General features: G+C 40.3%; 40 protein-coding genes and 1 pseudogene. 12 read left to right on the top strand and 29 right to left on the bottom strand.

From position 1 onward, the window contains the following. Positions 1–559: 559 nt before the first annotated feature. Complete coding sequence (locus FDK13_RS03815) at positions 560–3,289, bottom strand: alpha-L-rhamnosidase (RefSeq protein ID WP_137338635.1); 2,730 nt, start codon at positions 3,287–3,289, stop codon at positions 560–562. Between the two features lie 223 nt (positions 3,290–3,512). Here FDK13_RS03815 and FDK13_RS03810 point away from each other — a divergent pair, with 223 nt between their 5' ends. Further along, a complete protein-coding gene (locus tag FDK13_RS03810; RefSeq protein ID WP_137338634.1) occupies positions 3,513–5,225 on the top strand; it encodes a GMC oxidoreductase in 1,713 nt (570 codons plus the stop codon). 107 nt (positions 5,226–5,332) lie between these two features. Here FDK13_RS03810 and FDK13_RS03805 read toward each other — a convergent pair whose 3' ends face one another. From FDK13_RS03805 to FDK13_RS03780, 6 genes are all read right to left on the bottom strand, one after another. Further along, positions 5,333–6,313 carry a potassium channel family protein gene (locus FDK13_RS03805; protein ID WP_137338633.1) on the bottom strand — a complete coding sequence of 327 codons (981 nt, stop codon included), beginning with the start codon at positions 6,311–6,313 and terminating at the stop codon, positions 5,333–5,335. A gap of 166 nt (positions 6,314–6,479) precedes the next feature. Further along, positions 6,480–7,526 carry a T9SS type A sorting domain-containing protein gene (locus FDK13_RS03800; protein ID WP_137338632.1) on the bottom strand — a complete coding sequence of 349 codons (1,047 nt, stop codon included), beginning with the start codon at positions 7,524–7,526 and terminating at the stop codon, positions 6,480–6,482. Positions 7,527–8,316: 790 nt separating this feature from the next. Beyond that, positions 8,317–8,892 (bottom strand): hypothetical protein, encoded by a 576-nt coding sequence (locus tag FDK13_RS03795; RefSeq protein ID WP_137338631.1) that lies wholly within the window; start codon positions 8,890–8,892, stop codon positions 8,317–8,319. Between the two features lie 145 nt (positions 8,893–9,037). Next, positions 9,038–9,532, bottom strand: coding sequence for a GNAT family N-acetyltransferase (locus FDK13_RS03790; protein WP_137338630.1), 495 nt, complete (start codon positions 9,530–9,532; stop codon positions 9,038–9,040). A 202-nt stretch (positions 9,533–9,734) separates the two neighbouring features. Next, positions 9,735–12,212: a hypothetical protein gene (locus FDK13_RS03785; RefSeq protein ID WP_137338629.1), complete on the bottom strand. Its 2,478-nt coding sequence runs from the start codon at positions 12,210–12,212 to the stop codon at positions 9,735–9,737. 110 nt (positions 12,213–12,322) lie between these two features. After that, positions 12,323–13,318: a GlxA family transcriptional regulator gene (locus tag FDK13_RS03780; protein WP_137338628.1), complete on the bottom strand. Its 996-nt coding sequence runs from the start codon at positions 13,316–13,318 to the stop codon at positions 12,323–12,325. Positions 13,319–13,449: 131 nt separating this feature from the next. On the opposite strand from FDK13_RS03780, the gene FDK13_RS03775 reads away from it, so the two are divergent. The 3 genes from FDK13_RS03775 to FDK13_RS03765 all read left to right on the top strand — a co-directional run bounded on the left by FDK13_RS03775 (position 13,450) and on the right by FDK13_RS03765 (position 14,935). Further along, a complete protein-coding gene (locus FDK13_RS03775) occupies positions 13,450–13,857 on the top strand; it encodes a VOC family protein (RefSeq protein WP_137338627.1) in 408 nt (135 codons plus the stop codon). Positions 13,858–13,955: 98 nt separating this feature from the next. Continuing rightward, on the top strand, positions 13,956–14,435 hold the full coding sequence (locus tag FDK13_RS03770; protein WP_137338626.1) for a hypothetical protein: 480 nt from the start codon (positions 13,956–13,958) through the stop codon (positions 14,433–14,435). Positions 14,436–14,437: 2 nt separating this feature from the next. Beyond that, the gene (locus FDK13_RS03765) at positions 14,438–14,935 is read left to right on the top strand and encodes a DUF1579 domain-containing protein (protein WP_137338625.1); all 498 of its coding nucleotides are present in this window, start codon (positions 14,438–14,440) and stop codon (positions 14,933–14,935) included. A gap of 2 nt (positions 14,936–14,937) precedes the next feature. Here the strand turns inward: FDK13_RS03765 and FDK13_RS03760 are convergent, their stop codons facing one another. From FDK13_RS03760 to FDK13_RS03725, 9 genes and pseudogenes are all read right to left on the bottom strand, one after another. Then, positions 14,938–16,041, bottom strand: a complete 1,104-nt coding sequence (locus FDK13_RS03760) for a PDDEXK nuclease domain-containing protein (protein WP_137338624.1) — start codon at positions 16,039–16,041, stop codon at positions 14,938–14,940. A gap of 251 nt (positions 16,042–16,292) precedes the next feature. Then, positions 16,293–17,357: an aminotransferase-like domain-containing protein gene (locus tag FDK13_RS03755; RefSeq protein WP_137338623.1), complete on the bottom strand. Its 1,065-nt coding sequence runs from the start codon at positions 17,355–17,357 to the stop codon at positions 16,293–16,295. Between the two features lie 113 nt (positions 17,358–17,470). Then, entirely contained in the window at positions 17,471–18,988 is a 1,518-nt protein-coding gene (locus FDK13_RS03750) for a sulfatase (RefSeq protein WP_137338670.1), read from the bottom strand. Positions 18,989–19,087: 99 nt separating this feature from the next. Then, the gene (locus FDK13_RS03745) at positions 19,088–20,530 is read right to left on the bottom strand and encodes an arylsulfatase (protein WP_137338622.1); all 1,443 of its coding nucleotides are present in this window, start codon (positions 20,528–20,530) and stop codon (positions 19,088–19,090) included. Between the two features lie 466 nt (positions 20,531–20,996). Then, the gene (locus FDK13_RS03740) at positions 20,997–22,484 is read right to left on the bottom strand and encodes an arylsulfatase (protein WP_137338621.1); all 1,488 of its coding nucleotides are present in this window, start codon (positions 22,482–22,484) and stop codon (positions 20,997–20,999) included. A 128-nt stretch (positions 22,485–22,612) separates the two neighbouring features. Further along, positions 22,613–23,998: a sulfatase family protein gene (locus FDK13_RS03735; RefSeq protein WP_229215891.1), complete on the bottom strand. Its 1,386-nt coding sequence runs from the start codon at positions 23,996–23,998 to the stop codon at positions 22,613–22,615. Between the two features lie 67 nt (positions 23,999–24,065). Continuing rightward, a pseudogene (locus FDK13_RS03730) lies at positions 24,066–24,797 on the bottom strand (RagB/SusD family nutrient uptake outer membrane protein); the annotation flags it as partial. Positions 24,798–24,812: 15 nt separating this feature from the next. Continuing rightward, positions 24,813–25,082, bottom strand: coding sequence for a hypothetical protein (locus FDK13_RS36000; protein ID WP_229215885.1), 270 nt, complete (start codon positions 25,080–25,082; stop codon positions 24,813–24,815). Positions 25,083–25,151: 69 nt separating this feature from the next. After that, the gene (locus FDK13_RS03725) at positions 25,152–25,868 is read right to left on the bottom strand and encodes a TonB-dependent receptor plug domain-containing protein (protein ID WP_229215884.1); all 717 of its coding nucleotides are present in this window, start codon (positions 25,866–25,868) and stop codon (positions 25,152–25,154) included. A 676-nt stretch (positions 25,869–26,544) separates the two neighbouring features. Between FDK13_RS03725 and FDK13_RS03720 the strand changes: the two genes are divergently transcribed. The 8 genes from FDK13_RS03720 (at position 26,545) to FDK13_RS03685 (ending at position 36,275) form a co-directional block, all read left to right on the top strand. Continuing rightward, positions 26,545–27,612 carry a LacI family DNA-binding transcriptional regulator gene (locus FDK13_RS03720; RefSeq protein ID WP_137338619.1) on the top strand — a complete coding sequence of 356 codons (1,068 nt, stop codon included), beginning with the start codon at positions 26,545–26,547 and terminating at the stop codon, positions 27,610–27,612. A 176-nt stretch (positions 27,613–27,788) separates the two neighbouring features. After that, the gene (locus FDK13_RS03715) at positions 27,789–28,790 is read left to right on the top strand and encodes a Gfo/Idh/MocA family protein (protein ID WP_374756085.1); all 1,002 of its coding nucleotides are present in this window, start codon (positions 27,789–27,791) and stop codon (positions 28,788–28,790) included. 50 nt (positions 28,791–28,840) lie between these two features. Continuing rightward, positions 28,841–30,238 (top strand): Gfo/Idh/MocA family protein, encoded by a 1,398-nt coding sequence (locus FDK13_RS03710; RefSeq protein ID WP_137338618.1) that lies wholly within the window; start codon positions 28,841–28,843, stop codon positions 30,236–30,238. A gap of 155 nt (positions 30,239–30,393) precedes the next feature. Further along, positions 30,394–31,716, top strand: coding sequence for a sugar MFS transporter (locus tag FDK13_RS03705; protein ID WP_137338617.1), 1,323 nt, complete (start codon positions 30,394–30,396; stop codon positions 31,714–31,716). A gap of 295 nt (positions 31,717–32,011) precedes the next feature. After that, the gene (gene nagA / locus FDK13_RS03700) at positions 32,012–33,193 is read left to right on the top strand and encodes an N-acetylglucosamine-6-phosphate deacetylase (protein WP_137338616.1); all 1,182 of its coding nucleotides are present in this window, start codon (positions 32,012–32,014) and stop codon (positions 33,191–33,193) included. Positions 33,194–33,312: 119 nt separating this feature from the next. Next, on the top strand, positions 33,313–34,083 hold the full coding sequence (locus tag FDK13_RS03695) for a glucosamine-6-phosphate deaminase (protein ID WP_137338615.1): 771 nt from the start codon (positions 33,313–33,315) through the stop codon (positions 34,081–34,083). A 73-nt stretch (positions 34,084–34,156) separates the two neighbouring features. Continuing rightward, complete coding sequence (locus tag FDK13_RS03690; RefSeq protein WP_137338614.1) at positions 34,157–35,545, top strand: putative oxidoreductase C-terminal domain-containing protein; 1,389 nt, start codon at positions 34,157–34,159, stop codon at positions 35,543–35,545. A 136-nt stretch (positions 35,546–35,681) separates the two neighbouring features. Further along, positions 35,682–36,275: a Uma2 family endonuclease gene (locus FDK13_RS03685; RefSeq protein ID WP_137338613.1), complete on the top strand. Its 594-nt coding sequence runs from the start codon at positions 35,682–35,684 to the stop codon at positions 36,273–36,275. Positions 36,276–36,372: 97 nt separating this feature from the next. Here FDK13_RS03685 and FDK13_RS03680 read toward each other — a convergent pair whose 3' ends face one another. From FDK13_RS03680 to FDK13_RS36545, 13 genes are all read right to left on the bottom strand, one after another. After that, complete coding sequence (locus tag FDK13_RS03680) at positions 36,373–37,296, bottom strand: anti-sigma factor (RefSeq protein ID WP_137338612.1); 924 nt, start codon at positions 37,294–37,296, stop codon at positions 36,373–36,375. Beyond that, positions 37,293–37,838 (bottom strand): RNA polymerase sigma factor, encoded by a 546-nt coding sequence (locus FDK13_RS03675; protein WP_229215883.1) that lies wholly within the window; start codon positions 37,836–37,838, stop codon positions 37,293–37,295. Before FDK13_RS03675 ends, FDK13_RS03680 begins: the two co-directional genes overlap by 4 nt. 386 nt (positions 37,839–38,224) lie before the next feature. Beyond that, on the bottom strand, positions 38,225–38,953 hold the full coding sequence (gene gldF, locus FDK13_RS03670; protein ID WP_137338611.1) for a gliding motility-associated ABC transporter permease subunit GldF: 729 nt from the start codon (positions 38,951–38,953) through the stop codon (positions 38,225–38,227). A gap of 125 nt (positions 38,954–39,078) precedes the next feature. Beyond that, on the bottom strand, positions 39,079–39,594 hold the full coding sequence (locus FDK13_RS03665; RefSeq protein ID WP_137338610.1) for a DUF4199 domain-containing protein: 516 nt from the start codon (positions 39,592–39,594) through the stop codon (positions 39,079–39,081). Positions 39,595–39,643: 49 nt separating this feature from the next. Beyond that, the gene (locus FDK13_RS03660; protein WP_137338609.1) at positions 39,644–40,204 is read right to left on the bottom strand and encodes a DUF4199 domain-containing protein; all 561 of its coding nucleotides are present in this window, start codon (positions 40,202–40,204) and stop codon (positions 39,644–39,646) included. A 72-nt stretch (positions 40,205–40,276) separates the two neighbouring features. Beyond that, positions 40,277–41,560, bottom strand: coding sequence for a dihydroorotase (locus tag FDK13_RS03655; RefSeq protein WP_137338608.1), 1,284 nt, complete (start codon positions 41,558–41,560; stop codon positions 40,277–40,279). Positions 41,561–41,696: 136 nt separating this feature from the next. Further along, a complete protein-coding gene (gene gcvH / locus FDK13_RS03650; protein ID WP_137338607.1) occupies positions 41,697–42,077 on the bottom strand; it encodes a glycine cleavage system protein GcvH in 381 nt (126 codons plus the stop codon). Positions 42,078–42,154: 77 nt separating this feature from the next. Next, a complete protein-coding gene (gene sov, locus FDK13_RS03645) occupies positions 42,155–49,321 on the bottom strand; it encodes a T9SS outer membrane translocon Sov/SprA (protein ID WP_137338606.1) in 7,167 nt (2,388 codons plus the stop codon). 111 nt (positions 49,322–49,432) lie between these two features. Then, on the bottom strand, positions 49,433–50,023 hold the full coding sequence (gene ruvA / locus FDK13_RS03640; RefSeq protein ID WP_137338605.1) for a Holliday junction branch migration protein RuvA: 591 nt from the start codon (positions 50,021–50,023) through the stop codon (positions 49,433–49,435). 31 nt (positions 50,024–50,054) lie between these two features. Continuing rightward, positions 50,055–51,920, bottom strand: coding sequence for a LysM peptidoglycan-binding domain-containing protein (locus FDK13_RS03635; RefSeq protein ID WP_137338604.1), 1,866 nt, complete (start codon positions 51,918–51,920; stop codon positions 50,055–50,057). Positions 51,921–52,169: 249 nt separating this feature from the next. Continuing rightward, positions 52,170–53,615, bottom strand: a complete 1,446-nt coding sequence (gatA, locus tag FDK13_RS03630) for an Asp-tRNA(Asn)/Glu-tRNA(Gln) amidotransferase subunit GatA (RefSeq protein ID WP_137338603.1) — start codon at positions 53,613–53,615, stop codon at positions 52,170–52,172. A gap of 92 nt (positions 53,616–53,707) precedes the next feature. Continuing rightward, positions 53,708–53,917, bottom strand: a complete 210-nt coding sequence (locus FDK13_RS03625; protein WP_137338602.1) for a Sec-independent protein translocase subunit TatA/TatB — start codon at positions 53,915–53,917, stop codon at positions 53,708–53,710. 68 nt (positions 53,918–53,985) lie between these two features. Continuing rightward, on the bottom strand, positions 53,986–54,417 hold the full coding sequence (locus FDK13_RS36545; protein ID WP_170982700.1) for a YkvA family protein: 432 nt from the start codon (positions 54,415–54,417) through the stop codon (positions 53,986–53,988). Positions 54,418–54,498: the final 81 nt, after the last annotated feature.

Raw genomic sequence — 54,498 nt, 5'->3', positions numbered from 1 at the left:
TTTTGGGAATAGAGGGGGTTGGAAAGCAAAACAGGCACGGAATGCGTCGTAAAGCGGGCGTTGGTTCCTCATAGAGGTACCCCAAAAAGAACTTCAATAGTGGATTGGCGTCAAGAAATAACCCAAGCGGCATGAATAGGTCATTTGACCCTTCGTTTTATACCTAGATATAAGGAGAGAGAAATGTGGTGTTCCGGGTTATAGGCTCCGGGTTATTCGTGAATTTTACCCTCCGCTACTTTTAAACCTATATATAACGAAAGAGAAAGTATCGTTCAGCTCCTTTGTTCAAGGATTGTGCACAGGAGGCTCACAAGGAGCCCGGGAAATTCCAGGCGTGATTCCTTGCCAGAAACACGGAGCTCACAAGGAGCTCGATAATTCGGAATTTATTGGATTGATGATAACAGGATATGCATAGGAGCTGGCAAGTTCAGAATATTGACATGATAGGAATAAGATAACAATAGGAGTTCGAAATTTTTGAAATAAAAAGCTGGAAATGGATTGTATAATACAATTTCCATTTCCAGCTCGTCATACAATCCCCCCCTTACGATTATTCCTCTACCACAAAGTGATATTTTCCAGATCCAACCTTAACCACTTTAAATCCCTTCTCCTCTCCCTGAACTTGAATCCCATTTGCCGAAGCCAACACTGCCCCGCCTTCCGTGATTTTTTGCTGGCTTCCTTTAATAAGTATGAAGACCGTTGCAGAAGTATTAACCGGAACTTCTAAATGAAGACTGAATTTATTTCCGTCTATTTTCCAATCCGAGCCAACTTTTCCATAATAAGTCTCAATACTCCCGGAAGCCGATGTAATCCCTCCGCCAGGAATCGGTTTAATAATGATTTCCTTATAGCCTGCTCCCTCTTCCTTTGTATCAATACCCGCAATCGATCGATACATCCAATCTCCCACTGCACCGTAAGCATAATGATTGAAGGAAGTCATACTTGGATCCTGGAATGTGCTGTCTGGTTTTTGAGAATCCCAGCGCTCCCAGATTGTTGTCGCTCCCATTTTTACAGGAAATAACCAGGATGGATAGGTATCCTGCAACAACAATTTATATGCAGTTTCAATTTCTCCAAAACGAGTCAATGAACTGGTCAGAAATGGTGTTCCAAGAAAACCGGTTGTCAGGTGATAATTATAACTCTTAATATTATCTACCAATCTCTTTACAGCAGACGCTCGCAGGTTTTCCGGTAACATGTCAAATTGTAATGCAAGTACATATGCAGTTTGTGTTTCTGAAATTAATCTTCCACCCGGCGTCACATATTCCTGCTGAAAAGCTTTTCTGATTCTTTCAGCTAATGCTTCGTATTCTTTTGTCTCATCCGTTTTACCAAGAAGCCTGGCAGATTTTGTCATTAAATCCACCACATAAGCATAGAAACATTGTGTTACCAGATAGTTATCAGTAACAGCCGATTTCTGACCAATCAATCCTTTTGAATCATCAACCCGATAAGACAGCCAGTCGCCAAATTGAAAACCAGTATTCCAAAGATCATTCTTCGCTGCTTTCCTTATATAATCCAGATATGCTTTCATACTTGGATACTGTTCTTCAACAATCCGTTTATCTCCATATGCAACATACATGTTCCATGGAATGATAATCCCGGCATCCGACCAGCCAGCTGCACTTTCTGGTCGCCCGAAAAATGATCCCTTCAGAATATCAGGAATTACAAAAGGAATGGCGCCGTTTGGATACTGCTCCGCCGCTACATCTTTCAGCCATTTTGCAAAGAAATTGTTCACATTAAAGTTATAGGCAGCCGTCCTTGAAAAAACCTCTGCATCTCCTGTCCAGCCCAATCTTTCATCGCGCTGTGGACAATCCGTAGGAACATCCAGAAAATTCCCTCTTTGTCCCCATTGAATATTTTTTTGAAGTTGATTAACCAGCGCATTGGAACATTCAAACTTTCCGGTTGCCTTCATATCCGAATATAAAGTAACCGCTGTAAAATTATCGGGATTGATTGCACCCGAAATCCCTTCGACCCGCACATACCTGAATCCATGAAAAGTAAAATGAGGCTCGTATGTTTCAACTCCTCCGCCCTTCATTATATAGGTATCCTGCGCTTTTGCATTACGAAGATTATCAAAATACAGATTCCCATGTTTGTCCAGCATTTCAACATGTGACAAAACAATCTTGTTTCCAGCAATTCCGGAGACTTTCATTTGGACCCAACCTACAAGATTTTGACCAAAATCCAGTACTGTTTCACCCTTCGGCGTTGTCAGTACTTTGATCGGTTTAAATGTTTCATGTTTTGTAATCAGCTCATGGTTACTCGCAAAAAGAATATCCTTTGTAAAATCCTTCACTTCCGCTTTTGTCCATTTACTGTCGTCAAAGGAAGAAGTTGCCCAACCTTTTTGTTCTAATCTTGCATCATATACTTCTCCATCATAAATCTCAGAACTTAACATTGGGCTTGGGGAAACTTTCCAGCTATCATCAGAAATAATCGTTTCCTTACTACCATCGGTATAATTAATGTTTAATTGAAACAATAATGCAGTTTGTTTGCCGTAGGTATTTGTCTTTTTCTCCCAGCCTAATTCTCCACGAAACCATCCATTGGCCAAACTGCCACCAACCGCATTTTTTCCCGAAACTAAAAGTTGGGTAACATCATAAGTTTGATAAAGCAAACGTTTATTGTAGGCTGTCCAACCCGGCGTGAGAAAGGCGTCTCCAATCCGCTTCCCATTTATTTGCATTTCGTAAAGACCTTTTGCAGTAATAAAGGCAGTAGCTGATTTTACCTTTTTAGTTGTGGAAAACGATTTTCTGAATTGTGGTACTATTCCATAAGCCGTATCTGCTTTCAAACCGGAAGATATCCAGTTTGCTGTAATCTCAGTTTCGGGCTTAAATAAAGCTGTATGAAACATAGCTTCACCGGAAGTCGCCATTTTGCTTCCCTGATTATCCCAGACTTTTACCTGCCAGCTGTAACGCGTTGCAGATTTTAAAGCCGGGCCGGCGTAAGGAATATGGATAGAAGTCTCCGAGGATACTTTGTCCGAAGACCAAATCAGTTTACCATCCGCCCGAACAGCGATTTCATAAGCCGTTTGTTTTACATTTCTTTTTTCGGATTCTAAAACCCAGCTAAATCTTGGCTGGGTAATATCCAAACCAACCGGACTCAGTTGTCCCTCTGTTTTTAAACTCGTTACTATTAGCTGCGCGAAAGAAATAGTGCTCAGGAATAGTAACAAAATGATAAAGTATAATTTTTTCATTGGATCGTTCTTTTTTCTTTTAGAAAACATATGAATCGACAATCTACTGACAGCATGGTGCAATTAATTTGCTATATATATGTAAAGGAAATTGTGTATAACTTTATTAAAGCTCAAACACTTTTATTATTCTTAGAGTAATTCCATAATTCTCTTTCTTTTAATACAAATAACCTCAAATCACAGCGTTTCAGGTTATCATCACCCATGAACAATTCCTGAAATGTCATACCTTAATATAGATTCAATTAAAGCACGCACTTTTGATGCCATTGTGATCGGGACCGGGATAAGTGGCGGCTGGGCGGCGAAAGAACTTACCGAAAAAGGATTAAAAACGCTTGTTTTGGAACGGGGAAAGGACGTAAAACATATCGTAGATTACCCGACAACCAACATGCAGCCCTGGGAGTTTCCACATTTGGGACAACCCACTTTGGCACTTCGCGAACAAAATCCAATTGCCAGCAAGCATTATATTTTCAGGGAAGATTCTGTGCATTTTGTAATGAAAGATGCCGAGCATCCTTATATACAGGACAAGCCTTTCGACTGGATGCGTGGATATCAGGTTGGTGGCCGCTCTTTATTGTGGGCGAGACAAACCCAGCGCTGGTCTGATTTTGATTTTGACGGTCCTGCCCGAGATGGATTTGCTGTCGATTGGCCAATACGTTATGCCGATATTGCTCCCTGGTATAGCTACGTTGAAAAGTTTGCAGGCATTTCGGGAAATAAGGATGGGTTGCCTCAATTGCCCGACGGTGAATTCCTTCCTCCGCACGAACTGACCTGCGTTGAAAAACATTTCAGCGAACAAACGGCTAAAAATTATAAAAATACCCGTCCTGTTATTATTGGAAGAGCGGCTCACATCACGGATCCGCAGCCAATTCATACCGAACAAGGCCGGGCGAAATGCCAGCACCGAAATATTTGTCAGCGCGGATGTCCTTTCGGAGGATATTTTAGCAGTAATTCGTCAACCATTCCCTGGGCAGAACGCACGGGAAATATGACTTTGCAGCCATATTCTGTTGTTCATTCCATTATATATGACGAAAAGAAAAAGAAGGCAACCGGTGTTCGTGTAGTGGATACCAATACAAAAGAAATGACAGAGTACTATGCCAAAATTATTTTTCTGAATGCCTCAGCTATTAATTCAAATTTGATTTTACTTAACTCAGCATCAAATCGTTTTCCAAATGGTTTAGGAAATGATAGCGGTGTCTTGGGAAAATTCATTGGTTTTCATAATTATCGGGGTCGGGTCACAGCTGATTATGACGGATACCTTGATTCTACTACCGATGGAAAACGACCTAATGCAGCTTATATTCCCCGTTTCCGTAATGTAGCCAAACAGGAAACTGATTTTCTCAGGGGTTATGCCGCTTCATTTTCTTCTAATAAGATGGGAAACCCAACAGATGGAATTGGAGAATCACTGAAAGCAAATTTGCTTAAACCAGAATCTGGCGGATGGACAGCCGGTGCTCAAATGATGGGTGAAACTTTGATGAAGGAAACCAACTTTATAGCGTTAGATCAAACCCAAAAAGACAAATGGGGAATTCCAATGTTACGGATGTCTGTTGATTTTGATGATAATGATATGAAAATGGTGCAGGATTTTTATATTCAGCTCTCCGAAATGTTGGATAAAGCGGGTTTCAAAAATATAAAAACATCAGACACCAAGCGAAATCCGGGAAGTGAAAATCATGAAATGGGCGGCGCCAGAATGGGAAAAGATCCAAAAACATCCATTTTAAATAAATGGAACCAGATGCATCAATGTTCGAATGTATTTGTAACAGATGGCGCTTCCATGGTTTCAACGGCAACACAAAATCCTTCGCTGACTTATATGGCGTTAACTGCGAGAGCGGTTGACTATGCGATTGGCGAAATGAAGAAAGGGAATATTTAGGTTGGATATCTAATTTTCTAAGATGTGGTAAACAGGTTAAGCCTAATTCTTAACATAATTAGGCTTAACTCACTCAATTATGAAATGACAATTGTTATTAAATATCCTTAACCCAACAAAACAACAGCCGCTTTAATCTGCTGCCCGCTTCCCATTAATAACAAACCTTCGCCAGGCGTAGTAATGTAAGCCGGCTCGGGATTACGATGGTATTTTCCATTTATTAACTTAACCCCCAGAATTGTACAGCCCGTTTCCTGCCATAAATTAAGCTGCCCCAAATGAATAATTTTATGAATTTCAATCTCGGTAATCTGAAATTTTTCATTGTGCTGGGAGCTGATAAGAGAAATAAATTCCTGCACATCCGGAATAAGTACCAGACTTGCCATATGTGCTCCACCCAGTTTGTCGGGCATGATCACGTTACTGGCTCCCGCAATTTTCAATTTGTTGACACTCTGATCATAAGACGCCCTGCTTATGATTACAATTGATGGATTTAACTGTCTGGCTGTAAGAACAATAAATAAGTTAGCAGCATCGTCCGGTAAGGAAATAATAATTGCTTTGGCCCTTAAAATTCCAGCCTCAATTAAAACCTCGTCTCTTGTAGCATCGGCATAAATAATCACATCTCCCGGATGAGGAGCGGCGACTTTCGAAGATTCAATTACGGCAAACCGGACATCATTTTGCCTGAGAATCTCACAAGCCTGACGTCCGTTTCGCCCATAACCGCATACCACCACGTGGTTTTCCATTTTTTGCAGATAATTGTGTTGTTTATATTGCTGATATTCCCGGCTCCATTCGCCATCAGAAAGCAGCCTGGTTACAACTGTCAGATAATACGCTAACAGCCCTACGCTGCTTACAATCAGTAGAATTGTAAAAAGACGACCGCCGTCACTCAGCTTGTTCACTTCTCCATAACCAACCGTACTGATGGTGATAATGGTCATATAAAGTGCATCCAGCCAGCGGTAATCCTCAATGATTACGTATCCAAAAGTACCAACAAGCGTAAGAAAGCCCAGATAAACTAATGGACTAAAAAACTTTTTAAAAAGTAACCAACGATTCATCCATTATAGCGTTCTGACAATTTTCCTTTCCAAAGTTTTACGTAAACAGCAATTAAATATTGATCTCTAAAATCATGAAGTGCTGATTCCCGATTTGGAATTGTAAAATAACTATTCTGCTTTGATATTAAACTCTTTATGAGCAATTGGAATAAAATTATTCAGACTACCTTGCCACTACAATTTTCTGTGATGCCCAGGATCCATCTGTTTTTCCAATTTTCATAATATAAATTCCTTGTTTCAAATTTGCCACATTCACGGATGGCAACGGAATTTTACCTGAATCATAAACCGTATTTCCATAGAGATTCATAAGCCGAATATTATTAACGCTTCCCCAGTTACTCATATTAATAGTAAGTCGGTCTGCAACAGGATTTGGATATATTTCCAATCTGATATTTTCAAATTCAACATTTGTAATAGAACTGAACGCAAAAGTTTCGTCATTGTCCACCATTTTCAGACGGTAATAATTGTTTCCGTCAAACGGATCTGTGTGTGTAAAATGATAATCCAATTTACTTTTGCTTTCTTTGCCGGAAGCCAATGAGCCGATTAAACTCCAATCTTTTCCATCCAAACTGTGCTCAATATCAAACCTGTCACTGTTTACTTCAGAAGTTGTGGACCAATCCAGATTTACCCGGGTATTTTCTTTAACCGCCTTAAAAGATAACAAGGTTACAGGAAGCGGAGTGATAACCGAAACCGGGGTTGAAATAAGATCATTGCCTGGTATTAAATTGCCGGATGGTGGATAGCTCAGGTTAAAATCCGTTATAACCGTAGCGTACAAAATACTGACATCGCCTTTAACTGCCAGCAAAGGTATTCTCACGGTCCCGAAACTTCCTTTTGGGATTCCATCAGGTACAGTAAGCTTGATAATGGTTGAACCAGAAAATGTTGACATTTGGCTAATGATAGTAACGTTGAATGGAACTTTCGAAAAATCAAGCGGTCCGTTTACTTTCAAAATGTAGGGAATAGTGATAATAAAATTGGCATCATAAGGTGCCAAAGCTTTCCCGGCGGAAAAACCGCCGGAGTAATTTCCAATCACTATTTCGAGGTTTCCCGTATCATTTATCTGGAAAATTGATTGAGAAAAACTCATTCCCGAAGACCCGGGATCTGCTTGTCCATACATTGTTCCAAAAGAAAAAACACTAATAATCAGAAGTGAAAATTTTGCGATAGATTTCATAATTTAAATTTTAGAGGAGGATAAATTCGGCAAGACTGAATCGTTGATTTAATAGCAAAACACGTAGCCTAAGATGAGTCCAGGTAATTTGTCAGAAATAAGTTATCAGACTTATCCTGAATGCTTTTGTTTGAATCGGACAACACATGATTTCACTTACAACCGAAGGTCATATGCGCCACAACTATAAAATGTCTGGAAACAGTGCTCCAGGTAGTATCAATTTTTGACCGGTTTCAGATCTTCACAATTATACCAGGGACAGAAGATATCTTCTTCGATTAATTCGCAATACTAGAAATGGCATTGTCGATTGTTTTGTAACTTACTGTACACCAATTGTTTTAAATAAGGCTGCTCCCTCTGCAATTGTTCGTACTTTCCGCGATGCGAATTGGGGTAAAAGAAAATAAACTGTGTTCAGGTTTCATAACGATGAGGGATTTTAATTATATTATTTATTCATTTAAATAAATCCTAAAATCTTTAATTAAAGGCACTTACGCATAATAACTTGGATGTAATCTTACTAAAAATGACATTTTAAAACTACCAGTTTTTATTTAACGGTAAGTTCTCAGTTTTTTCAGTTCATTTTTTTGTTAAAATTGTAAATTTAATTCAATAAAATTACCCAAACTCTCACCCATATACGCACCGAAAACCCGTATCTTTAATTAAAATAAATCAAAAAAAACTATTTAAAATTACAAATAACCCGGAAGTGAAAATATTTTGACTCCAATCAAATTTATTTGAATTGGTTTGGAGTCAAATTACCTAATCCCGTTTATTCCTCTGCTTCTGAGATAGGTGCTGTTGTATGTAGAAGTTCAACATCACCTCTCAAATCCATAATAAAACTATGGATCTGGATGACATCTTTATATTTAGATCCAGAATTATCCGGCATCCCAGATTGCTTTCCGAGTAAATAATCAGTCAAAAGTTCGGTAAGTCTTTTCGCATACTTTTTGTGATGGGCAAACTCGATAGCGTAACCATGTTTATCATAATTACCAAGTTCGTCTTTCAGAAACGCTTTGTATGCACCGCAGTTTCTATGCTCCATAATGTAAATATCTTTCACATCGTGTAATTGAATTGCGAGATCAAGATGATCTGTCAGACCGGTTTTCCAGTGATGATATTTGGGATCGTTGTTCAGTTCATCCTCAGAAGTAGCGGTTTCGAAAAGTGCACCAATGGACGCTCCCGCCATAATAAACTGATCATAGCGATTTGTAAGATTGTCGTGTTCCATGAAATGAACAATATTATCCAGCAACCTCAAATCCATACAGCTGATTAACAGTACATTGTAGCGCGGCACACGATAGCCTATAGGATAATTTCTGGTGCTCATGAGTATGGAATTTGCTGATGAATAGTAGTGAAAAATTATAATTCATTTTATACCAGCAAGGTAACATCGAAATTATTTTCTGCCAAGTTTTACTTCGGAATAATACAGAGAAGTCAGATATAATCGTAACGAACAACTATTTTTCTCACTGTATTACCAAGTGATAATACACATTTTCACCCATCATTCTTGGGAAATAAACCGGCATTTCTTCACTTTTCATTTTAATAAATCCATTCTTTTCATAAAACCGATGTGCTGCTTTCAACATATCAACGGTTCCTAAATAAAGATCCGTAATCCCATTTTCTTTACAATATTCTATCAAGGTTCCAAGCAATTTCTGAGCCGTTCCATTTTCTTTACCACGAAATTCCTTTTTAACAAACATCTTTCTAATAGCTCCTGCATTATGACCTACTGCAATTAAAGCAATTGAGCCAACCAGTTCGTCTCCATTTTTTGCGCCCCAAAATCCTCCTCCGGTCTTGTGGTAATGCGTTTCAATATCTAATAAATCTGGTTGCCCTTCCAGCGTGACGGGAACATTGAATTCGATTTGCTGGATTGGCAAAATAAGATCCAAAATTTGCAGACAATGGTTATTGAAAATTGTTGTGATGGTCAAGGAATTATTCATGGTGATACATTTATGTTTTATAATATGTAGTTAACTACATTATTAACCTGAACATACTTCTTATGGTTCACAGTTTAGAATATTTATTGATTTTATGTACTTAATATCAGTCGTTTATTATAGAAATGAGGGTTTCTCATTTCTATACTGTCAACATAACAATTTAGAAAATGAGAAACCCTGACTGCAAACTTACTATGAATTACTCCTGCCCTCTGGCATTTCCCCTTTCTCTCGCCGGTTGTGCATTCTGTCTCGGTGCAGCACTCCTTTGCGGATTCGCGGTTGGTTGTTGCCTTGTCTGAGGTGCACGATTCTGATTTGGGGTCACTGTCGGCCTTGCATTCTGACCATTATTTTGATTTTGCTGAACAGGCTGACGAATCGTCTGATCTGGCCTTGTTACATTTGGCCTTGCATTCTGATTTCCACCAGTTGCTGGTCTGGTTATATCAGGACGGGCATTTTGACCATTTCCGGTATTTGGTCTTGTACGGTTTGGTACTGTATTTTGGTCAGCACCAACTGCCGGTGACGTAACATTCGGACGACCGCTTTGTCCATTTCCAATAGCCGGGCGCGTTCTGTCAGGCAACGTATTCTGATCTCTTCCTGTAGAAGGGCGCGTTACATCAGGACGAGTCGTATTTTGTCCGTTCCCGGTTGCAGGTCTGGTTCTATCAGGAAAAGTTGTCTGTCCTGAACCGGTCGAAGGCCTTCCGGTATTTGGACGGCCATTTTGATCATTACCTGTTACCGGTCTTGTCACATTTGGGCGACCGGACGAATTATTTCCATTAGAAGGCCGGCCCGTAACCGGACGTGGCGTTGGCCTGAAAACATTATCCCGGGTTGCCACAACATATTTTCTGTCGCGGTACAAATTGTTATTATTATTATTTCCATAATTCGGTCTCCCATTTCCATTGCCAGGACGGTTAATCGACATATTCGGTCTTGGACGATTTGGATAACCACCATTACCTGGCCGGTTTCCATAATATCCGCCATTCCAACCCCACGGACGGGAAGGTGGACGATAAGCAGGAGGCCCAAACCAGCCACCATAATTAGGACGGGAGCGGCCATAGTGATACCAACCCACATTAAATCCTAAACCAAAACTCATGGACCAACCGGCCCAGGGATTGTAATGCATACCAAAACCCCAGGTCACCGGACGCGGCCGGTAATATCTTCCCCGCCATGGACGATAATGCCAGCCAGTACCCCAAACAACCGTAGGGCCATAAATGTAATTTCCCATGTAACCCTGCGTATAACCAACGTATACATACTGAGGCGTTGTTTCATAAATGTATACATAACGGGCATTGTAAGCACTGCTGCTCGGTGGAATTCTGTCTACATCCGACGGACGTTCATTTGCAACCTGCCAGGGACCATAAGGATTATTACTTATAAACCATATCCCATTTTCCAACGCATAAAACTGGTTGTTTGCAGCCTGCATAACAGTAATATTAGCATTTTCCGCTACCGACAAATTTGTATTCTGAATCGGTACGAAACGAGGATCTCCATCATAATTTACTTCGACTCTGGCTGTACTCCGATCTACTTTGGCAGTTTGCGGAATTTGTGCTTCCATTACCGCGTCATCTGCTTCTTCCGTTCCGGCAACACTGGCAAGTACACCGTCCTTTTCTGAGCCTGCTGGAATGTTCGCAAAGGCGGCCGGTAAGGTATTTTGCGGAACATATTGCCAAGGACCATTCAGGGAAGTACTATTATACCATCTTCCGGCAATCAAAATGTAATTTTTCTGACTGTCAATATCTTTAAAGATTTCGTCAAGAGAATTGTTGACATACAAAAGTGTGGAGCCCTGCACTGCCTGATAAGTTGGCTTTCCTTCCGTTTGAATGATTTCAGCTGGTTCCGTTACTACAAGGATATCCGTTGGAGTGGTAAATTTATTCGTGTCCTCATTTTCAGAAGAAGCTTTTTTCTCCTCTTCTTTCATTTTAGCATCCACGGCTCTGATTCTGGACGGAATATTTTTGACATACGCCCATCCATCCTTAACCCGCGTGGAAGCATACCAGAAACTTCCGCCATACAAATAATATTTATTATCATCCGGATTTTTGACGATCAGATAAGGTGTATTGACAACCCTCGTCATTTGCAGCTCGTCATCTTTTTCTTCCATCGGTTCTCCGTCAAGTACGATGAGCGTTGTAGCTTTGTCGCGGTAAATAATCAGTGGTGCATCATTTTTCAGGTTTTCAGCGCCTTGTTCCTGATTAATAGCAGCCTGAATATTATCTCTGGAAAATTGTACCCGCAAACCAGGAAAACCCTGCTCCACCGATTTCCTGAAATTGTCAGTATCAATATTGTCATTGTCAGCAAATTTTGATTGCCGCACCGTGACATTTTTCAGGGTTGCACTATTCCCGGCAGTTAGTTGTCCCTGAATCCACATTGCACCAAAAACCGGTTCGTCACCAGATTTTTTACGAATGGAAACAGCTGCACGGGCATCCAGATTATCCCCTGAAAGTTTTTCCGGTTGAAGCTGGTAAACGGTGATTGTTCCTCCACCGGAAAGCGGAATCTCTTTGGGCCAGGTATCCTGTGCCAGAACCGTTATCCCGGCCAGACTAATCAGAAAAATAACCGTTGATATTACATTTTTTGATATGGCTAACATAGCTTGATTTTTAAGTAATTGTCGGTAAAATGACGAATGTACAATCTGAGTAACGGAACTTTGACACATTGATGTATCAATTGGTTTAAAATGGAATTAAAACAATATGCCTATTTCGCAGCAAAAGCAATTCCCTCCATCCTACCCACATTAAATTTTTCACGATAAGATTTGGGTGTCATACCTGCACTCTTTTTAAACAATTGACGAAACGCTTTCAGATCATTATAACCTGAATTCAGCATAACCTCCAACACGCTCTGATCTGTAAATTCCAGCAGTTTCTTAGCCGCTTCAATTCTGGTTTTTTGTAAATATTCTATTGGGGTAACACCTGTTGCAAGCTTGAATCGTCGTACTACGTTACGTCTGCTGGCCGGAATATCCTGAATCATTTCTTCAATGGTACTGGATTCCTGATAGGCATCTTCAATTTTCTTTTGCGCCATCGTGACCAGATTATCTCCATGATTTTGAGGGGGTTGAAAAGTCCCGAAATAAGCCTGCTGCTCACGGTCCATATCAATGGCAAATAACTTGGCAATGTGCAGCACCACTTCCCTGCCACAATATATTTTCAATAAATGGAGCATCAGATGAAAACTGCTTGTTGCCCCGCCGCTGGTATAAATCCTATCTTCATCGGTTACAATAGCATCTCCATACAAACGCACCGCTGGAAAACTGGCAGCAAAGGCTGACCTTGCGTTCACATGTGTGGTCGCACTTTTTCCATTTAGTAAACCGGTAGCGGCAAGTAAAAATGCACCAGTACAGAAGCTCGCAATTTCAGCGCCATTCTGATATTGCTGTTGCAGCCATGGAATAAACTGGATATTTTCACCAACGGCAATTTCTGTAATATCCGAAGCAAAAGCGGGAATTAATATCAAATCCTGCTTTTCCGAAGTTTCCACCGGATAAAGCTCGTAACTTCCAAAAGTCTGGCCGGTAGATTCTGGTGCAAGTGTGAATAATTTAATATCAAAAAAAGAAGATTCTCCCTGAGCCTGGTAAAATCTGTTTACCGATTCAAAAACATCCAAAATTGCCGCTACGCTTAGTAAACGGTGTCTTTTTGTAATTAAAAGCGCTAGTTGTACCATTTCCTCTTTTGTTAATATATGACTAATGTATGCATTTTTGTCCCAAATACCCCTTACAGTTGACTTTTTAAGCCTGTATTTTTCGACGGCAATATACTTAATTTTGTCCTGTACTATAATCAATAAATACCATGAAACTAATCCCGTATCTAAATTTTGAAGGTAAGTGTGAGGAAGCAATAGATTTCTATCGGTCTGTTTTTGATGGAAAAATTGCTTATAAAGATTATTATAAAAATGCTCCCATGGATGTTCCGGAAGACCATAAAGAAAAAGTTATGCACTGCCAGCTGGATTTTGGGGATAACACACTTATGGCTTGTGACGCATTTCCCGGTGTTGAAATCAAGGAAGGAAACGGTGTTGACTTATCAATAGGTTTTGATGAAGAAGTAAAAGCCGAAGAAATATTCAACAAATTAGCAGATGGCGGTAAAATCACCATGCCTTTTGAAAAACAATTCTGGGGTGCCTGGCTTGGCCAGCTCACTGACCCATTTGGTAAAAAATGGATGATCAGCACAAATATTCATGCATAGGTTTTATATTTATTGAAGTTATTGAGGAATAGGCTTATACTATTTTGCTACCTGTAAAAGTTAGCTGCTGTAAAGTCAGGATTTAAATTAATTTAAATATGGATGCTGTTTTTAAAAAGTTAAATTTAAAAAATCAAAAAACAGTCGTTGTACTGAATGCTCCGGATTCTTTCGGAGTAAATCTGAATAGCATTCGAGATGAAGCTATGGTCGTTAATACTCTTGAAGAAGCTTCTGAAATCGATTTCATCCTGATTTTTGTCACAAAACAAACTGAAATTGATAATCTGATCCCAAAAATTGCTCCGCTCCTACAAGGCGATGTGGTGATTTGGATGTGCTATCCCAAAGGAACTTCCAGAAAATATAAATGTGATTTTAACCGTGATACCGGTTGGCAGATTATGGGAAATTATGATCTGGAACCAGTAAGAATGGTAGCGATAGATGAAGACTGGAGTGCATTAAGGTTTAAAAAAGTGGATTTTATCAAAACCATGAAACGCTCTTCGCTGCATGCATTGTCAGAAAAGGGAAAATTAAAATCAGGACAGGTTAATAATTTTAACCACGAATGATCATGTCCAAAAGCAATTTTGAAATTTCTCTTGAATCCGGTGTTCACCAAACACTTCAAACGCTGATTGGCAACTGGGAAGGAATGACTAAAACCTGGTTTGAACCGAATATCCTGGCAGATGAATCTGCTATGAAGGGCACCATTCGTTCGATACTTGGCGGACGTTTTGTAATGCATGAATATAAGGGAAGTCTGAGTGGAAATCTTTTGGAAGGAATGGCTGTTTATGGTTTTGATATTCAAAATAATACTTTCCAATCGTCCTGGATAGACAGCTTTCATATGGGAACTGGCATCATGTTATCAACCGGAAATCCTGCTAAAAACGGTTTTTCTGTTTTGGGAAGTTATAGCGGCCCGGACATTCCAGAGCCCTGGGGCTGGCGAACGGTTGTTGAATTAATTGATCATGATAACCTGGTTATTACCGCATACAACATTTCACCTGAAGGGCAGGAAGATAAGGCAACGGAAACAATATATTGGCGGGTTGAATAAAATCAGAACTGTTTTAACTCATTTTTTATAAAAATTTCCAACTGTTCCTTACTCGGTAATTCAATGACATATTTGCTTACAAATAATGGAATGTCGCTATCGGCTACTGCATATTCTACCAATGCTTTGTTTTGATCCGTAACTAAAAGAATTCCAACCGGAGGATTATCTCCGGGCAACATAATTTCCTTTTTAAAATAATTGATATAAGTTTTAAGCTGACCAATATGTTCGTGTTTAACTTCATTGGTTTTTAACTCTATCAATACGTGACACTTTAATATTCTGTGATAAAAGACCAGATCAATAAAAAAATATTCATCTCCGATCGTTATTCGTTTTTGTTTTGCTTCAAAGCAAAAACCATGACCTAATTCAATCAGGAATTCTTCCAAATGGTCAACCAATGCCTGTTCCAGATCATTTTCATAAACCACTTCTTTTGCTCTCAAACCTAAAAATTCAAAGGTAAAAGGCGATTTGATAATATCTGCTACGTGAAATTGTTCTGAATTTTCCAGAACCTCCAGACTCAGCTTTTCAGAATTCAGGCTCATTCCTGATCGTTCAAAATAAAGCGTCCGGATTTGACGCTTCAATTCGCTAACGCTCCAATTACTTTTGATACATTGAACTTCATAGAAAGAGCGTTTTACCTCCTCTTTGATCGGTAATAGTAAAGTGAGATGGGAAAAGGATAGTTTGGTGATTAGCTTTTCGGGAGCAATAACAAAATCGGAATTAGTACTAATCATATTTAATTGTCGATTTGAAATATCCAGAATTTTAAAAGACATCGGCAAACCAAAATCCTGTAATTGGGCAGACACCGTCTGCCCAATTACAGGATAAGCAAAATAAAACTGACGAAACAGTTTTAGATTTCTATATGACAACGATTCCTGGTTAAGTGACAAAGCTAAATTTTGCAGTAATTTCTCTCCATACTTCGCCCTGTCTTCTCCGTTCTGCTCAAACTCAACAATGTAAAAGCCAATGAGCCAGTTACGAATAGTCAAATGTTTGTTGATTGCCTTAATAGCACTTTGCTGAAGCGTGGCGTGCGTATCCTGTATGTTATTTACAAGAACATCGAAGTTCATCATGACTATTCAAATAAGTGTGTGATAATTTGTTCACAATATAGCCTTTCATTTTCAAACAACGATTCCCTTCATGGCATGAATTTATTGCTTACCACTTTTAGTAATAAAATATAATTTATGCGACTATTATCAAAGTTTCCGGCCGACTTCTATTTCAGGTTTCAATAATTTTTGCAAACTTCTATTTCTGGCGGTTTTAATTAATGGCGGTTTCATAAACTCATCCAAAACATTTTTGGATTTCAGCCGGATTAGGCCTTATCTAAACTTTCTGCAATTATCGACAATCCTTTCGTGAGGATTTTTTCGTCTGAAACGCTTCCCAAAGCCACTCTTATTCCGTTATACATTGGATCTGCATCAACGTTGTAGCCGGAACTCGTAACCACATCAATGCCTTTCTTAGATAAATCTTCTCCAAATTCATTCACATGAACGGATCCGGGAAGTGGTATCCAAAAATGAAAACTGGTCGGCTGCGTAATTATTTTGTATCCTGCTAAAACCCTGGCAGCAACATTTTGTCTTTCCAAAGCAATTTTTTGCTTTTCTTTAATGATACGGCTGATTTCGCCGGATGTGACCCAATTGCTTATTAATCTGGTAAACAAAGTTACCGAGCCGCTGGAAGTAATTCTGACTACATTCATAACCGGACTTAGCCATTTTTCAGGAACGATGATGTAAGACGTTTTTACACCAGGCGCCAGAATTTTGGCAAAACTGTATATGAAAAATCCCCTTTCGGGAGCTAATTGCGCAAAATTTGGCAGGGTATTGGGTTCTAAAAATCCATAAGCATCATCGTCGATCAGAATTAAATCAAAGAGCTGCGCTACTTCCACGATTTCCATTCTCCGCTCCAACGGCATAATAAAACACAGCGGATTGTGAATCGTCGGCATTAAATAAACGGCTTTGATTTTTTGGCTAAGACATAGTTCTGCCATGGCTTCCGGTTTCATTCCTTTATCGTCGATCGGGCAAGGAATTAGCTTAACGTTCATGATGGCTGCCAGGCCGATAAAACCATTGTAAGTAACCGGATCAACCAGAATTGCGCCGCCGGAAAGTCCGGTTGCCAAGATAATGGCCGTCAAAGCATGATGCCCTCCGCAAGCCAAAACGACAGATTCCGGTGCCACCGGATAATCCGGTCTCGATAACCACTGCGATGCAATTTTCCTGTCTTCCGGATAACCACCCGAAATTTCCATTTTCAGATAGGCTTCGTTGGGTTCAATTGAAGTCAGTGCATTTTGAAATAATATATGTTGGGAATCCAGAACAGGATAATTGAAGCGAAAATCGATCATAATTGATGTTTTAAAATCTCAACAATATTACACAGAGTTACGCTGAGAAAAAAAGAGGTACACAGAGACTATTCTCTGTGAATCTCTTTTTTTCTCTGTGGTTCCCCGTGTTCCTAATTAACCTCATCAGGCCACGGAACAACTTTTCTGTTTTGCTTATAAGTCGGCCATTGCGCATCCCATTTTTTCAATTGTTTGGTAAAAAGCAAAGCCAGCTCTTTCACTTTTTGCGGATTTGTCAAAGCCAGATCGTTTTGTTCGCCTATATCGTTTTTAAGATTGTAGAGTTCCAGTTTTCCTTTCCGGTAATCATAAATCAGCTTCCAATCTCCTTTTCTAAATGCGCTGGAAAAATGAATTTTTGGCCCTTCGGCTGGAATCCAGCGGTTTGGATGATGCCAGACCAGTTCTCTGTTTTCATCTTTAAAAGACGGATTTTTTAATATGGGGAGAAAACTTTTCCCGTCTATTTGCTGAATAATCTTCTGATTTTTCACGCCTGCAATTTCGAGAATCGTCGGAAAGAAATCTTCAACGATTACATATTGATCCGCTACCGATTTGGGCTTAACAACACCCGGCCAGCGTATCAGCATCGGCTCCCGAATTCCTCCTTCGTAAACAGATCCTTTTCCCCCTTTCAGCGGCAGATTATGCGTCCAGGCATTTCCTCCGCGCTGAGGCGTCAGACTTAACCCGCCATTATCCGACATAAAAAGGATTACGGTATTATCCGCAATTTTCCGGTCATCCAAAAAATTAAGCACATCGCCCAAACTTTTGTCCATTCCTTCGATCAGCGCAGCATATTTTGCCTCCGTACTATCAAGACCTGCTTTCAAATATTTTGACATAAAACGTTTATCAGCATCCAGAGGCACATGAACGGCATACTGAGCCAGATAAAGAAAAAATGGCTTCTTATCATTCACCGGTTTTTCCAAAGCCTTCAAAGCTTCGGTCGTGATCGCATCACTTAGGAAAACATCGGTACCATGATATGCTTCCAAACCAGGAACCGCATTCCGGCTTGGTTTTCCATTTTTGGCATTGTCATAGTTTTTCTCTCCCAGATAACTGGCCGGATGACCAATTTCATTGCCGGCGATATTGACCTGAAAACCCAGATTTTTCGGATCAGAACCTGGCGTTCCCGCTGATCCAAAATGTGCTTTTCCACTGTGGATTGTATAATAACCCGCCTGATTCAAAATGGCCGGTAAAGGCGTTCCATAAAAAGTATGCGGAATGCCGGCAACAGGACTAAATCCATTGATATTCCAGTCTACCGAATTAAGCGTGGAATCAGCAAAATCAGTATTCTTGTCTTTGTCAGGCGAAGTCCAATGTGTTACGCGGTGGTGCGCAGCATTTACACCCGTCATCAGGCTCACGCGCGAAGGTGTGCAAACCGGCATCGCATAAGCATTCGTAAACTTCATTCCTTCCCTGGCCAACCGTTCCATATTAGGAGTATGGTAACGTTTATTGAAATCGGTAACTTTTGTCCAGAAAGGAACCGAAGTATCCTGCCAACCCATATCATCCACAAGAAACACGATAATGTTTGGCTGCGTTTTTTTATTTTGTCCAAATGAAAAAAATCCCGAAATCAGCAAAATTGCCAGCATCGGGAAAGTTTTTAAATATTGATATGACTTTTGAGGCCAGTATTTATTTCTCAGGTTATCCATCATGTTCAGGAATATTTCATTTCAAAAAGCAATTTGCTATTTCCCGGCCTGACTTACAAATGGAAAAATTGCAGATTCAACGTGCGACCTGTTCATAATTTGTCCAAGTTCTTTTGCTTTTGCAGGGAATTTATCGGCAATATTAATGTGCTCACCGACGTCTTTGGATAAATCATAAAGCTCAACAGACGCATTAGGATGACCTGCCGCTTTCAATCTGACACCTTTCCATTTTCCTTGGCGCACAGCCTGACGCCCGCCTTGTTCGTGAAATTCCCAGTACAGATAATCATGTTTTTTCTGGACATTCTTTCCGGTAATGGACGGAACAAAGGAAATGCCATCGGTTTTTGTTGAAGGTTTTGCTCCTGCCAGCTCTGCGAATGTAGGAAGGATATCCCAGAAAGCGCCGATGTAATCATTTTTAGTTCCGGGTTTGATAACGCCCGGCCAACGTGCTGCAAAAGGCTCACGAATCCCTCCTTCGTATAAATCACGCTTTACCCCTTTGAAACCGGCGCTGCTGTGAAAAAATACAGGATCGGCGCCACCTTCAATATGCGGACCATTATCACTTGTAAAAATCACCAGTGTATTTTTATCAAGACCTTTTTCTTTTAATTTATCCAAAATCTGGCCTACATATAAATCCAGCCGGGTAACCATAGCGGCAAAAGCAGCGTGCGGATATTGCTGGGACGCATAACCTCCATTGGTTGCATTTGGACCATAATCGGCTCCTTTGTAAGGCTGTTCTTCAAACTTTCCTTTATAGTATTGAAAGATACTGTCCTCAGGAACGATCAATTCTGCATGTGGCAAAATATAAGGTAAGAATAAAAAGAATGGCTGTTTTCCATCTTTCGAATCCACAAATTCCAGTGCCTTTTTCTGGATCAGATCCGGTGCGTATTCCTTATTATAAAGCAAGTCCTGATTGGCTTCCAAAACAACTTTCTTCTGGTTTTCCCAAAGATGATCCGGATAGTAGCGATGTGCCAGACTTTGACAATTGTAACCGTAAAACTGATCAAAACCTTGTTTGTTCGGATCGCCGTAAGAACCAACCGGACCTAAACCCCATTTCCCAAAAGCACCGGTTGCGTACCCTGCTTTTTTCAAAATTTCGGCAATCGTCACAACTGAATCTGCGATAGGCTCCTGCCCTTCCGGATCTACACCTTTGTTACCTCTGATATAAGTATGTCCTGTATGCTTGCCGCTCATAAGTGACGAACGTGACGGCGCACAAACGGAAGTTCCGGCATAAAACTGGGAAAACTGAACGCCTTCCCTGGCGAGACGGTCAATATTGGGTGTGTGAATTAACTTTTGCCCGTTGAAACCAACATCGCCATAACCCAGATCATCGGCCAGAATGAAGATAATATTAGGCCGTTTTGTATTTTGAGCGAAAGATAGAGTGGCTTGAAAAAGTCCGGTGAGAAATAAGAAAAGCCAAAAGTATTTCTTTGTCATGAAATTTTAATTTATTCAACCATGTTATATTGCAGACTTTACAGAAACAAAAATCCGTTCTGTATGGAAAGAAAGTGACGAAGTTAATTTGACAGGCTGCAAAAAATTCACCACTCCTGATACCCCGCGACAGCCCAGCCGGGCAAGCATGAATTGACAACCACCGAAAATCCGGCATGTCCGGTTTGTGCTGTCTCTTGGGTATCAGGAGTGGATATATTGTTTCAATCAAAAAAGTTTATCGTGATTTGTTGTGCAGAGATATATCTAACCATTTCAGATACTCTACTTATTTGATAGACAAAGTAAGGGTTTTGTTTTGATACTAACAAGTGGTTTTGAGAAATTATTTTATAAAATGTGGCTTTCTTTAACCGCAATAGACGCAGTAGAATTCGCAATGGACGCAAGATGAAACCATTGCGTCCATTGCGAAACCCATAGCGCCTATTGCGGTTAAGATAAGTTAGAATTTGGGATCAATAAATTCCCACTCCTTAACAGTCGCATTTAAATGTTCCTTCTTGACGATCACATCCAGTTTTGAAATAATCTCCGGATGTTTTAAGGCAATATCTGTCGTTTCCTTTTCATCAGAACGCATATCATACAATTCCCAGGCGGCATTTTTATTTTTACGCACACCACTTTTCACGGCTTTGAAATCAGCAAAGCGAATGGCTATTTCACCCGATTTTTCACCAAATTCAAAATAAAGATATTCGCGGGTTTTCGGTTTTCCTTTACCCGTCAAAACCGGTAATAAAGAAATTCCATCCGAAGGAGGCGCGGAGATTCCGGCAATATCTGAGAAAGTAGCAAACATATCATATTGAACAGAAACGAAATCCGTAGTAATCCCAGCAGCAATTTTTCCTGGCCATCTTGCAATAAATGGCTCACGGATTCCGCCTTCATAAATATCCATTTTCATTCCTCGCAAACCTGCTACGCTGTTGAAAAAATTCGCGTCCGTCCCTCCATTGAACGTAGTACCGTTATCGCTGGAAAACATAATGATCGTATTGTCGTCAAGTCCAAGCGCTTTCACCTGCTCCATAATTTCCCCAACCTGTTTATCCAGATAGGTGATCATCGCAGCATAAGTCGAGCGCGGATATTTTGTGGAGGCATAATTCTTATCTCCGTAATAAGGTTTCTCTTCAAACTGGCCGATATATTCCTTTACCGCCTCATCCGGAACTTGTAAAGAGACGTGCGGAATGGTCATCGGCAGGTATAAGAAAAAGGATTCTTTCTGATGGTCGCTGATAAATTTTTGCGCCTTATCCCCGATTTTATCAATCGCATAATCTTTCCCTTTGAAATAATTAAAAGCACTATCAGGAGCATCCGGAGCTAACTTTCTGTGCACATCAATGACCGGATTATTCAGTTTGTCCCATTTACCATTTTCCCATAAATGCGTTGGATAATAGTTGTGAGCCTGTTTCTGATCAAGATATCCGTAGAAATAATCGAATCCTTGCTTGTTCGGATCGCCGGTTGTGTTGTTCATCCCTAAACCCCATTTCCCAAAAGCACCCGTTACATAACCTGCGTTTTTCAAAACTTTGGCGATGGTTAGTGTTCCTTCGGGAAGCGGCATTTGTCCGCCCTCTTTATCATCCGCAAAACCTCCCATTTCATAATTCCCACGGATAAAAGAATGTCCGCCATGACGACCTGTCAGCAGCATACATCGCGCCGGAGCACAAACAGGAGTGCTTGTATAATGTTTTGTAAAACGGATTCCTTCTTTGGCAAGCTTATCCAGATTTGGCGTTTTTATCTTTTTCTGGCCGTAACTCCCAAGTTCACCATAACCTAAATCATCGGCATAGATGTAAATGATATTGGGTTTCCGGGTTTGTTTTTGGGCGAAAGATTTTGCCGTGAAAAGCGGTTGCGTTGCAAGGAATAAAATGCAAATGAGTAATCTGTAAAGTCTCATAATCTATTTTATTTAAGATTTCAATTTCCTGGCATTCCGGAAAAGCAAAAGAAGCCAAGTATTCAGCACTTGACTTCTTTTGCTTTTTCTTATTAATCCGGCTTCATAACTTTATGATCTCAGCTAAATTATTTAGTGATTTTACCTCCCGGTCTTCTGTTCTTTCCGGTTTTCTTCTGCAAATCGTCTCCTAAATCTTCCCTTGCAGCGTCGGCAATTTTTTCAAGTTCGGCTACGATTTCCGGATTTTGAGAATAAACATCGTAACGTTCGCCTGGGTCACGGCCCAGATTATAAAGTGCAACCGGGAAATCATGATTTTCAGGTGCTGGTCCGGGCTGACCGCCTTTCCCTGGTAACGAACCCTCATAGGTACGGCCCGGGTGTGCGAAGACAAGTTTCCAGTTATCCTTACGCACCGCTTCCAGACTATTTTGACGGTAGTAGTAAAGGAAATTTCCCCGTGGCGTTTTCGTATCATCACCTTTCAGCAGATCAACAAAATCAATTCCGTCAATTTTCTCTTTCGGTAATTTTGCACCGGTTAACTTAACCAGGGTCGGCAAAATATCGATGTTTGATAACAGCTTGTTCGAAACTCTTCCCGAAGGCACCACACCCGGCCAGCGGATAATTGCAGGAACACGCTGTCCGCCTTCAAACGAAGTTCCTTTTCCTTCACGGAATCCGCCTGACGAACCGGCATGATCTCCATAATTTAGCCACGGACCATTGTCGCTGGTAAAGATCACAATCGTATTATCATCCAGCCCCTGCACTTTCAATTCTTTCATGATCTGCCCAACCGACCAATCCAGTTCTGTCAATACATCCCCGAAAATTCCACGCTCACTTTTTCCTTTGAAATTAGCACTGGCAGCCAACGGAACGTGCGGCATAGGTTCCGGAACATACAGGAAAAATGGTTTTTTCTTATTTTTCCTGATGAAAGAAATGGCGTGTTCCGTAACGGTTCCGGTAATCAGACTGGCATCATCCAGGTCTTTAATTTCTTTCACTTGCTTGTTTCCTTCAATCCAGAAAAGCGGCGGATACTGCGCCTGCTTCTGCCATGGATGGAGCGGCCACATATCGTGCGAATAGGGAACGCCGTAATATTCATCAAAACCTTGTTTTAAAGGAAGGAAAACAGAATCACTTCCCAAATGCCACTTACCGAAAATTCCGGTTGTGTAACCATTTGCTTTCAACAATTCAGCGATGGTTTCTTCATTCGGGTTAAGTCCCAAACCTTGTTTTGGGCCAAAAGCTCCGGCAACACCAACGCGGTTTGGATAACAACCTGTCAATAAAGCAGCACGTGAGGCACTACAAACGGCTTGCGCTGCCATAAAATTGGTGAAACGCATTCCTTCGGCAGCGAGTTTGTCAATGTTTGGTGTTTTGTAACCCAGCGCACCGGTAACTGACAAATCACCATAACCCATATCATCAATAAAAAATAAAACAATATTGGGTGTTTTCGATACCGGTTTCGGAGCCATGGCTGCCATAAAAACAGCCAAACCTAAAACGAAACATGATACGATTACGAACTTCAATTTTTTAATACTTAACATATTACCAGCCTGGGTTTTGTGTCAATGATGGATTCAAATCTCTTTCTTTCTGCGGAACCGGCCATAAATAATGGCGACTTACATCAAAAGCTTTATTAACCGAAACAACCTGAACTGTTACCAGCGCTCCGCTCGCATCTTTGTAAGTAATGCCATAAACAGGTCCCGGGATTACTTTTTCCGCCGTTTTCCAGCGACGGATATCAAACAAATGCTGACCTTCAAAAGCTAATTCAACCGTTCTTTCGCGACGAACGATTGCTCTCAATTCCGTTTGTGACAACGTGGTTACAGAAGGCTGTTTTACGTCAGTTCTACCATTTCTTACCGTATTAATTGCAGTCAGAACGCTTACATCGATTTGTCCGGTTTCAATTTTCGCTTCGGCGTAAGTCAGGAGAATTTCTGCCTAACGAAGCAAAACGATATTAATTCCGCTGTTAACCGGGTTCGCATAATCGTCGTTAATAATGTATTTTTTAATATTAAAACCAGTTGTTGAAGCAATGTAAGTACTCCCGACAGCGTCCGCAGTTCCGCTTGTTGGCTGCGGTTTGAATGCAATTCCGCTTGGCAAAATATCACCTTCCAGAAAAACAGAATATTTCAAACGCGTATCACGATTTGCATAAGGTGTCGCAGGATTGTATCCGCTGGCAGCATCGGTAATTAATTTTCCATCCAGCGTTTCGTATGTATCAACCAACGCCTTGGTAGGTACATAACTGCTGCCACCGTTTTTCTGGCTTTATGGGGCCAAAAGTGAGAAAACATTAATCGGATAAGTGTCTTTGATAAATTGTCTGTCAAACAAAACCTCCTTATTGTTTTCAGCAGCGTAAGTGAACAACTTTTCGTAAGATTCATACAAACCATAAATCCCCAGTTTCATCACTTTATCCGCTGCATCCGCCGCTTTTTGGTAACGGCCAGCGTACAAATTTGCTCTTGCAGCTAAACCTAATGCAGCACCCTGGGTTACTCTTCCTTTGTCCGTAGCTGGGTAAGTTGTTGGCAAAAGAACAGCTGCATCCGTTAATTCCTTGTCAATAAAATCCCAATTCGCGCATATAGGCTTCCAATCCCATCATTTTAGGGACATTGTTCGATTTTTGGATCGCATAATATCCGTGATAATCAACCTGTATTTTTGTCCCCTTCGCTTTTTTGTCGTGATCAAAACTACACCATTGGTTGCACGTGAACCATAAATTGCCGTTGATGCAGCGTCTTTCAAAATAGAAACTGATTCAATATCATCCGGATTGATATTGCTCAATTGCTGTTCAATACCGTCAACGATAACCAGCGCATCGTTTTTACCAAGATCATAACCGCCTGTGCTGCTTCCATTTATATTAAAAATAGTGATACCTCGAACGCGGATTGTAGTATTCGATTTCCCGGGTGCACCACCCAGATCATTTACAGCAACACCAGGCATTAACCCATGAAAAGATTGCTGAATATTGGAAACCGGTCGGCGCGCGACATCCTCACCGGATATGGTAGAAACTGAGTTGGTCAGACTGTTTCTTTTTTGTGTTCCGTAACCAACAACCACAACTTCATCAAGCTGTTTGGTATCCGCAGCAAGTTGAATATCGACTATATTTCTTCCCTTCAAAGCGGTTTCCTGAGTTACGTACCCGATCCCGGAAAATACAAGGATTGCCTCTGTTGGAACGCTCAATTCGAATTTCACGTCGGCGTCTGTGGAGGTACCAACGAGCGTATTTCTTACGACAATATTAACCCCTGGTAAACCAGTTTTCTCTGAGGTAGATGTCACAGTTCCTTTCACTGTAACATTTTGAGCCGAGGCCTGTAAGCTTAAAACGATTAAGGCAAACAGAAAAACCCATTCCCGCAGATATGGGATTGACTTTGACTGGATGGTTTGTGCGAAAACCCCGGATATGCTGACTCATTCAGACTGGTTCAAAAAACGCTGATTCAATGTATTGAAACGCGATTTAAAACCAGAAAACGAAGGCGTTGTTTTTTTGAGAAAATGGAAGCGATTGAATCAATTATAACACAAATTTTTTCTAATCAGAGAAGCAAAACCAAAACTGGGAAGACTAATTGGGACGGATGTAAAACTTGATGATTTCATAACAATAAACAGTTTGGTGGTTGTGGGTTGTCAGGGCTGAGAGCTTAAATATAGCTTAACAGACTATTTAATCTATTAAATTGGTCGACATGGTAAAGTACATAATCATTAATTAGTAACCGAAGCAGGCATCAATAACTTAAATTTAAATAATTATTATATTAATAATTCAAATAGTTCAAATTAAATCCATATTTACCAGAAGCTTAATTATAAGTTATGATTACATAGGATATCTTTCTTTGTTATTTACAAAAGGCTGGTTACATTAGACATTACACTTAAATAGTTTGGCTATTTAAGTGAATCGATTAGAAAGGACTAAAAACTTAAATCAGAAAACAGGCTGTTACTTATTTCAATGGAAAAAGATCCGACGTACTTTGGTGTTAAAGAAATTGCCCGCAGAGCAAATGTATCGATTGCAACAGTCGACAGGGTGATTCATAACCGCACGGGTGTTTCGGAAAAAACAAAAAAAAGAATCAACGAAATTATTAAAGAGCTGGACTACCAGCCAAATATTCTGGCGAGTCGGCTGGCTTCAAAAAATATAATTATTCTGGCTGTCCTGATTCCAAGGGTGTCCGAAGAAACAGATTTTTGGAGTGCTCCTCTTCATGGTGTTCAGCGGGCAGAAACAGAAATCAAGCCATACGGTATTCAGACGATTACTTTTTTCTTTGATTTGAATGATGAAAATTCTTTTGAAACACAAGCCAATCTGATTTTGGAAAAAGGTGTCAACGGAGTGTTACTTTCTCCTTCATTTATTGCACAATCCATCAGGTTTACAGAAGAATGCCGTAGATTGAAAATCCCTTTTGTCTTTATAGATTCCAATATTCCCCAACAGCATAGCCTGGCCTATATCGGTCCTCATTTATTCAAAAGCGGCTATCTGGGGGCAAAACTGCTTACGTATCGAAAAGGTGAAGAAGGAAAAATCCTGGTGGTAAATATTTCCAAAGAAATTGAAAACTATAATTACCTTCAGATCGAAGAAGGATTTCGCAGCTATCTTAAAGAAAATCATTTAAACTTCGAAATAATTCGTGCCGATATCAATGAGACCGATTACCTTTCTGTGGCAAGAAATCTGACACAGGTTTTTACCAAAAACGAAGATATTGAAGCCATTTTCGTTACCAATTCCCGGGTTTTTTCAGTCGCAACTTTTCTTGAAAATAAGCATAAAAAAGAGATTGCTCTTGTCGGTTACGATTTTCTCAAAGAAAATATTCAACACTTGAACACCGGTACAATTGATTTCCTGATTTGTCATAAACCTGAAGAACAAGCCTATCGGGCCATGATGGTTTTGTATCATACCTTGGTTAGAGGGCAACAGGTGGAAAAAACGCAGTATATGCCGATTGATATTATTACCAGAGAAAACCAGGAATTCTACCAAATTCTGCCAATTTAGCAAATCACTTGTATTTTTTTATTTCACCTTATCAAAACAGATAATATTATATTCCAAACAGAATTTTTCAGACATTTTTTCAAAAAAACCGGTACATCTGAATTTTGTTAGTATATTGCGGGTACGTACCCGATTTTAATTTCACTTCGGTGCTATTCCTAACCCTTAATATTACAATGATGGATTCTTTTAACCGGAGACACTTCATTAAAACGGCTGTTACTACGGGCGTCGGCTTGCAGTTCATTGATGTTTCGCCAACGCTCGCAGCGCAGGAAAATGGTAAAAGGGTCGGTATTATTGGACTTGATACTTCCCATAGCACCGCTTTCACCAAAGCACTGAATGCCGCCAATCCGGATCCCGTTTATTACGGATACAAAGTCGTTGCAGCCTATCCATACGGAAGTAAAGATATTGAATCCAGCGCATCCAGAATTCCCGCTTATACAGAAGAAGTAAAAAAACTGGGCGTGGAAATCGTGGATTCAATTAAGGATTTACTTAACAAAGTAGATGTGGTTTTGCTTGAAACAAATGACGGAAGACTCCATCTTCAACAGGCAATGGAAGTTTTCAAATCCGGAAAAAGAATGTTTATCGACAAACCAGTGGCTGCCTCTATGAAGGATGTTCTGGCAATATATGACGCTTCCAAAAAATATAAAATACCGATTTTTTCAGCTTCCTCACTTCGTTATATCAAAGGAATTGAGGCTATTGATAAAAAGAAAGTATTGGGTGCCGATACGTACAGCCCGGCTACACTGGAAAAAACGCATCCGGATTTTTTCTGGTATGGAATTCATGGTGTTGAAACATTATATACGGTTATGGGAACGGGATGTAAAAGTGTGAGTCGCGTGAGTACGCCGGATACCGATATTGTTGTCGGCGTTTGGGCGGATGGACGGACCGGGACTTTTCGAGGTACCCGTACCGGAAAACATGATTACGGTGGAACTGTATTTACGCAGGACGGGAATAAAATTTTAGGGCCTTACGCAGGTTACGAACCGCTTTTGGTTGATATTATTAAATATTTCAAAACAGGTGAAGTACCTGTTACCCCGGAAGAAACCATTGAAATATTTGCGTTCATGGAAGCTGCTGATGAAAGCAAACGACAGGGAGGGAAAAGTGTTACACTCGAAAGTGTGATGAAAGCCAGTAAATAATGGGTTTAAATTATCTTACTAAGATTATATAAAAACTTAAAGCTTATCCCATGCAAATCAACGATATATCATCAATAAAAGATACTTCCAAAACGGAATCCAATAACGGTAATTCAAGAAGAGATTTTATCAAAAGGACTTTGGCCGGAACAGCACTTCTTTCTTTTGGGGGAATTCTTCCTGGTTTCAGTCCGAAAAGTTATGCGAAAATAATTGGAGCAAATGAAAAGGTCCGGGTTGGCGTAATGGGGGTAAATAGTCGTGGTTTTGCCTTGGCAAGTAATTATGCCTTGCAACCGAATTGTGAGGTAATTTATATCTCCGATGTTGATTCAAGAGCAGCTGCAAAATGTATCGCAAAGGTTGAAGAACTTTCAAGTTCCAAACCCAAAAACCAGCCCGATTTTAGAAAGGCACTGGAAGATAAAGATATGGATGCGCTTGTGATAGCAGCTCCGGATCACTGGCATGCACCAGCTGCGATTCTGGCTTCCAAGGCTGGAAAACACGTTTATCTGGAAAAACCATGCAGCCATAATCCTCATGAAGGAGAACTTTTAGTAGCGACTGCCAAGAAATACAAAAATGTGATCCAGATGGGCAATCAGCGCCGTTCATGGCCAAATGTTGCTCTGGGTGTTAAGGAAGTTATCAACGGATCAATAGGACGGGCTTATTTCGCAAAAGGGTGGTATACCAACAACCGTGCTTCTATAGGAATTGGAAAAGAAGTAGCAGTTCCAACCTGGCTGGACTATGAATTATGGCAGGGACCAGCGCCCAGAATGGCTTACAAAGACAACCTGGTTCATTACAACTGGCACTGGCTTTGGAACTGGGGCACAGGAGAAGCATTGAACAACGGGACGCATATGGTGGATTTGATGCGTTGGGGTTTAGGCGTTGAATATCCAACCCATGTCACTTCCTCCGGTGGAAGATACCGCTACAAAGATGACTGGCAAACTCCTGATACACAAGTCATCAGTTGGGATTTCGGAAATGACAAGGGCATGACCTGGGAAGGTCGAAGCTGCAACGGACGCACCAATGAAGGAGCCAGTGTAGGTGTTGTTTTTTATGGCGAAAAAGGATCAATCCAGATTGAACCAGGAAATTCTTACAAAGTATATGACCTGGAAAACAAGCTGGTGAAGGATGTCCAAAACGATTATAAAATTGACGCCAGAAATAAAATGGATCCTTCACAGGCATTAGACGCCATTCATATCCAGAATTTTTTCGATGGTATAAAAAAGGGAACAATTGTAAATGCCGAAATCGTTGGCGGTTACCAAAGTACTTTGCTTTGCCAGCTTGGAAATATCGCAGTCCGTTCCGGCGGCTCACTGGACATTGATCCAACGAATGGCCATATCAAAAATAACAACGAAGCAGAGAAATTATGGAAACGGGAATATGCAAAGGGCTGGGAACCTACCGTTTGATTTAGTTGAGAGTTGAGAGTTGAAAGTGATGCCCCTAAACGGGCTATCGAAATAACTCGATCTTTTAATTCAATACGATTGATATTAAAAAACTTATAATTAGTCAAGAAATTAGATCAGGCCAAATTTTCAACTTTCAACTCTCAACTAAAAAAATGAGTGCTCAAACCATTGCAATTCAGGCCAGTCAGCTTAGTAAGCGGGATACGACTATATCTATTCTGATTATTGGTTTGATGTTTTTCATTTTTGGTTTTGTTTCCTGGGTAAACTCTATCTTGATACCCTACTTCAAAATAGCGTGTGAACTGACCAGTTTTCAGGCTTATTTGGTAGCTTTTGCTTTTTATATCGCTTATTTCGTGATGTCCGTCCCTTCTTCTTATCTTCTCAAAGCTGTTGGTTTTAAAAAAGGAATGATGATCGGTTTTTGGTGTATGGCTACGGGCGCTTTCATTTTTGTTCCGGCCGCTATGTCACGGACATATGAAATTTTCCTGCTTGGTTTATTCACAATTGGTATAGGTTTGGCGATTTTACAATCTGCGGCGAATCCATACATTACCATTTTAGGAGCAAAAGATCGTGCAGCACAACGGATAAGCATGATGGGGATTTGTAATAAAGCAGCGGGAATATTATCTCCGATTGTTTTTGCAGCAGTAATTCTTCGCCCGACGGATACAGCACTTTTTTCCCAGCTAAGTTCTATGACGGATGTAGAAAGAAGTGGCGCGCTGGATGAATTGATCCGGCGGGTTATCAACCCGTATATTGGTCTTGGAAGTTTTCTTTTTGTTTTAGGGTTTCTGGTTTACAAATCTCCCCTGCCTGATATCGACACGGAGCACGAAAGCGAAGAAATTGCAAGTGCCAATGCAGGAAAAACAAGCATTTTTCATTTTCCTCATTTAATTCTTGGAGCGCTTGCAATTTTCTTGCACGTTGGCACGCAGGTTATCGCAATTGATACCATCATTGGATATGCCAATTCGATGGGAATAAATTTACTCGAAGCCAAAGTATTTCCTTCTTACACGTTGTTTTGTACAATTTGCGGTTATCTGATCGGGATTTCATTGATACCGAAATTTATCAGCCAGGTTAATGCCTTACGCATCTGTACACTTTTAGGAACGACTTTCACTTTGCTGATCATTTTTACACATGGACAGATTAATTTTCTCGGTCACTCTACGGATATTTCAATCTGGTTTGTGGTGCTTTTGGGATTAGCCAATTCCTTGGTTTGGGCTGGAATATGGCCTTTGGCGCTCGATGATCTGGGGCGTTTTACCAAACTTGGTGCCTCGGTGATGATCATGGGATTGTGTGGGAATGCAATTATGCCTCTTTTTTACGGTTATATCGCTGATTTATATGATGTCAGAATTGCTTATTGGGTTTTATTTCCATGTTATCTGTATCTGGTTTTTTATGCAGTGGAGGGACATAAAATCCGGAAGTGGGCGGTTTAAGATGTTTTGGTTAAGTTGAATTATGTCACCCTTTCAGGGTTCTAAATCTGGTCTGGTAAATATTTCTATAATAATGCCATCCCTTCGGGATTAAAAAATAGATATTAGCTACAAATAAAACCTTTAAATAATTGATTGATTTTATGACTACTAAATTCTCATAACCAATCCCGAAGGGATGACATTATTGTAGAAAAATAATATCTGGCGATTATCCTAACCCTGAAAGGGTGACATATATTGATTAACAATTCCCGATTCGATCAACGGAAATGAAATATTAAAAACACAAATAATGACCCTTACAAAAATATTCAACGGAAAAATACTAACGCCTCACCGCATCATAAATGGCGGATGTGTAATCATTGAGAATGGCATTATCCGTGAAGTCAGTAAAAAAAATATTGAGATCGACGATGCAGCAGAAATCGACGCGCATGGAAAATATATAGCTCCCGGTTTTATTGATCTTCATATTCATGGCGGCGGCGGAGCAGATTTCATGGACGGAACTGAGGAAGCTTTTTTAACTATTGCTGAAACCCATGCCAAATATGGTACCACTTCCATGGTCCCAACAACGCTTACCAGCGAGAAAGAAGATTTGTTAAAGACACTTGATCTTTACGAAATAGCCAATAAGAACAATAAAAAAGGAGCTCAATTTTTGGGGATGCATCTCGAAGGTCCATACTTCGCTATGAGCCAGCGCGGTGCGCAGGATCCGCGTTATATCCGTGATCCTGATCCGGAAGAATATAAAGAAGTACTCGCACATTCATCTTCGATCACAAGATGGAGCGCGGCTCCGGAATTAAAAGGAGCTATTGATTTTGCAAAATACTTAAAATCAAAAGGAGTTTTAGCAGCTCTGGCGCATACGGATGCTATTTACGAAGAAGTATTGGAAGGTTTTGAAAACGGCTATACACTGGCAACGCATTTATATTCCGGTATGTCGGGCGTGACAAGGAGAAATGCTTTTCGTTATGCCGGAGTTATTGAAAGTGCATTTATTATTGATGCAATGGACGTGGAAATTATTGCAGACGGCATCCATCTTCCCGCTCCGTTATTAAAATTAATCATGAAAATAAAAGGCCCGGACCGGATTGCATTGATCACAGACGCCATGCGAGCTGCCGGAATGCCCGAAGGCGACAGTGTTTTGGGGCCCTTAAAAACTGGATTGAAAGTAATTGTAGAAGATGGCGTAGCAAAATTACCGGATCGTTCTTCATTTGCAGGCAGCGTTGCTACGGCTGACAGACTGGTTAGAAATATGATTAACATGGCTGATGTTTCTTTATTAGATGCAGTCAAAATGATCACTGTCACACCTGCAAGAATCATGAATGTTCATGACCGAAAAGGTTCACTTGTTTCAGGAAAGGATGCAGATATTGTCATTTTTGATGAAAATATTCTTGTAGAGAAAACAATTGTTAGCGGACGAGTAATATATAATGCTTAGTCAAATTCAAAAGGGTTCACGCAAAGAAGGGAAGTTAAAACGCAAAGGTCGCAAAGGCTTCGCGTGCTTTGCCTTTTAACTTTTTTGCTTTGCGTGAAAAAAAACTTAATAAACACGAAATGAAAGCCGGTAATTTAGAAGTAAAAATATTTAATACAAGACAGGAAATGGGTGCAAAAGCGGCCCAAACAGTTGCTGCAAAAATCAGGGAATTGCTTAAAGTTAAAGAATTCGTAAATATCATATTTGCCTCTGCTCCTTCGCAAAATGAATTCCTGGCAGTTTTGTCAGAAGAAAAGGATATTGCATGGGAAAGAATTAATGCTTTTCATATGGACGAATACGTAGGTCTCCCTGCTGACGCTCCGCAAAACTTTGGTTATTTCCTGAAAGTCAGACTTTTTGATAAAATTCCACTTCATTCAATCCATTACCTGAATGGAAATGCAACTGATATTGAAGCAGAATGTGAACGTTATTCCAAATTGCTTACCGATTTCCCCACGGATATCGTTTGTCTGGGTATTGGAGAAAACTGCCACTTGGCATTCAATGATCCACATGTTGCCTTTTTTGATGATCCTTTGATTGTGAAAAAAGTTAGTCTGGATGAAGCTTGTCGCCAGCAACAGGTTAATGATGCTTGTTTTGAATCTTTGGAAGAAGTACCGCAAGATGCGCTTACGATAACTATTCCTGCATTGCTAAAAGCAAAATATGCCTATGCGATTGTTCCGGGGGTAAAAAAGGCAGAGGCCATTCAGCATACGATTGAAGATGAAATAAGTGAGGCGTTTCCATCCACCACTCTTCGTAATCATCCGGAGGCGATTTTATATATTGATAAAGACAGTGCGGGGAGATTGACAGAAACTTCGTCTTATAAATAAATATGGCAGCCATTTTCTAAGAAACGACTTGCCGGAATCATTATTTAAACTTTCCACTGTCAAATAAGATTACATGAAGGGAAAACTTTTGACAATCGCTTTAACGGGTATTATCGCATTGAATCAGGGATGTACTACCAAAAAGGAAGAAAAAACTGAACAAAAAGAAGAAAAACCACTTAGTCTGATTGTGGTTGAACCGGGTCATTTTCATGCCGCTTTGGTTCAAAAATCGATGTATCCTGATGTTAATCCGCTTGTGTATGTTTATGCATCCGAAGGACCAGACGTAAAAGCATATCTGGACAAAGTAGAAAAATACAATACCCGTGCAGAAGATCCGACGAAGTGGGAAGAAAAGGTATACACCGGCTCTGATTTCCTTGAAAAAATGTTATCTGAAAAGAAAGGTAACGTAGTTGTTTTGGCAGGAAACAATCAGAAAAAAACCGATTTCATTAAAAAATCTGTTGATGCGGGTTTAAACGTTTTCGCCGACAAACCGATGGCTATCGACGCAGCTGGTTTTGATTTATTAAAAGAAGCATTCAGCAGCGCAGACAAAAACAAAGTTTTGCTTTACGATATCATGACAGAGCGTTATGAAATCACAAATACTTTGCAGCGCGAACTGGCTGAACTTCCAGATATTTTCGGTGAATTACAAAAAGGAACGCCATCTGATCCGGCTGTTGCAAAAGAAAGTGTACACCACTTTTTTAAATATGTTTCGGGAGAAGCATTGGTGCGCCCAACCTGGTTTTTTGATGTGAATCAGCAGGGAGAAGGCATGGTGGATGTGACAACGCATTTAGTTGATTTGGTGCAGTGGAGCTGCTTTCCAAATGTTACCTTAGATTATCAAAAAGATATAAAATTGCTTTCTACCAAACGTTCTGCTACACAACTTACGCCTTCACAATTCAAACTGGTAACAAAGAGTGATACCTATCCTGGATTTCTGAAAAAGGATGTAAAAGACAGTACACTCAGCGTTTTTTCCAACGGAGAGATCAATTATACCTTGAAAGGTGTTCACGCAAAAGTTTCCGTGTTATGGAAATTCCAGGCTCCGGAAGGAACAGGTGATACACATTATTCGATCATGAAAGGCTCCAAAGCAAATCTTGTTGTGCGTCAGGGAAAAGATCAGAAATACAAACCGGTTCTTTTTATTGAACAGGTTAGTAAGGATAAAGGTTATGAAGAGGCTTTAACCAAAAGTTTCAAAACTGTTCAGGACAAATTCCCCGGTATTGAACTGAAAAAGAATGCCAAAGGCTGGGAAATCAGTATTCCTGCCAAATACGATACCGGCCACGAATCGCATTTTGCACAGGTCGCTAAAAAATACATGGAATATCTGAAAGCCGGAAAATTACCGGAATGGGAAGTTCCGAATATGATTTCTAAATATTATACCACTACACAGGCGCTGAAACAGGCGAAGGGCGGGAAGTAAAAGATTTAATGATTTAAGTAAAAAGCGACAGGGGAGTTATTTCTCTGTCGCTTTTTACTTAAATCTGGTATAAAATCCTTAATTCCAGCTCTTAACTTAATTTCTCTATCTTTGTTAAAGTCCAAATTATGAGTTTATGGAAATTACAAGTCTTGATCAGCTAGATCCAAACGCGACTTATAGCTACGCCGATTATTTAAAGTGGCGCATTGACGAGCGTATCGAGCTTATAAAAGGAAAAATCTTTAAGATGTCTCCGGCTCCTGCGACCAGGCATCAACTCCATGTCGGCGAGATATATCGTCGCCTGAGTAATCACCTATACCGTAATTCTTGCAAAGTATTTATTTCTCCGTTCGATGTAAGGTTAACACCTTTGAAAAAATCAGATTCTAGTAAAATATATACTGTTGTTCAACCCGATATATGCGTCGTGTGTAATCCTGCCAAAATAGATTCAAAAGGCTGTATCGGCGCTCCCGACCTAATTGTCGAAGTATTATCACCTGGTAATACAGACAAGGAGATGAAAGAAAAATTTGAGATTTATGAAGAAAACGGCGTAAAGGAATATTGGCTTGTAGAGCCAGATCATCATATTGTATTGGTTTATAAACTTAACGAAACAGGAAAATTCATTGGTTTAAAACCTTTTACGGAATCTGAAATATTAACCTCCGAAGTTGTTGAAGGTTTCGAAGTTCTGGTCAAAGATATCTTTGATGTATAAATAATATAGCTGTTTAAAATAAAACGTCCGCACAGAAAGTTACCTTTCTATGCGGACGTTTTATTTATCTTTTAAAGCAGTTTATGCCTTTTATCTTCTAAACCTTACCCATTACAAACATATCTTCCATTGTCGGGCTTGGGCTTCCACCTGTCTTTTCCAATGTAATCGCGAAGGCCACAGCTGATGGATTTGCCTGTTTCATTTTCAGAAGTTTTTTACTGAATTCCTGATCCAGAACACCCATGTCAACCGGTTTTCCATCTACAATAGTCCACAACTGGTATTGTTTTCCCTGCGGTGCTGCCGGCAGATTTTGAACATCCAATAATATCTCATTTGTTTTGGTATCCCAAATGGCTGCTACTGAACTTTCCGGAGATTTTGCTAAGCCGGACATTTTCACAACTTTGAAACTTGGATTTCTATAAAGCGCAGCTAACGTCTGGTTATATTCTGCATCTTTTTTCAACACATCCAGATCCGATTTCATCGTTTCCGAACTAGCGGCCAACTCTTCATTTTGTTTTGTCAAATCTGAGGTTTTCATCGCTGACCAACCGAAAAGCAAGGCAAATAAAATAGACGCTGCTACTGCAAATTTCGCCCAGGCAGGATAAATAACTGTACCGCCTGTATTTAATTCATTTGTAAAAACATTTCTCTCCGCTATCGGCTCTTCTGTTTGAATCTGTTCAGTAACCGGCAAAATTTTAATCGTATTTTCTCTATCAGCTTCTTCCAGCGCAGATACGTCAGTATCAGCTGGTTCAGCCAACTCAGGTTTTATCACCTCATCGAAATTCATCTGAGCAAAAAGCGTTTCTTTCAAAGAAGCGGGTGGAGGCGTTTGGTATTTGAGCGCATACTGTTCCAAAGCGCTCTCTGTACGCATCAATTCCTCTTTAATCTCAGGATAAATGTGAGACATACACTCTACTTCCTGCTTCTCCTGAGGAGAAACGGTGCCCAATACATATTCCTCTAATATACCGGACTCTATGTAGGCTAGGATATTCATACTGCAAAGTATTGTTTTAACTCTTGTAATGCTGTTCGGATCCTTGATTTCACTGTACCCAGCGGAATCTGCAATTCTTCGGAAATTTCTTCATGCGTATAGCCCTGAAAATAAGCCATATCAATGAGGATCTTTCGTTCAGGCCGAAGCATATTAACGATTGATTTAATCTCCGAACTCGTAGTACTCAACTCTCCACTCACGTCAGGCTCATTCTGAACTGACCGGTTTTCTATATCATCCATGATAGGCTTTCTGCCTTCCACTCGGGCGGCATCAATCGCACCATTACGGGCAATATTCAAAATCCACGTAAACAGTCTTCCCTTTTCCGGATTGTACGAGGCAATGTTTTTCCAGATTTTCAAAAATGATTCCTGCATTACATCTGCTGCTCGTTCTTCATCACGCAATGTTTTACATATGATATTAAACAGTGCCCCAGAATAGTGATCGTACAGGAATTCGAAAGCAGCCCGCTCATTCCTTTTGAGCGCAACCACCAGTTCTTCTTCCGAATATTTTACTTTGCTAGTCGCCAAGAGTCGCTTAACATTAAATTTAAAATTTCTTATTGGCAAGCTAATAAAATTTCCCAAGAACTGGTTATTTGGTATGTATAATATTACATTCCCGAAACCATTATTTGAAATAGTACTTACGATAAGAGACGGGGCTCTTACCCTAAGGCTTGTTGAATTATTCATCTTAGTGTGTTTTTCTTAATATACGTGCAAAGCAGAATCTTAGATCAATTGCTGCATTTAAGAATAAACAAAAGTTGAAAATAATAAAGGAAGAATGGAATTATGCCCCAAAAGAGCCAACAGAACAAGATTTACGTACAGTCTGTAATATACAGTTAACAATTCTTAACAGTACCCTCAGAAAAATCGGATCAACTATTTAAAAAGATAATCCGGAAAGCTTATCTCCTTAATGCTTCAACTCGCCCGTAAGTGAGATAGAGGAAAAATACCATTAGACTGATAAGATAAATTACGTTGCGGGAATCTATCAGCCCTTTTCCCAAAGAACGATATTGTTCGTCAAGCGCAGTCCAGCTAAAAACTTCTGCTATAAAACCACTTTCCAGTAAAGAAGAAATCGATCCAAATCCGATATACCAGATAAATGCCACGAAAACGCCGACAATAAATGCAATAATCTGATTTTCATTTAAAGAGGAAGCCCATATTCCCATCGAAACCAAAACGCCGCTAAAAAGAAAAAGGCCGATATAAGAGCCAAAAACAGCCGCAGAATCAATATTACCAACCGGATTGCCCAGTTTGTAAATGCTGAAATAATAAAGAAATGTCGGTAAAATAGTCAAAAGTACAAGAACCCAGTTCGCAAAGAATTTACCAAGAATCAACTCCCAGTTGCGAATCGGTTTTGTCAATAATAATTCAAGTGTTCCTGTCCGACTTTCCTCTGCCAGTGAACGCATCGTAATGGCCGGGATCAAAAAAAGCAACACATAAGGAGCCAGACTGAAAAACGATGCAAGATCCGCATATCCGTAATCCAGCACATTAGAATCCGGGAAAACCCATACAATGAGCCCGACAGCAATAAGAAACACTGCCATGACCATATAGGCAACCAGCGAATTAAAAAAACTGCCAATCTCTTTTTGAAAAATTGTAAACACTTTATAACTAAAAAATGTAAATAAGTAGTTGACATCAGATCACTCTGAACAACGGACTTCTATAAATGATATTTCAAACAATCGGGAAATTATAAACTTTTGCAAGACTGCCTTATCAAAATCTGCTACTCAAAAACCGGTTTTTCCCGACGGACAATTGCTGCAATAACCAAAGAGAAAATAAAGCCCATAATTAAATATCCGAAGACTCCGGCCGCGAACATTATTCCCGGCGAACTAAACTTTTCCGACGTTTCCATAAACCGGTCGATCTGCGAATCATCCAAACCCTGAGCTTCCATATCTGCTCTGGCTTTATCCAATGTCTGCGTCATAATCGTTGGATCGATGAATTTGATATAAACCATCGCAAACATCGACGCGAAAAAACCCAAAATGGCAGAAACCAAACTTCCCAAACCCAACCCTTCTCCATAAGTCATGAAACCTTTATTGATTTCACGGAATTCTTTCATGGCTAAAACAATGCCAACAATCATTATGACGTATGATATCATGGCCAGCCACTTATTTTGTGATTGGCCTGAAATATTCAGGATTGTCGTGAAAACCATAATTGCTACGGATGTCAGAACTCCATATTTAAGTGCGGTACGGGCGGTAGATGCTGTTTCTTCCATTGTGGTGGTTCAGAGGATTTGTATGTTACTTAGCGTGATTAAAGTAAATTTAAGGTTTATTATGAAATACTCCATAATCCTGTTTTCTGAAAATCAGTGATATAATCAAAATTGGAATAATGGCCATCACCGTTTTCTTACTGATCTCATCTGTAATGATTTCAGAAGGATCCATAGCCTGAATACTTGCATACATTTTCAGGAATTCTGCGTTTCCAATGTTTTTAACAAGCTCCTCTTTTCCCTGCTCCAAAAGCGCGCCCATTTCAGCAAGATAATTTGTAAAAACAGATGGATCAATATACGTAATAAAAAGATAAATAAGCCATCCGTTAATAAATGCAGCAATGGTATTTACCACATATCCAATTGTGAGCGCTTCCCATAAATGCAGAAAACCATTCCCGATTTTTTTACGAAAATACCAGCATGCCCCCGCGATCATAATCACATGGATACCCATATCCATCACTTTATTATTTCCAAGCGGAACAATACCTAAGGCGTAAAGCCCAAGAAAAAAAGCGAATGCCAAAAGCCCGGTTATCAAACCGAAAATCATTGACACTTTTAAAAGAGGTTTATTAAAATACTCTAGGATTGATTTCATGATAAATAATGATAGAATGACAGGCCGCCAAATCGTTAAACTGATTTGTCAACCTGTCATTCAATATGAACTTTAAAACCACTCCAGGCGACTATTATTAAAAACTCCACGCACGGCGCCTTTTAATGTTTGTCCCAGGAACGGGGTATTTTTTGATTTTGAATAGGTTTTACTGAAAGTCCAATCCGTTTCCGGTTCAAAAAACGTCAGATTGGCAACAGAACCTTCAGCAATATTTGTTTCTTCGAGCCTTAATATATGTCTTGGCTTGGTAGTCAGTTTCTCAACAATGTCCTCAACATTTAATCCGCTGTACATTTTGGCAAGAGAGAAAACCGTTTCCAGTCCTGTTATACCAAAATCTGCATGATCAAATTCAAGGTTTTTACTTTCTTCATCATGCGGATTGTGATCCGAAACGATGGCATCAATAGTTCCGTCCAGTAAACCTTCACGAATCGCTTGGTGGTCCGACGGACCGCGGAATGGCGGATTTACTTTTAAATTTGTATCAAAATCAATTAAATCCTTATCTTCAAAAGCCAGCTGATGCGCTGCCACATCACAGGAAACCGGCAATCCTTTTTCCTTTGCCTGACGAATCAGATCCACTGCTTCTTTTGTAGAAACCAGCGAAATATGCAGCATTGGCTGGCCTGTCAATTCCAACGTTGATTTATCCAAAGCATATTCCAGTAATTTCAAATCCCTGTTCAGCATCATTTCCTCGGCAAGCGAAGGCATTCCTTTCATTCCGTTCAAAGTGCTGGTTATGCCTTCATGCATCTGACCAAAAATGGTTAGCTGCGTATCTTCCGGACGATTCATCAGCAATCCATTAAGAGGCTGTAAATAAAGAATCGTTTTAAGAAATAAATCTGCATTCTGTACCGGATGCTCTCCATCCGTAAAAGCAATCGCACCGGCTGTGTGCAGGTCGATCATTTCTGTAAAATCTACACCGGCTGTTTTTTTGGTAACAGCCGCAGCAACATGTAGCTTCACTAAACTTCCAAGTCCCGACTGGCGGATATAATTTAATGTATCCTTACTGTCAACAACCGGCTGGGTATTGGGCAACAAAACAATTTCTGTGAACCCTCCATGTGCAGCAGTTTCCCGAACCGATACAAGATCTTCCTTATGCTCAAAACCAGGATCACGGGAAGCGACACGCATATCGATCCATCCTGTGGAAACACATAATCCGTTTCCTTCTTTTACTTCTGCACCTTCCGCAGACAAGTCATCGCCTATCTGCGCTATTTTTCCATCCACGATCAGTATATCCCGGACCTGATCGTGGAAAGATGATTTTTTATCAATGATTCGAACCGATCGAATTAATACTTTCATAAATTGTTGTGACCGCACTAAGCGAATTTATTTTTATCAACACTGATTCTTACAGCAATGCGATGATTCACCTGTATTAAAATCCCTTTTTTCAATAAGCAAAAAAAAAGCTCCCTTCGGAGCTTTAATGCTTTCATCATTCTCCAATAAATTGTTTGTAATCTTCGGCAGAAAGCAAACCTTCGGTGTCTTCCGGATTAGCCAGAGTTACTTTAACCATCCAGCCTCTTCCGTAAGGATCAGAGTTTACCAATTCCGGTTCAGCATCAAGTTCGTCGTTAACTTCTGTAACTGTTCCGGCAATCGGAAGGAATAAGTCAGAAACTGTTTTAACAGCTTCAACTGAGCCAAAGACCTCTCCTTTTTCGAGCGAATCCCCAACTGTATTAATATCTACATACACGATGTCACCCAATTCTTTCTGTGCGTGATCTGTAATTCCGATAAAAGCCGTATCACCTTCAATACGGATCCATTCGTGATCTTCTGTGTACTTTAGTTCTGAAGGGAATTCCATGGTATATTTATAGTAAGTTTTGAATCGTATTCAAGCGCAAATTACACGATGTACAATGTATTTTCCAAATCGAAATTTTATTCTGCCAAATTGAACTTCAACTGAACACCTCCGGAAGTACTTGCCCGGTAAAATGAGTTGGACACCAGCGGGTCATTAAATGTCCTGTCAAAATAAAACTGGCAGCTTAAACGATTGTTAACAACATAATTAATTGTCGGGTGCAGCTGGAAATTTATATTACCGGCAATCGGTATATTTTCCCCGTCAAATTTCCGCTGGATTGAACGCGTATCACGGAAAGTAAGACCAAGCTGCATCGTCATATCATTTTTCAGCTTCTTTTTGACACCATTAATTTTGAATGGCAGCGGAACATTGTTTTTGGTAAAACCAATATTGACAGTCACGTCCTGATTAAATAATTCTGCAACCTGAGCGTTGGAAAGGTTCAGGGCAACCGTTCTGTCACGGTTGTAATCTATACTTCCTGTAATCCGGCTTTGCGTCCGGAAAGTCACCCCGATCAAAGGAGCGAATTTCTCGGAAAGCGTAATCGTACTCATTGAGAAAACCGGCACGTATTGTCCAAGATAATTCGTCTTTGATGACAACGGATAACCCGTCACCGCAAGATTTACATACAACGCTGAATAATCAAGATTTGATGTAAAGTTACCAACACTGTAAGTTGATACATATTTGTGCTTCATGGTGAAACTGCTGAATATCTTCTTGAATCCGGGCAGTCTCGACAATCCGTCATAGTTGATATCCCAGTTCGGCATCGGGAATTTGAGGAACGGATTGGTACGAACTGTTTTGGGATCTTTTCCGGTATATGCCGCAAAGAATGACGAGATCAAAACATCCTGAGAGTTTTCATTGTATTCTCCTCCACTGCCATTTTCACTATTCAGACGGTCACGAAGTATGGCACGATAACTAACAAATTTATCAAAAACGGGTGACGAATTATCTTTCCGGATTTTGGCAAATGCAGTTCTGAAAGACATAAATGACATACTGAACTGGCCATTTCTTAATGGATTTTCATGCGAATAATTTCCGGTAGAATCCGGCCGGTAAAATTCCTGATAAGCATCCTGCCTCGTGAGCCTGACTTCAATCTGCATCCTGAAATCCTTGAAAGGTTCAAGCGAAGTATTGGCTGCAAAGTTTTTGGCAATGGTTTGCTGGAAAGGCTGGTTTTGCTCCTTGCTCGCCGTAATCCATCCTTTTTGTCCGGCCTTCGTTTGGAAATTCCTGTCCTGCTGGCCTAAGACAAATCCCAGTCCCGGAGCATTGGCATTGTCAAGACCAAAATGTTTCGGTGCTCTCAAATATCCCGGAAGTGCTGTGGTTTCCAATACAGAATAACTGACATTAATACCTCGCACTGTCATTAAAACCCGTGTAATATTTTTCAAAAGATCTGTTGATCGCATGTCGATATCTTCAATATCACCCGGACTTCTTGCAAAATTCTTTTTCTGCGCGGAAGGTGTATTGGCAAATTTCAGGTAACGTAATTTGTTATAAAGCATTACAAAATCGACCTTTCCTGAAATACCTCTTTCTCTGCTATTTCGGATAATATCTCCAAACGGAAGACTGTCGCTATCTACCAATCCCAGTGCATTCGCCTGATAATTATAGTCGATCGAATGCGAATAATCAGCCGTCATCCAGTCCAGAAGCGGAATTTTATCCAAAGGCAAACGGTAGGTCAATTTTATCTTCTGGTCAAAATTCTTGATCCGGCCCAGTTTCATGAAGTTATGCCACAGGGAATCCTTCTTTTGCGACGTATTAATATCTCCCATCGGCTCATCGATAATCGAATTCGCAGAAGCGTTGTATAACAAAGTCATGTTCTTGGTCAGATTCCAGCCAAAATCGTAATAACGATTAAACCAGAAATATTTTTCAAACATCGGTACCTGACCATCCGTAGTCAAATCAGCATTCCGAAGCTGTGTTCTGGCAAAACGACGGTCAACATCAGCCCGCAAAGAAACCATGTTGGGCAGCAATGTCACATTAAAATCCCTTACAAATTCAGCATAGCGGTTTGTTGCTTTCATTTTTTTGAAAGGCTCAAACGGTTTTGGCTGACTACTGAATATATAATTTATGCCTCCCTTATATGCGCGTTGATTATATTCCTGTGTTAGAATATTCCTTCGGGTATCGTCACTGAAAGCGTAAGTAAAGGATAGGTTTTCAAAATCATAGAAATGGTTTTTGACTCCGGGTTTTGTTTTTATTTTCCTGACGTTTGAGAAGTTTATCCCTCGCCTGACTGCGTTCTCCTCAACGAGTCGCCGGTAACCATCCCGCTCTTCATCTGATTGTAAATTGGCCAGCGTCGTTGATAAAGGAACATCGGGATCGAGCGGATCAAAATGCGGTTTTACATTTCGCCTGTCATAACTTACGAATAATGGAATACTGAAGCCCCATTCCTGAGGCAGCAATTTATCAACAGCAATATTCGATGAAAAACCATATTCCGTAGTCAGGTTTCTTGATCGCTCACCAATCCGCTGCTGAACACTTCCAAAACCGAAAGTTTCAATACGCCCGGAAGCGGTCACCGTTGCGAAATCTGCAAGTTTTGCGTTTAACTGGGCAATAGCTGCCCAGCCACCATGGTCATCAAAACCTTCGGCGTGCATTTCATCCGTCCAGATACAAAACGTTTTCGAACGTTCGTCAGCTGACTTTGGATTTCGCATACCAATCATCATCACACGAACTGCACTCAAATCCGGATTTCCGACAACCGTTATTTTATATCTTCCGTCCGTTGTCATCATGACGTACGGCGTGGACTGATTTCTACCAATAGCCTTATTTCTATTTGTTTTGGCAAGTACCAGATCAGCCAGCGCAATGTTCAATTCATTATTCTCCGGCCAGACCAGTTCGCTAGTTGCAACACCTTCAGCGGTTGACGTAAGGCCCGAAATATCAATTTCATAATAGTTCTGGGTAAGGTCGGTTCCAATGCGCATAAATGCACCTACCATACTGTTTTCATTTGCATCGTTTTGCATGTGTATATACATGCGCAGACGCTTGCGGAACAACAGATCCAGATTTACGTTTTTATAAACTGCTCTTGAATCACCATCACGCAGATCAGTCACACATAAACTCATCGATTGCTCGTTCAGTTGCAAAGTTGGTCTCTGTGTAAAATCCTGATCACGCTGCCAACCCGGAGGCAATTGGTAAACATATTTTTTCGCTGTGCTTGAGGTCCCGCTATTTTCTTCAATACTTACAGTTCCGACCGTAAATTTGGCATCGTAAGGTTCAGGAACTTCCTGCAATCCGGCCACGTCCAGATTATATGTATATTTACGATACTGCTGTCCGATCATTTGAAGCTGGGCAAAACGCAATACAACAGGCTGCTGAAAATCCGTCAGATACATTCGCATGAAACGAATGGATTTAAAACCACTGATCGTTCCAACCTGCCCCGTAAATTCTTTGATAGGAACACGGAACAAATACCAGTTCTGCCCGTCTGTTGTCGTTTGATCTACAATAAAACCGTTACCAACTTTTAGCTGGCCTGGCTGTAAATCGATTTGGTATTCGTAGTATGCTTCGTTATCGTTAATGGTATTATCAACATTCATATCCTCCCCATCAGGAACGCTGGTGGAGGCAGGTGTGATTAGCGACGCGTTGCCCGCACTTTCCGGAGAGTTATTCTCCATACCGATGTAGTCCTTATAACGCTGAAGAACTTTCAGGTTTTCAGCATCCAGATCCGCCCCAAGGAAATATTTAAAATCATCTCCGGAAGGATCCGCTAGTATTTTAGCTTTTGCATCCGCAGAAAGATTCGCTGGTAAACGATCCAGATATTCCTTAAAAAATGTTCTTTCTTCTTCATTACTTAATCCATCCAGACCTACATCCTGTTTTTGGCGTGCTCCGGATTCGTTGCTGAATGCATTGATCAAATATTGCGATTTAGTAACCTGTCCCCAAATCGTCTGCTCAACATTGTCTCCCACCACCTTGTTGACAATTGGCAATCCATTTTCAAAATTATATCGTTCATCAGGAATTGCATCTTCGGAGATATCTCCCAGGTTGAACATTAACTTACCACCTGTTGTATTATTGGTATTAAAGGTTCCCGGTGAGCCAGGATTCCCATCCCGGACAATACCATTATCACCGGTAATAAATGGATCAAGCATCCAGAATTCGATACTTTCAATATTGGCATTATCAAAATCATTATCAGAAGTAATCGCTCTGCTTAATCCTCCGAAATTTTGTCGCGTTGTTTTTAAGCGGCCATTCGCATCCAAATCTGTGTTATAATTATACATACCACGTTCGTTCGGGTAGTATGCAACATCAAGAATGTTTTGAGGATAATTGATCAAACCAGCCACGGACCTTAATGGGAAAATATCTTTTGGAAGGTATAACCTTTCATAAAAATTCTGGCGGTCAACGTCTGTAATATTCGTTGGAGGCTGTGCACTGCCGCCCAAACCTGCCGATCCTCCGAAAAGATTATCTACAACATAAGCCGAAATCTTTGCTCTTTTATATCCATAATTCAGCGATTTGCCATCAAAGCCTTCATGGAATTTTGGAGGCACTGCGGATAATCTCCACTTTTGCGGCTGACGTGCTAAATCATAAATTGTTCTTGTAGACTCAAAGTCATCAATCAATGAGCGGTTATTCACTTCTTTTGAAACGCCAGGGAATAATTTAGCAAACTCTCCCTTAAACTGAATCGTTGACATTTCCTTCGTTTGCAAAAACGGAAGAGCATCCAGCCAGCGCGTCAGGAAAGGAACATTTTTGCGAATATTGATACTGAAACCAAGCATTGTATTGTTTACCGGCTCATTACCAATCGCTACACGTGTCAAAAATCCGGCAGGTTTTTCGTGATAGCGAATCGCTGTCATACCCAAACTGATATCGCGGTTAACCACATAGTCAAGGTGAGTTCCCAGTAATGTTCTGATTTGATTCTGGAACATATCGGGACGTTCGTATTCAATCACAATTTCACGTCCGGAATTCATTACACTGCTGTTCAATATCCGGACACGGCCAATTTGTGCTTCAACAATATAATCAGAACCGGCAGCAAGCGGTACACCACCGGAAGTAACGGTAACCGATGTTTCCAAAACACCATAAGGCAGAGAAACTTCCGTTCCTCCGCTGGATTGATACGATCCTTTCAGATAAAACTTATTATGCGTTGTCACTTGCTGCGCATCGATCATGGTCGTGCGGTACAGTTCGTTAAAAACGTATTTTGACCGATACGCCTCGTCTGAAATTCTTGTTGTAAGGTTGGATCCGAACGGCTCCAAAACCGGGAAAAACACACGGCCTGTTTTTGTGTCAATCGTAACACCGTCAACAAAGTCAAAATTTCCGTCGGGCTGCAAATCATTTACCGGATTCAAGCGGTCAAGTCCCATTACGCGGATCAACGGGATATTGGCAAGATTACTTTCCTGTAAATTAGGATTATCAATACCGGTAAGGTCATCTTTATAAATTATCCGAAGTTGAAATCCGGTTTTTTCAATGGAGCTTGTCCCAAGCGTATAGACGTTTTTCATCATCAAATCCCACATCGGCAACTTCGTATTGTTACGAATTGTTGAAGATTTGATTAATTTCAGCGCGATTACCTCATCATCTTTACGATTCTGATAATCTTCTGTAAGCTCTCCTACTTTATAAGATCTTCCGTTATAAGTATATTCATAAGCAACACCCAGAACTTCATCATTTCTCAGTGGGGTAGTCAAAGAAATATAGCCTAACTGCGGATGAAAAGTATATTCCCGATCCTGAACCAGTTTCTTCGCACCTCTCAACAATTCATAATCCACCGTTTTTTCAAACCCCAAAGCCGTGATTGAAGAATTTGTATTATCAACCTGACGGAAAGCAGTATTATTTGCAAGTGTCTGGAATAATCCGTTGGTAGCATTATCAGCAGGTAAATTAGCGCGAATTGGCTGGAGACTTGTATTGCTGGTTCTGTAAGGTACTGGTTCTCCAAGATCTGTAAAACCAACCACGTTACGCAACGATTCAGTCGTCGTTGTTCTGTTCGTCACATAAACTTCCATCCGGGTAATGGTAATACCTGAAGTGATCTGTGGTGTATTTTTTAAAGCAGCTTCATATTTACTACGGAAAAACTGAGATAGGAAAAAGTTACGATTTTCGTCATAAGTATCGACCCGTATTTCAAAATCCCGGCTTTGCGCTCCGCCCCGTAAAACAATCCGTTCCTTACTTGAACGCTGCTGGGATGCTACAAATGTGGCGCTTAAACGACCAAACTGAAAGTCAGTTTTTAAACCAAAAAGATTCTGAACACCAGGAATTAACTGACTGTTTATGGCCCAGTTAATATTACCAGCTTCCACTTTTCTCAGAAAACTTTCCTCAGGATTTTTATAATTCAGCTTTAATGCATTTTCAAAGTTAAAGCTGGCTTTTGTATCGAAGTTGGTCAAAAAACCAAGCCTGTCTCCAAGGTTGGCATTGAAGTTAATGCTGATTTGTTCGTTAAAAATAAAGTTGGTATTCCTCCTCTGACGAATCGGAAGAGCCGGATTGTCAATAAACTGGTTCATTACACCAAGGTCCAGTGCAACAAATCCGGTTGGTTTAAAATCCAGAAATTTATCTCCCAGGATTTTAGAAAGCGCCGGCGGAACATCCAGTTTTGGCAAAAGGCCCCGCGCTCCCATTGCACTTTTCCCATCCTGACGCGAAGAATATTCTCTTAACAAACTCTTAAACGCACGATCTTCCAACGCCTTGTCGTAGGTTTCAAGATCCATGTTTTCCGGAGCACGGTAATCCAGATTTCCTGTTGGCGTTGTTATAGTTTCAGTCACGCCAATCTTACCTGAACTATCCAGTAAGATCGATGTTGAAATATTGGCCGGATCTTTAAGATAAAATGGAGATCGCGGACGAGGCTGGGCAAATTTATTGGAATAATAATCTTTCCAACGCATAATCAACTGATTACCTGACCGATCCACATTTTTTCGTGTGGTATCCCCGATCGTATCAGAGAGTATGGCCCAGTCGGCAGCAGCCTCAGAATATGATTCCTTTTGGTCAACAGAAGCCGTTGCCAGCAGCATCGCTCCGGTTGAAATTGTTACAGCCTTAAAAAGAGATGAGTAAACAGTTGATGACAAGGCTAATAATCTTTATTTTGAGAGGGGTTTTGCAATCATCAATAGCAACATATTCAACAAACCGGTAAAAAGCTTATCCATATTTTACGAACAATTATGTTAAAATCCAGATTAACGAAGCGCAAGTTTAATTAATTGCTCCACCGTTATTTCGTAGCCTTCCCGTTTGATAATCGTATCCACGCTTTTTTCCGCAGTTGCCTTTGGAATACCCAAAGTAACCAAAGCTGCCAACGCTTCGCTTCTCAGAGCATTGTTTGAACTGCCAGGCGTTTTTACCCCGGTAGTAAGCATTGCATCTTTGCGCATTTTATCACTTAGCTCCAATATTACTCTTTGTGCCGTTTTCAACCCGATTCCTTTCATGGACTGGATCAAACGTAAATCTTCATCGATGATACCCTGACGGATCTCAGCAGATGAGAGAGAAGAAAGCATAACCAGCGCTGTTGAAGGACCAACTCCTGAAATACTGATCAAATCAAGAAAAAGTTTTTTTTCATCATTTTCCAAAAAACCGAAAAGTACGTGTGCGTCTTCCCGGATATTCAGATAAGTGACCAGCTTACACCGCTTCCCAACATCCGGCATAGCAGCGTAGGTCTGCAAAGAAATACGAACCTCATAACCCAGACCCTGGATGTCAATAACAGCAAAAGCAGGATCTTTATAAGTTACGGTTCCGTCAACGTAGGCAATCATAAGTATAGTATGTGTGTTAATAAAGCTACTTCTAGCTCGATACGATTAATTTCATTCCTGGTTTAATCTCGTTTCCTCTGATCTTGTTTGCCTTTTTCAAAACTGTAACAGGCAAACCGTAACGCAGCGAGATATTCCATAGCGTATCGCCTTGCTGTACCGTGTGGTACCGCATTTTGATATGTCTTGATTTTCTGGTTTCTTCTTTATCCGGTATGTCTGCTTTTTCATTTTTTGCAGAAGCTATCATGGTTGCAGGAACTGTAACTTTTACATCTTTGTAAACAATCAGCTTCTGTCCGCCTTTGATCGCACTTTTGCGAATATGGTTCCAGTTTCTCAGTTCAGCTATTTCTACATTATATTTTCTTGAAATAGATTCCAGCGTTTCGCCTCTTTTAACAATATGGGAAGATTTCTTCGACTGGATTTTTGTAATACTTCCGGTTTGCTGAATTTCTTCACTTTCATCCTGTCCCTCGCTATCTGCTAAAACTACTTTTTCAATTGTATCAATTTTAGACAGTTCCTTTTCAGGTTTTGCGGAAGCAGCCATAACAACCGGTTTTATCTTAACTTTTACATCCTTGTAAAAAACCAGTCGCTGACCTCTCTTCAATGCGTTTTTGCGCATATGATTCCATCTCTTCAATTCGGCAACCGCAACATCATATCTTCTTGAAATAGATTGCAAAGTCTCCCCTCTCTTAACGGTATGTGAAGATTTCTTAGATTTAATTTTTGTTACCCCTCCATCAGCATAATCATTTCCGTACTGATCGCCGTCAACGTAGGCATAAGGAAATGCGCCTTTCCCTAATGCAGCTGCTCTGGCACTGTCAATTCCGGCAAGCAATACGCCTGAAGGAAGCAATCTGCGGGTACAGGAATCCATGATCACGTTTCTATTGCTCATCAGATAAGTATACTTCACACTCGGTACTTTCAAAACAAAATCACGTGTTTGATCGGGTAAAATTGTTTTGGTCAACTGAGGATTAAGTTTATTCAATTCCTCAAAATCAATACCGCTGGTTTCACAAAAAGTCACTAAATTAATATAACCATTTACATGGATCGTATCATTAGGGATTTGATATTCAGGATTTTGCGCATAAACTCCGTGATCATTTCCGTAGTTCATCATGTAATTCATGGCCACATATTGAGGCACATATGATCTTGTTTCTTTTGGAAGCGCATTATAAATTCCCCAGAAAGTAGTTCCATGAGAACGGCGCATGGCACGTTTCACGTTTCCCGGGCCTGTATTGTAAGAAGCTAAGGCTAATTCCCAGTCTCCAAAAATATTATAAAGCTGTTTCAGATAGCGGCACGCAGCTTCGGTTGCTTTTACCGGCTCAAAGCGTTCGTCAATATAACTATCCTGGTACAATCCGAACTCACGGCCGGTTGCAGGCATAAACTGCCACAATCCACCTGCTCTTACTCTTGAAAGGGCAGTTGGATTCAGTCCAGACTCAATCATTGACAAATATTTCAGCTCTGTCGGAAGACCGTATTTCTGAAGTGTTTTTTCAAATAAGGGGAAGTAAAGAGGCATTTTCTCCATCATACTGATGGTGAACTTTGTTTTCTTGTAGATAAAGTATTCCACAAATTCGTGGGAAGACTTATGATATGTCAACGGAATTGACTTTTCCAGTTTTGCAAACCGCTCTCGTAACAGTTCCTCGGGAATAGCTGGCGTTAAACCAATTTCCTCCACATTAGGAAGCATAGGAATGTTGGTATTTTCATCAGCTTCCGCTGCTATCCCTAGCGTGTCCGGGCCAATAATTCCTAATTTCTCTTGTTGTATTGTCGCCATAACCGGCGAATTCCACAATCCCACACACACGGCTCCAAGCCACAATACTCTTTTTGAAATCCTCATTAATTATGCTTTTTGATGGGTTAGTCAATTCCTGTTATCAAATAGTCAATGTCTGATGATGAATACTTTATAGAAAAATGACGTACTATTTATAATCTTTCAGATTGATTGGTATCAATTTAAAAAAACTATCTACTACTGGCACAATTATTTTACACAAACACCGGTGTCAAATAATATTAATTTGGTTTTAGTTACTTTCAATCTTTTTACCACAAACTGAAACAAAGTTAGTATTCCGCAGGTAAATTACGCCTCTAAAATATTTTCTTTTAAAATTAATGAAAGATGATTTGCAAATGAAAGCATCTTTTGCTCTTCAAAAAAGGGAGCCATAATTTGAATACCGATCGGCATACCCTCTTTATCGACGCCGTTGGGAATAGAAACAGCGGGATTTCCCACAACATTGGCCTGAACTGTAAATATATCAGCAAGATACATTTGTAAAGGATCTTCTGTTTTCTCTCCGATTGTGAACGCGGTCGTTGGTGTTACAGGTGAAATAAGAAAATCAAACTGCCCGAAAAAGCGTTCGGTTTCTTCCCGCACCAATCTTCTAACGCGTTGCGCCTTGGTATAGTATGCGTCGTAATAATTTGCACTTAAAACAAAAGTACCTAATAATATTCTTCTCCTTACTTCTTCACCAAAACCTTCGGTTCTGGTATTTTTATAAAGAGCCTCCAGATCACCTTTTACAGCAGATCTATGGCCATAACGAACACCATCAAATCTTGATAAATTTGAACTGGCCTCAGCCGTTGTAAGAATATAATAAGTTGGCAATAAATAATCCAGCAAAGGCATTTCAACCGGCGTTACCTCATGCCCCGATGCGCGCAAACGATTAAGAACTTCTAATGTTTGTTCCCGAATTTCAGGTGCAATAGATTCATTTTCAATCGTGTCCCGAATATAGCCAATTTTAGCTTTACCATTCCAATCCAGATTTTTGGAATAAGCGGGTACTTCTTTTAAAGAAACGGTACTGTCAAAATCATCGCCTCCAGCCATAACTTCCAATAGCAAAGCGGCATCCTCAATACTTTTGGTAATCGGTCCGATACAATCGAAAGAAGAAGCGTAAGCAATAAGACCATAACGGGAAACACGGCCATAGGAAGGTTTCACACCAATGACACCACAAAAGGCAGCGGGTTGGCGGACCGATCCACCCGTATCACTACCCAAAGAAGCATGACAAAGCCCGGCTTGTACAGCAACGGCAGAGCCTCCGGAAGAACCGCCAGGTACTTTGGAATTGTCTGCAGCATTTAATACCGGACCGAATGATGAACTTTCATTGGATGATCCCATCGCAAATTCGTCACAATTCTGACGACCGATTACAATCGCATCTTCATCAAGAAGGCGTTGTACGGCTGTTCCGGTGTAAGGAGCAATATAAGAATCTAAAATCCGGCTTCCGGCTTGTACGCCATGTCCTTTATGAGAAAGGACATCTTTTAACCCTATAATAAGTCCGGCAAGCCTACCTGCGGTCCCATTCCGGATTTTAATATCAATTTCAGAAGCAAGGCGGAGCGCTTCTTCTGAATATACTTCAACGAAAGCATTTAAATGGGCATTGGACTCAATCCGTTCCAAATAATGATTTACCAACTGCACGCAGGTTAAACCTCCTCCACGCAAATCATTTTGTATCTCGGTCAGCGTCGGGTACTCTTTCAACGTAATTATTTTTGGCGGGTAACAAATAAAAAATCAGAGCCATTTAAGTTTTTACTAAACGGCTCTGTTATGTACACAATACAACGGAAAAACTACTTTGTGGTAGTATCTTCCATGCTTTTTTCAATATTCTCTTTTACGTCTTTGGTAGCGTTTTTGAACTCATTAATCCCCTGGCCCAAACCACGCATTAATTCAGGAATTTTTTTTGCACCAAAGAAAAGCAAAACGAACAAAGCTACCAAAAAGATCTCTTGTCCACCCAATCCCATAATTCCCCCTAAAACAGTTACTGATTCCATATCTATTCTTTGATTATATGTTTACAAAAATACTTATTATTTTGAAAAGAACTAAAACTTCAGACACTTTATCCTATATTAATTGTTTTTTCATTCTTTTCCCATTCACTGAATTTACGAATATCTTCTCCCAGTGTCCTGATCAGCCAAAGCACCAGCGCAATGTCATCGGTAATTCCTATAACAGGCAGAAAATCAGGAATCAGGTCAATTGGTGATACAAAATAAATTAACACCGCAACAATTGATACCAGACTTTTCCAAGGCAAATTCTTATACGCTCCCGAAGAATAAGCTTTCACCATCCGGACCAGCAATTGTACACTGCTTTGAAACTCCGACAGATTTCCCTTAAAGCCAATATGTTTCAGTTTGCCAACAACTTCACCTGCTAACTCGAAAAGACGGCTTGCGTTTCCAGCATATCTTCCTGCCTTTCCGGTTGCCTTTTTAAAAAAAATTGAATGTAATATTCTTGTGATCAACGAATCATTATTCATTTCCTAAATAAAGAAAAAGTGGTTTGTGATGACAATATAACTATCTAATTACGTAAAAAATTGCATTTCGGATCATTCCGA

This window comes from Dyadobacter frigoris (assembly GCF_005280585.1).
GTDB classification, from domain to species: Bacteria; Bacteroidota; Bacteroidia; order Cytophagales; family Spirosomataceae; genus Dyadobacter; species Dyadobacter frigoris.
The sequence above is the reverse complement of the archived record's forward strand: the minus strand, read 5'-3'. Positions and strand labels throughout refer to the sequence as shown.

Coding starts and splice junctions, on each gene's coding strand:
- FDK13_RS03815 (WP_137338635.1), bottom strand. CDS start 3,289: ATGAAAAAATTATACTTTATCATTTTGTTACTATTCCTGAGCACTATT.
- FDK13_RS03810 (WP_137338634.1), top strand. CDS start 3,513: ATGTCATACCTTAATATAGATTCAATTAAAGCACGCACTTTTGATGCC.
- FDK13_RS03805 (WP_137338633.1), bottom strand. CDS start 6,313: ATGAATCGTTGGTTACTTTTTAAAAAGTTTTTTAGTCCATTAGTTTAT.
- FDK13_RS03800 (WP_137338632.1), bottom strand. CDS start 7,526: ATGAAATCTATCGCAAAATTTTCACTTCTGATTATTAGTGTTTTTTCT.
- FDK13_RS03795 (WP_137338631.1), bottom strand. CDS start 8,892: ATGAGCACCAGAAATTATCCTATAGGCTATCGTGTGCCGCGCTACAAT.
- FDK13_RS03790 (WP_137338630.1), bottom strand. CDS start 9,532: ATGAATAATTCCTTGACCATCACAACAATTTTCAATAACCATTGTCTG.
- FDK13_RS03785 (WP_137338629.1), bottom strand. CDS start 12,212: ATGTTAGCCATATCAAAAAATGTAATATCAACGGTTATTTTTCTGATT.
- FDK13_RS03780 (WP_137338628.1), bottom strand. CDS start 13,318: ATGGTACAACTAGCGCTTTTAATTACAAAAAGACACCGTTTACTAAGC.
- FDK13_RS03775 (WP_137338627.1), top strand. CDS start 13,450: ATGAAACTAATCCCGTATCTAAATTTTGAAGGTAAGTGTGAGGAAGCA.
- FDK13_RS03770 (WP_137338626.1), top strand. CDS start 13,956: ATGGATGCTGTTTTTAAAAAGTTAAATTTAAAAAATCAAAAAACAGTC.
- FDK13_RS03765 (WP_137338625.1), top strand. CDS start 14,438: ATGTCCAAAAGCAATTTTGAAATTTCTCTTGAATCCGGTGTTCACCAA.
- FDK13_RS03760 (WP_137338624.1), bottom strand. CDS start 16,041: ATGATGAACTTCGATGTTCTTGTAAATAACATACAGGATACGCACGCC.
- FDK13_RS03755 (WP_137338623.1), bottom strand. CDS start 17,357: ATGATCGATTTTCGCTTCAATTATCCTGTTCTGGATTCCCAACATATA.
- FDK13_RS03750 (WP_137338670.1), bottom strand. CDS start 18,988: ATGCTGGCAATTTTGCTGATTTCGGGATTTTTTTCATTTGGACAAAAT.
- FDK13_RS03745 (WP_137338622.1), bottom strand. CDS start 20,530: ATGACAAAGAAATACTTTTGGCTTTTCTTATTTCTCACCGGACTTTTT.
- FDK13_RS03740 (WP_137338621.1), bottom strand. CDS start 22,484: ATGAGACTTTACAGATTACTCATTTGCATTTTATTCCTTGCAACGCAA.
- FDK13_RS03735 (WP_229215891.1), bottom strand. CDS start 23,998: ATGGCAGCCATGGCTCCGAAACCGGTATCGAAAACACCCAATATTGTT.
- FDK13_RS03720 (WP_137338619.1), top strand. CDS start 26,545: ATGGAAAAAGATCCGACGTACTTTGGTGTTAAAGAAATTGCCCGCAGA.
- FDK13_RS03715 (WP_374756085.1), top strand. CDS start 27,789: ATGATGGATTCTTTTAACCGGAGACACTTCATTAAAACGGCTGTTACT.
- FDK13_RS03710 (WP_137338618.1), top strand. CDS start 28,841: ATGCAAATCAACGATATATCATCAATAAAAGATACTTCCAAAACGGAA.
- FDK13_RS03705 (WP_137338617.1), top strand. CDS start 30,394: ATGAGTGCTCAAACCATTGCAATTCAGGCCAGTCAGCTTAGTAAGCGG.
- nagA (WP_137338616.1), top strand. CDS start 32,012: ATGACCCTTACAAAAATATTCAACGGAAAAATACTAACGCCTCACCGC.
- FDK13_RS03695 (WP_137338615.1), top strand. CDS start 33,313: ATGAAAGCCGGTAATTTAGAAGTAAAAATATTTAATACAAGACAGGAA.
- FDK13_RS03690 (WP_137338614.1), top strand. CDS start 34,157: ATGAAGGGAAAACTTTTGACAATCGCTTTAACGGGTATTATCGCATTG.
- FDK13_RS03685 (WP_137338613.1), top strand. CDS start 35,682: ATGGAAATTACAAGTCTTGATCAGCTAGATCCAAACGCGACTTATAGC.
- FDK13_RS03680 (WP_137338612.1), bottom strand. CDS start 37,296: ATGAATATCCTAGCCTACATAGAGTCCGGTATATTAGAGGAATATGTA.
- FDK13_RS03665 (WP_137338610.1), bottom strand. CDS start 39,594: ATGGAAGAAACAGCATCTACCGCCCGTACCGCACTTAAATATGGAGTT.
- FDK13_RS03660 (WP_137338609.1), bottom strand. CDS start 40,204: ATGAAATCAATCCTAGAGTATTTTAATAAACCTCTTTTAAAAGTGTCA.
- FDK13_RS03655 (WP_137338608.1), bottom strand. CDS start 41,560: ATGAAAGTATTAATTCGATCGGTTCGAATCATTGATAAAAAATCATCT.
- gcvH (WP_137338607.1), bottom strand. CDS start 42,077: ATGGAATTCCCTTCAGAACTAAAGTACACAGAAGATCACGAATGGATC.
- ruvA (WP_137338605.1), bottom strand. CDS start 50,023: ATGATTGCCTACGTTGACGGAACCGTAACTTATAAAGATCCTGCTTTT.
- FDK13_RS03635 (WP_137338604.1), bottom strand. CDS start 51,920: ATGAGGATTTCAAAAAGAGTATTGTGGCTTGGAGCCGTGTGTGTGGGA.
- FDK13_RS03625 (WP_137338602.1), bottom strand. CDS start 53,917: ATGGAATCAGTAACTGTTTTAGGGGGAATTATGGGATTGGGTGGACAA.
- FDK13_RS36545 (WP_170982700.1), bottom strand. CDS start 54,417: ATGAATAATGATTCGTTGATCACAAGAATATTACATTCAATTTTTTTT.